Source organism: Nitrobacter sp. 62-23, assembly GCF_001897285.1.
GTDB lineage: Bacteria > Pseudomonadota > Alphaproteobacteria > Rhizobiales > Xanthobacteraceae > Nitrobacter.
This window is the reverse complement of record NZ_MKSM01000138.1, coordinates 1-57671: the sequence shown is the minus strand read 5'-3', so window position 1 is coordinate 57671 and position 57671 is coordinate 1. Positions and strand designations below refer to the sequence as shown.

50 protein-coding genes (1 of these 50 running past the window's edge) are annotated in these 57671 nt (G+C 64.6%); 23 read left to right on the top strand and 27 right to left on the bottom strand.

The genetic code is table 11. The features are described from left to right. The 7 genes from glyS to BGO16_RS17355 form a co-directional block, all read right to left on the bottom strand. Positions 1 to 1480, bottom strand: the 5' portion of a protein-coding gene (gene glyS / locus BGO16_RS17385) for a glycine--tRNA ligase subunit beta (protein ID WP_292620404.1). Its footprint begins 779 nt before the window's first position; 1480 of the gene's 2259 nt are visible here — the first part of the coding sequence; the start codon lies at positions 1478 to 1480; its stop codon lies off the left edge, out of view. Between the two features lie 3 nt (positions 1481 to 1483). After that, complete coding sequence (locus BGO16_RS17380) at positions 1484 to 1912, bottom strand: DUF559 domain-containing protein (protein ID WP_292620402.1); 429 nt, start codon at positions 1910 to 1912, stop codon at positions 1484 to 1486. 126 nt (positions 1913 to 2038) lie between these two features. Next, on the bottom strand, positions 2039 to 2986 hold the full coding sequence (locus BGO16_RS17375; RefSeq protein ID WP_292620400.1) for a glycine--tRNA ligase subunit alpha: 948 nt from the start codon (positions 2984 to 2986) through the stop codon (positions 2039 to 2041). A 223-nt stretch (positions 2987 to 3209) separates the two neighbouring features. Beyond that, positions 3210 to 3398 (bottom strand): hypothetical protein, encoded by a 189-nt coding sequence (locus BGO16_RS17370; RefSeq protein ID WP_292620398.1) that lies wholly within the window; start codon positions 3396 to 3398, stop codon positions 3210 to 3212. A gap of 118 nt (positions 3399 to 3516) precedes the next feature. Beyond that, positions 3517 to 4386, bottom strand: coding sequence for a S49 family peptidase (locus tag BGO16_RS17365; RefSeq protein WP_292620396.1), 870 nt, complete (start codon positions 4384 to 4386; stop codon positions 3517 to 3519). Between the two features lie 170 nt (positions 4387 to 4556). Beyond that, positions 4557 to 5315 (bottom strand): methyltransferase, encoded by a 759-nt coding sequence (locus BGO16_RS17360; protein WP_292620394.1) that lies wholly within the window; start codon positions 5313 to 5315, stop codon positions 4557 to 4559. Further along, positions 5312 to 5548 carry a DUF2007 domain-containing protein gene (locus BGO16_RS17355; protein ID WP_292620422.1) on the bottom strand — a complete coding sequence of 79 codons (237 nt, stop codon included), beginning with the start codon at positions 5546 to 5548 and terminating at the stop codon, positions 5312 to 5314. Before BGO16_RS17355 ends, BGO16_RS17360 begins: the two co-directional genes overlap by 4 nt. A gap of 154 nt (positions 5549 to 5702) precedes the next feature. Here BGO16_RS17355 and BGO16_RS17350 point away from each other — a divergent pair, with 154 nt between their 5' ends. Next, complete coding sequence (locus BGO16_RS17350) at positions 5703 to 6713, top strand: polyprenyl synthetase family protein (protein WP_292620392.1); 1011 nt, start codon at positions 5703 to 5705, stop codon at positions 6711 to 6713. Between the two features lie 140 nt (positions 6714 to 6853). Here the strand turns inward: BGO16_RS17350 and BGO16_RS17345 are convergent, their stop codons facing one another. The 3 genes from BGO16_RS17345 to BGO16_RS17335 all read right to left on the bottom strand — a co-directional run bounded on the left by BGO16_RS17345 (position 6854) and on the right by BGO16_RS17335 (position 11558). After that, on the bottom strand, positions 6854 to 7771 hold the full coding sequence (locus BGO16_RS17345) for a 4-(cytidine 5'-diphospho)-2-C-methyl-D-erythritol kinase (RefSeq protein WP_292620390.1): 918 nt from the start codon (positions 7769 to 7771) through the stop codon (positions 6854 to 6856). A 158-nt stretch (positions 7772 to 7929) separates the two neighbouring features. Then, a complete protein-coding gene (locus BGO16_RS17340) occupies positions 7930 to 9711 on the bottom strand; it encodes a tetratricopeptide repeat protein (protein ID WP_292620388.1) in 1782 nt (593 codons plus the stop codon). Between the two features lie 185 nt (positions 9712 to 9896). Beyond that, a complete protein-coding gene (locus tag BGO16_RS17335; RefSeq protein ID WP_292620386.1) occupies positions 9897 to 11558 on the bottom strand; it encodes an electron transfer flavoprotein-ubiquinone oxidoreductase in 1662 nt (553 codons plus the stop codon). Positions 11559 to 11709: 151 nt separating this feature from the next. Here BGO16_RS17335 and BGO16_RS17330 point away from each other — a divergent pair, with 151 nt between their 5' ends. Continuing rightward, on the top strand, positions 11710 to 12531 hold the full coding sequence (locus BGO16_RS17330) for a uracil-DNA glycosylase family protein (protein ID WP_292620384.1): 822 nt from the start codon (positions 11710 to 11712) through the stop codon (positions 12529 to 12531). Positions 12532 to 12645: 114 nt separating this feature from the next. Here BGO16_RS17330 and BGO16_RS17325 read toward each other — a convergent pair whose 3' ends face one another. From BGO16_RS17325 to BGO16_RS17305, 5 genes are all read right to left on the bottom strand, one after another. Continuing rightward, complete coding sequence (locus BGO16_RS17325) at positions 12646 to 14151, bottom strand: glycosyltransferase family 39 protein (protein ID WP_292620382.1); 1506 nt, start codon at positions 14149 to 14151, stop codon at positions 12646 to 12648. 105 nt (positions 14152 to 14256) lie between these two features. Next, complete coding sequence (locus BGO16_RS17320) at positions 14257 to 14988, bottom strand: ribonuclease HII (RefSeq protein WP_292620379.1); 732 nt, start codon at positions 14986 to 14988, stop codon at positions 14257 to 14259. Positions 14989 to 15262: 274 nt separating this feature from the next. Then, a complete protein-coding gene (locus tag BGO16_RS17315) occupies positions 15263 to 16429 on the bottom strand; it encodes a PA0069 family radical SAM protein (RefSeq protein ID WP_292620377.1) in 1167 nt (388 codons plus the stop codon). Positions 16430 to 16502: 73 nt separating this feature from the next. Then, positions 16503 to 17066, bottom strand: coding sequence for a molybdenum cofactor biosynthesis protein B (moaB, locus tag BGO16_RS17310; protein ID WP_292620375.1), 564 nt, complete (start codon positions 17064 to 17066; stop codon positions 16503 to 16505). A gap of 150 nt (positions 17067 to 17216) precedes the next feature. Then, positions 17217 to 18140, bottom strand: a complete 924-nt coding sequence (locus BGO16_RS17305) for a neutral zinc metallopeptidase (protein WP_292620373.1) — start codon at positions 18138 to 18140, stop codon at positions 17217 to 17219. Between the two features lie 543 nt (positions 18141 to 18683). On the opposite strand from BGO16_RS17305, the gene BGO16_RS17300 reads away from it, so the two are divergent. Beyond that, complete coding sequence (locus BGO16_RS17300) at positions 18684 to 19814, top strand: site-specific DNA-methyltransferase (RefSeq protein ID WP_292620371.1); 1131 nt, start codon at positions 18684 to 18686, stop codon at positions 19812 to 19814. Positions 19815 to 20000: 186 nt separating this feature from the next. Next, complete coding sequence (locus BGO16_RS17295) at positions 20001 to 20687, top strand: glutathione S-transferase N-terminal domain-containing protein (RefSeq protein ID WP_292620369.1); 687 nt, start codon at positions 20001 to 20003, stop codon at positions 20685 to 20687. A gap of 84 nt (positions 20688 to 20771) precedes the next feature. On the opposite strand, the gene mutY is transcribed toward BGO16_RS17295, so the two are convergent. Continuing rightward, positions 20772 to 21932, bottom strand: a complete 1161-nt coding sequence (gene mutY / locus BGO16_RS17290) for an A/G-specific adenine glycosylase (protein ID WP_292620367.1) — start codon at positions 21930 to 21932, stop codon at positions 20772 to 20774. A gap of 177 nt (positions 21933 to 22109) precedes the next feature. Between mutY and BGO16_RS17285 the strand changes: the two genes are divergently transcribed. The 4 genes from BGO16_RS17285 (at position 22110) to BGO16_RS17270 (ending at position 28548) form a co-directional block, all read left to right on the top strand. Beyond that, positions 22110 to 22592, top strand: coding sequence for a DciA family protein (locus tag BGO16_RS17285; protein WP_292620365.1), 483 nt, complete (start codon positions 22110 to 22112; stop codon positions 22590 to 22592). 109 nt (positions 22593 to 22701) lie between these two features. After that, entirely contained in the window at positions 22702 to 23364 is a 663-nt protein-coding gene (locus BGO16_RS17280; protein WP_292620363.1) for a DsbA family protein, read from the top strand. Positions 23365 to 23705: 341 nt separating this feature from the next. After that, positions 23706 to 27212, top strand: a complete 3507-nt coding sequence (smc, locus tag BGO16_RS17275) for a chromosome segregation protein SMC (protein ID WP_292620362.1) — start codon at positions 23706 to 23708, stop codon at positions 27210 to 27212. A gap of 286 nt (positions 27213 to 27498) precedes the next feature. Next, entirely contained in the window at positions 27499 to 28548 is a 1050-nt protein-coding gene (locus tag BGO16_RS17270; RefSeq protein ID WP_292620360.1) for a small ribosomal subunit Rsm22 family protein, read from the top strand. 10 nt (positions 28549 to 28558) lie between these two features. Here the strand turns inward: BGO16_RS17270 and BGO16_RS17265 are convergent, their stop codons facing one another. Further along, positions 28559 to 28912, bottom strand: a complete 354-nt coding sequence (locus BGO16_RS17265) for a YbaN family protein (protein ID WP_292620421.1) — start codon at positions 28910 to 28912, stop codon at positions 28559 to 28561. A gap of 410 nt (positions 28913 to 29322) precedes the next feature. Between BGO16_RS17265 and BGO16_RS17260 the strand changes: the two genes are divergently transcribed. Further along, a complete protein-coding gene (locus BGO16_RS17260) occupies positions 29323 to 30078 on the top strand; it encodes a hypothetical protein (RefSeq protein ID WP_292620358.1) in 756 nt (251 codons plus the stop codon). A 138-nt stretch (positions 30079 to 30216) separates the two neighbouring features. Next, complete coding sequence (locus BGO16_RS17255) at positions 30217 to 30885, top strand: hypothetical protein (protein WP_292620420.1); 669 nt, start codon at positions 30217 to 30219, stop codon at positions 30883 to 30885. 43 nt (positions 30886 to 30928) lie between these two features. Here the strand turns inward: BGO16_RS17255 and BGO16_RS17250 are convergent, their stop codons facing one another. Together BGO16_RS17250 and BGO16_RS17245 are read right to left on the bottom strand one after the other, a co-directional pair. Beyond that, positions 30929 to 31468, bottom strand: a complete 540-nt coding sequence (locus BGO16_RS17250) for an adenine phosphoribosyltransferase (RefSeq protein ID WP_292620356.1) — start codon at positions 31466 to 31468, stop codon at positions 30929 to 30931. Between the two features lie 187 nt (positions 31469 to 31655). Beyond that, positions 31656 to 33818, bottom strand: a complete 2163-nt coding sequence (locus tag BGO16_RS17245) for an anthranilate synthase component I (protein WP_292620354.1) — start codon at positions 33816 to 33818, stop codon at positions 31656 to 31658. Between the two features lie 663 nt (positions 33819 to 34481). Between BGO16_RS17245 and BGO16_RS17240 the strand changes: the two genes are divergently transcribed. Next, positions 34482 to 34979 carry a YbhB/YbcL family Raf kinase inhibitor-like protein gene (locus BGO16_RS17240; protein WP_292620352.1) on the top strand — a complete coding sequence of 166 codons (498 nt, stop codon included), beginning with the start codon at positions 34482 to 34484 and terminating at the stop codon, positions 34977 to 34979. A 198-nt stretch (positions 34980 to 35177) separates the two neighbouring features. Here BGO16_RS17240 and BGO16_RS17235 read toward each other — a convergent pair whose 3' ends face one another. Both BGO16_RS17235 and petA read right to left on the bottom strand, forming a co-directional pair. Then, positions 35178 to 37238 (bottom strand): cytochrome c1, encoded by a 2061-nt coding sequence (locus tag BGO16_RS17235; protein ID WP_292620350.1) that lies wholly within the window; start codon positions 37236 to 37238, stop codon positions 35178 to 35180. 51 nt (positions 37239 to 37289) lie between these two features. Further along, entirely contained in the window at positions 37290 to 37817 is a 528-nt protein-coding gene (petA, locus tag BGO16_RS17230; protein ID WP_292620348.1) for a ubiquinol-cytochrome c reductase iron-sulfur subunit, read from the bottom strand. A gap of 185 nt (positions 37818 to 38002) precedes the next feature. On the opposite strand from petA, the gene BGO16_RS17225 reads away from it, so the two are divergent. From BGO16_RS17225 to hemF, 4 genes are all read left to right on the top strand, one after another. Beyond that, on the top strand, positions 38003 to 38473 hold the full coding sequence (locus tag BGO16_RS17225; RefSeq protein ID WP_292620346.1) for a TrmH family RNA methyltransferase: 471 nt from the start codon (positions 38003 to 38005) through the stop codon (positions 38471 to 38473). Further along, the gene (gene queE, locus BGO16_RS17220; protein WP_292620343.1) at positions 38470 to 39102 is read left to right on the top strand and encodes a 7-carboxy-7-deazaguanine synthase; all 633 of its coding nucleotides are present in this window, start codon (positions 38470 to 38472) and stop codon (positions 39100 to 39102) included. The genes BGO16_RS17225 and queE overlap by 4 nt, the downstream gene beginning before the upstream one ends. A 197-nt stretch (positions 39103 to 39299) precedes the next feature. Then, on the top strand, positions 39300 to 39665 hold the full coding sequence (locus BGO16_RS17215; RefSeq protein ID WP_292620341.1) for a 6-carboxytetrahydropterin synthase: 366 nt from the start codon (positions 39300 to 39302) through the stop codon (positions 39663 to 39665). Positions 39666 to 39809: 144 nt separating this feature from the next. Continuing rightward, positions 39810 to 40694 carry an oxygen-dependent coproporphyrinogen oxidase gene (hemF, locus tag BGO16_RS17210; protein WP_292620339.1) on the top strand — a complete coding sequence of 295 codons (885 nt, stop codon included), beginning with the start codon at positions 39810 to 39812 and terminating at the stop codon, positions 40692 to 40694. 124 nt (positions 40695 to 40818) lie between these two features. Here the strand turns inward: hemF and BGO16_RS17205 are convergent, their stop codons facing one another. The 4 genes from BGO16_RS17205 to BGO16_RS17190 are packed head-to-tail and all read right to left on the bottom strand — an operon-like array spanning position 40819 to position 43608. After that, complete coding sequence (locus BGO16_RS17205; protein ID WP_292620337.1) at positions 40819 to 42075, bottom strand: CCA tRNA nucleotidyltransferase; 1257 nt, start codon at positions 42073 to 42075, stop codon at positions 40819 to 40821. Then, a complete protein-coding gene (locus tag BGO16_RS17200) occupies positions 42072 to 42335 on the bottom strand; it encodes a DUF6111 family protein (protein ID WP_292620335.1) in 264 nt (87 codons plus the stop codon). The genes BGO16_RS17205 and BGO16_RS17200 overlap by 4 nt, the downstream gene beginning before the upstream one ends. Further along, complete coding sequence (locus tag BGO16_RS17195; RefSeq protein WP_292620333.1) at positions 42332 to 43006, bottom strand: CoA pyrophosphatase; 675 nt, start codon at positions 43004 to 43006, stop codon at positions 42332 to 42334. Before BGO16_RS17195 ends, BGO16_RS17200 begins: the two co-directional genes overlap by 4 nt. Beyond that, positions 43003 to 43608 carry a DUF1285 domain-containing protein gene (locus BGO16_RS17190; RefSeq protein WP_292620331.1) on the bottom strand — a complete coding sequence of 202 codons (606 nt, stop codon included), beginning with the start codon at positions 43606 to 43608 and terminating at the stop codon, positions 43003 to 43005. The genes BGO16_RS17195 and BGO16_RS17190 overlap by 4 nt, the downstream gene beginning before the upstream one ends. Before the next feature lie 375 nt (positions 43609 to 43983). On the opposite strand from BGO16_RS17190, the gene BGO16_RS17185 reads away from it, so the two are divergent. The 6 genes from BGO16_RS17185 (at position 43984) to BGO16_RS17160 (ending at position 53960) form a co-directional block, all read left to right on the top strand. Beyond that, entirely contained in the window at positions 43984 to 44994 is a 1011-nt protein-coding gene (locus BGO16_RS17185; RefSeq protein ID WP_292620330.1) for a MoxR family ATPase, read from the top strand. Then, a complete protein-coding gene (locus BGO16_RS17180; protein ID WP_292620328.1) occupies positions 44994 to 45935 on the top strand; it encodes a DUF58 domain-containing protein in 942 nt (313 codons plus the stop codon). The genes BGO16_RS17185 and BGO16_RS17180 overlap by 1 nt, the downstream gene beginning before the upstream one ends. Beyond that, entirely contained in the window at positions 45935 to 48742 is a 2808-nt protein-coding gene (locus BGO16_RS17175; RefSeq protein WP_292620419.1) for a DUF4159 domain-containing protein, read from the top strand. Before BGO16_RS17180 ends, BGO16_RS17175 begins: the two co-directional genes overlap by 1 nt. A gap of 52 nt (positions 48743 to 48794) precedes the next feature. Continuing rightward, positions 48795 to 50858 carry a hypothetical protein gene (locus tag BGO16_RS17170; protein WP_292620326.1) on the top strand — a complete coding sequence of 688 codons (2064 nt, stop codon included), beginning with the start codon at positions 48795 to 48797 and terminating at the stop codon, positions 50856 to 50858. A gap of 225 nt (positions 50859 to 51083) precedes the next feature. Next, a complete protein-coding gene (locus BGO16_RS17165) occupies positions 51084 to 51500 on the top strand; it encodes a DUF2946 family protein (protein ID WP_292620324.1) in 417 nt (138 codons plus the stop codon). 117 nt (positions 51501 to 51617) lie between these two features. After that, the gene (locus tag BGO16_RS17160; protein WP_292620323.1) at positions 51618 to 53960 is read left to right on the top strand and encodes a TonB-dependent receptor; all 2343 of its coding nucleotides are present in this window, start codon (positions 51618 to 51620) and stop codon (positions 53958 to 53960) included. A gap of 154 nt (positions 53961 to 54114) precedes the next feature. Here BGO16_RS17160 and BGO16_RS17155 read toward each other — a convergent pair whose 3' ends face one another. Then, a complete protein-coding gene (locus BGO16_RS17155) occupies positions 54115 to 54645 on the bottom strand; it encodes an N-acetyltransferase (RefSeq protein WP_292620321.1) in 531 nt (176 codons plus the stop codon). Between the two features lie 68 nt (positions 54646 to 54713). Further along, on the bottom strand, positions 54714 to 55202 hold the full coding sequence (locus tag BGO16_RS17150; RefSeq protein WP_292620319.1) for an NUDIX domain-containing protein: 489 nt from the start codon (positions 55200 to 55202) through the stop codon (positions 54714 to 54716). A 113-nt stretch (positions 55203 to 55315) separates the two neighbouring features. Between BGO16_RS17150 and mbfA the strand changes: the two genes are divergently transcribed. Both mbfA and BGO16_RS17140 read left to right on the top strand, forming a co-directional pair. Continuing rightward, entirely contained in the window at positions 55316 to 56272 is a 957-nt protein-coding gene (gene mbfA, locus BGO16_RS17145) for an iron exporter MbfA (RefSeq protein ID WP_292620317.1), read from the top strand. A 332-nt stretch (positions 56273 to 56604) separates the two neighbouring features. Beyond that, entirely contained in the window at positions 56605 to 57510 is a 906-nt protein-coding gene (locus BGO16_RS17140) for a metallophosphoesterase (protein ID WP_292620418.1), read from the top strand. Positions 57511 to 57671: the final 161 nt, after the last annotated feature.

Below are 57671 nucleotides of genomic sequence, written 5' to 3'. Positions count from 1 at the left end.
TCGATCCCGTCGGCTTTTCATCGATCGTCCAAAACCCGACCAGCGTGTCGATCTTGTCGGCGAGCGCCACCGCGATCGAGACGGGATCGCTCGGCACACGGTCGTTCGGTCCCTGCGGCTTGTAGTGCTCCTCGCACGCCGCGGCGACGGATGCATTCTCGCCCTGCGCGAGCGCGTAGTATTTTCCGATCAGGCCCTGCAACTCGGGGAATTCGCCGACGACCTCGGTGAGCAGATCGGCTTTGGCTAATTCGGCAGCCCTCTGAACATCATTAAAGAAGTTTTTGGTTGTGTCTTGATAACGAGGACGAACGACCTGATCCCACTTTTGAAGCCGCTCACTGATCACGCGCGCCAAAGCCTTAATGCGCGCGATCCGCTCGGCCTGGGTGCCGAGCTTTTCATGAAACACGATTTGCTCGAACTTCGGTAGCCGGTCTTCCAACCTGGTCTTCAGGTCGGTCTCGTAGAAGAACTTCGCGTCCGACAGCCGCGCGCGGATCACGCGCTCATTGCCGGCGACGATCGCCTTGCCGCCGTCGCTCGCCTCGATATTGGCGACGAGAATGAAGCGATTGACGAGTTTGCCGGATTTCGGATCGTTGACGACAAAACACTTCTGGTTGTTGCGGATGGTGGCGCGGATCACCTCGCCCGGTATCGACAAAAATTCCTTGTCGAACGAGCCCATCAGCACCACCGGCCATTCAACGAGGCCCGCGACCTCGTCAAGCAGCGCCTGATCCTCGATCGGCTCATAGCCTTGCGCGAACGCCAGATCTTTCGCGTCGGCGAGGATGATGTCCTTGCGTCGCTGCGGATCGAGCACGACCTTCGCCGCCTGCAATTTCGCTTCGTAATCCTCGAAGCGGCGCACGCTGAATTCGTCCGGCGCCATGAACCTGTGACCGCGCGTTACCTGCCCGGCTTTGATGCCGGCGACCTCGAACGACACCACGTCCGGCTCCTCGGTCTCCATGCCGAAGGTGGCAACGATCGAATGCAGCGGCCGCACCCATGTCAGCGCGCCGGGCCTGGCCGAACGCTCGCCCCAGCGCATCTGCTTCGGCCACGGAAAGGTGCGCACGATCACAGGCAGGAATTCCGCGAGCACGTCGATCGCCGGACGACCAGGCTTCTCGATCAGCGCGACGTAGAAATCGCCCTTCTTCGGATCGCGCTGGATCTTGGCTTCATCCAGCGATTTCAATCCGGCCGCCTTCAGGAATCCCTGCACCGCAGCGTCGGGCGCGCCGACCTTCGGTCCCTTGCGCTCATCCTTGAGATCGGGTTGACGCAGCGGGACGCCGTGCACCGTGAGCGCGAGGCGGCGCGGCGTGACGAAGGCTTTCGCGCCTTCATAGACGAGACCCTCGGCGACCAGCTTGTCGGTGACAAGCCTGCGCAGGTCGTCCGCCGCCTTCGCCTGCATGCGCGCGGGAATTTCCTCGGAGAATAGTTCAAGCAGAAGATCGGGCATTCGCTACTCCGAGCGCAGAAGTCCACCCTCCCCTTGAGGGGGAGGGTCGTCTGCCGGAGGCAGGCGGGGTGGGGTGACATCAAGCGCCCGATAAATTGCTTCCATCACAGACTTCGGTTTGTTCATAACGTCGTTATTCCAGAACCTCAGCACACGATAACCTTCTGCATTCAGCCAGCGCGTTCTGGCATCGTCGCGACGTTTGCCGCCATCCGTTCCATGCTGTGATCCGTCGACCTCGATAATCAGCCGCGCTGCCAGACAGGCGAAGTCTGCAATGTAGGGACCAATCACGGCCTGCCGTCTGAAATGACTTCCTTTCACATTAAGCTGGCGAAGATGACGCCAGAGAACTGCTTCGGCATTCGTACTGTCGGACCGCAAGCGTCTTGCAGACTGGCGTTTGAAATCACTAACCGTCCTTTTGATCACGGAGTGCACCCCACCCCGGCTCGCTCATGCGCGCAAGAGCGCTGCAAGCTCGCCGACCCTCCCCCTCAAGGGGAGGGTGAAAGCCCACACCCCCGCTTCCGCTCATTCCGACTTCGATACAATTGCTCACCCCGCCCTGCCCGCTTCGGTATGGAGCCACGCCTCGCCGCAGGCCTTCGCCAGGTCGCGCACGCGCAGGATGTAGCTTTGCCGCTCGGTCACCGAGATCACGCCGCGCGCGTCGAGCAGATTGAAGACGTGGCTCGCCTTGATGCACTGGTCGTAGGCCGGCAGCGCCATCAGGTGCGCCTCGTGCTTGCCGGGCTGCTTCGGATCGTCCTGCCAGCCGGCGTCGAGGTATGTTTTGCACGCGCTTTCGGCCATCCTGAACTGCTCGAACAACATCGCGGTGTCGGAGTGCTCGAAGTTATGCCGCGAATATTCCTGCTCGGCCTGCAGGAACACATCGCCGTAGCTCACTTTGTCGGCGCCCTCGCGGCCGTTGAAGTTGAGATCGTAGACGCGGTCGACGCCCTGCACGAACATCGCCAGCCGCTCCAGCCCGTAGGTGAGTTCACCCGCCACCGGAGCGCATTCGACGCCCGCCACCTGCTGGAAATACGTGAACTGGCTGACTTCCATGCCGTCGCACCAGCACTCCCACCCCAAACCCCACGCCCCCAGCGTCGGGCTTTCCCAGTCGTCCTCGACAAAGCGGATGTCGTGTAGCGCGCTGTCGACCCCGATCGCGGCCAGGGATTTCAGATAGAGGTCCTGGATGTCCGGCGGCGACGGCTTGAGGATCACCTGGAACTGATAATAGTGCTGCAGGCGGTTCGGATTCTCGCCGTAGCGGCCGTCCTTGGGACGGCGCGAGGGCTGCACATAGGCCGCGTTCCACCGTTTCGGCCCCAGTGCGCGAAGCGTGGTCGCGGGGTGGAAGGTGCCCGCCCCCACCTCCATGTCATAGGGCTGCAAAATCACGCAGCCATAGTCCGCCCAGTAGCGTTGCAGGGTCAGGATCAAGCCCTGGAACGAGCGTTCCGGGCGCATGTGCGGAGGCTGGGTATCCATCGGACTTGTCGGAGATTCGGGTGAATGCGCGGGGACCGTATCGGCCGGAGAAACCCAAATCAAGCGATGGCGGAACAAGCGCTACCAAAGCCGGCATTCCAGCGATGACGGCGCGCACAACCCAGTCCGCCGGTCTCACCGCCGGACCTGTAGATATCGGTGCCCGCTTTTCATGGCGGTCCGGCCACGGGCAAAGCCGTTCGCGCGCCCGTCCCAGCCGGGTTTAGTCGGGCCGGTAGGCGCCGGTGCGGGAATCGCGCCGCAGGGTCGGAATGTCGCGGCGCGCCGGCTCTGCAACACGGGCCATCCGCGCTTCCTCAAGCTCCTGATTGATCCGTCTGGCGGTGTTGTAGAGCCAGCGGAACGCGACTAGTCCACCGAGGGTAGCTGCAAGTGCAATCAGCGGCGGCATCGGTCGATCCTTTTCCTTCGTTGTCGGACTCATATTTGTTTATATTCTTGCCCAACCTGATCGTTCCCGCAATCGCTGTTTCAAGACCAAATAGTGCAGAATTTCGGCGCGGCGGGCCTTAAAAGCCGAATTTGGCCCAAATCGCCCGGGTCTCAAGCGCGGAAATCAGATCGTCCGGCAGGCCTGCGATCCCATCGAACGAGGCCAGGGTCCCGGCTCCCGCCTTGCGGCCAAACAGTCCGGCCAGAAAACCGCTCGATGGCGCGATCAGCGGAGTCACGACCTTATCGCCGAAGCGCGCCCGCAGCGTCGAACGGAGATCGCCGATCGCGTCCGCAAGGCCGAGCGCAACGGCGCGCTCGCCTGCCCAGTATTCGCCCGTGAACAGGAGATCGTCCGATCCCTTCAGGCGCGTCCTGCGGCTTGCCTTGACCAGTTCGATGAAGGTGGCGTGAATCTCGCGCTGGATCGCTTTCAGCCGCGCCACATCCTCGGGATTCTCGGGCAGAAACGGATCGAGCGTCGCCTTGTGTTCACCCGACGTGTAGAGCCTGCGCTCGACGCCAATCTTCCGGATCAACTCGGTGAAGCCGAAGCTGCCGCCGACCACGCCGATCGACCCCAGGATCGAGGACGGATCGCAGAAAATCTCGTCGCCCGCGCACGCGATCATGTAGCCGCCGGAGGCTGCGACATCCTCGACGAATACCAGGACTGGAAGTTTTTTCTCCTTCGCGAGCTGCCGGATGCGCAGGTAAATCTGACGCGACTGCACCGGCGAGCCGCCCGGCGAATTGACAACCAGCGCCACCGCCTTGGCGTTGTCCACTGCGAACGCCCGCTCCAGCGTTCTGGCGACACCCGCAAGCGTCATGCCGGGCCTGAGCGGCGTGACGGCGCCGATCACGCCGGACAACCGTACTACCGGGACCACCGTCGTGCCGGGACGCCATCGCGCAGGAACTAGTTTCATCAACGCTGCTCTCATGCCGTCTCCTTCCGCTCCGGTGGTTCTGCATCATGCAACCGCCGGAAGTTACACAAGGATGTATGCAGCTGAGATGATTATCGGTAGTCTTCTCAAAGCCTTTTACCTCACATCTGCTTCAAACGGCCGCAAAGGATGCGCGAGCGCCGTGCACAACGGCTCATCCGCCGTCACATCGCCAAGACCTGCGCGCCGGCCAAAATCTCAAGGCTCTCTTCGCCCGGCAGGCCTGTCTCGTCGGCGAGCACCAAACCCGGGCAAAGCCGGAGCGGCGCGCGGCTGCCTTTGACGGCGCGAACCAGGATGCGGATCGCGGGCTTGCCGGCATCCGGATGCACCGGCCGTATCGCGACGCCACCGAAGCCGCGGCCGAGCGCGGCCAGCACTTCCGCCAGACCGTCGCTGCGCCAGATCAGGCTGAGCGCGCCGCCGGATTTCAGCACGCGCCGCGCCGCGTGGACCCACCTGTCCAGCGTGGCGGGCTCAGCGAGATGAGCCGCGCGACGATTCTGATCCGGCGACGGCCGGTGCCGCTCCGAATCGTTGAACGGAGGATTCATCAGCACCACGTCGGCGCTGTCGGGACCGAGACCGGCGTCTGAGAAAACCTCCGCCCCGGCTGTGACATCGAGGGTGCAGACCTGCGCCGCGATCCCGTTGAGAACCGCATTGCGGCGCGCCAGGTCGGCAAGGGCTTCGTCGCGTTCGACCAGCGTCAGGTCGATGCCGGCAAGGCGCGTGGCCACCGCTAATCCAGCCGCGCCGACACCCGCCCCGAAATCAACGATCCGATCGCCGCTCCTGCCCGGCGTCGCGGCGGCAAGCAGCATGGCGTCATGGCCGGCGCGATGGCCGGACAGGGGTTGATACAGCCGCAGCCGCCCGCCAAGAAATGCATCTTCGCGCACTTCAGGTCGTGTGCCGGTCATCGTCCGGAGTCGTCGGGCCGTAATTCATGGCCCAGCCCGGCTTCGGTGAGAAGCCGGCGTGCTTCGGCGTTGTCCTCGTCATGCACCAGAATGCGGCGCGGCAGGATGCCAAGCGAGCCCTCGACCACGCTCATGTTCTGGTCCAGCACCAGATGATGGATGTCGGCGCCGTCCAGCAGCGCGCCGATCGCCGACACCAGCACCACATCGTTGGTTCGGACCAGTTCGCGCAATCCCGCATTCTCCCGCGCCTCGCGCAGCTTCACGGCCCTGTGGCCCATGTCAACCGCGACATGTCAACAACTACCTGCGCTTGCCGCGCCAACCGCCTCTTTCTATTGTAACCGTCGCAAACGGCGCGGATAGAGTAAATTCGGAGATCCTTGCTTGGCGGTCATCGTCCCCTTCGAAAGCCACTCGACGGCTTCCATCGACCAGCTCGTCGAGCTCGTCGCCGCCGACATGGAACGCGTCAACGCCACCATCCTGTCGCGGACCGGGTCGGACGTGACGATGATCCCGGAGGTCGCGAACCACCTGATCTCGTCCGGCGGCAAACGGCTGCGCCCGATGCTGACGCTGGCGATGGCCCATCTCGCCGGCTATTCCGGCGAGGGCCACATCAAGCTCGCGGCGTCCGTGGAATTCATGCACACCGCGACCCTGCTGCACGACGACGTGGTCGATGAGAGCGAGCTGCGCCGCGGCAAGCTGTCGGCGCGCATGGTGTGGGGCAACGAGGCCAGCGTTCTGGTCGGCGACTTCCTGCTTGGACAGGCATTCCGCATGATGGTCGAAGTCGGCTCGCTGCGCGCCCTCGACATCCTGTCGTCGGCTGCCGCCACCATCGCGGAAGGCGAAGTCATGCAGCTCGCGGCGGCGAAGAACACCGCCACCACCGAAGACGAATACCTCGCGGTCATCCGCGGCAAGACCGCCGAGCTGTTCGCCGCCGCCTGCGAAGTGGGGCCGGTGCTCGGCGGCCGTCCGAAAGCCGAGGAGACGGCGGCGGCCTCCTTCGGGATGAATCTCGGAATCGCCTTCCAGCTCGTCGACGACGTGCTCGATTACGGCGGCAAATCGGCAAAGCTCGGCAAGAACGTCGGCGACGATTTCCGCGAGGGCAAGATCACGCTGCCGGTGGTGCTGGCGTTCCGCCGCGGCAACGATAGCGAGCGTGAATTCTGGGTGCGGGCGCTGGAGGAAGGCCAGATCGGCGACAACGATCTCAATCAAGCCATCGGGCTGATGACCAAGCATCGCGCCCTGGAGGATACCCTCACCCGCGCCCAGCACTATGGCGCGATGGCGGTGGACGCGCTGGCGCTGTTTCCGCGATCGCCGATGAAGATCGCACTGGAGCAGGTCGTGGCGTTCTGCCTGGCGCGGTCACACTGAAAAAAAGATCGGCAACTCCCCAATCGTCATTCCGGACGCCGCAAGGCGGCGATCCGGAATCCAGTATTCACGGATTTTCTCTTGTCGCCGGATTCCGGGTCGCGCTTCGCGCACCCGACCTGAAAGACTTTTCAACAGCCTTAACTCAGCACCCCCGCATGGACCCACCATTGCGGATGATCGCGTTCGATCGTCTGCGCGGCGCGAAGCGCGTCCGCCTCGTTGCTGAAGATCGCAAAGCACGTCGCGCCCGAGCCCGACATCCGCGCGAGCCGCGCGCCGGTTGCCCGCAACCTCGCGAGCACCTCGCCGATCACCGGCTGGATGCGGATAGCGGGCGCTTCGAGATCGTTGACGCCGTCCGCGAGTAAGGCGAGCCAGTCTTCTATCGGTGCGCCGGCTTTCGGCCACGCGATCGCTTCGATCACATCGGAAACGCCGGCGTGCAGCTCGCCTTTGCGGAGGCCAAGCGCGGCGAAGACGTCCTTCGTGGCGACGGCAATGCGCGGATTGACCAGCACGGCCGGCATCGCCGGCAAACCCAGCGGCTGCAAGGATTCACCGACGCCCGTCATCACGCAGGCTTCCGAGCGGACGCATACCGGCACGTCGGCGCCCGTCAGCCGCGCCGCCTCTGTCAATCGCGGATCGTCGATCGCGACGCCATTGGCCTCCGCGAGCAGCCGCAACGCCGCGGCCGCATCCGCCGAGCCGCCGCCGATGCCAGCCGCGACCGGCAAATGCTTGTCCAACGCGAAAACGCCCGTCTTCAGGTTTGCGACCCGCTCACTGAGCAGCCGCGCCGCCTTGAGCACCAGATTGTCCGCAACCTCGCCGCACTCATGCGCGCGCGGACCGCCGGCCGCGAGCGACAGGTTCGCGGCCGGCGTCAAAGTGAGGCGGTCGGCGCAATCGGCAAATGCGACCACGCTTTCGAGATCGTGAAAACCATCGACACGCCGGCCCAGCACCCGCAGGGTCAGGTTGACCTTGGCGCGCGCGGTCTCGCTCAACGCCGGAGCGGCCGATGTCATGCTGGTGGCGCCGGTGACGATCATGGCGGATGTCAAATCCAAAACCGCGCGCGAATCAAATGGTTTTTGCGATTGCGCCGCGCTCCGCGATTCGGCGGAGACTTCATCGAATGTGCAAAATCGACCGCACCGAAAACGCCGGGTTGAGCGGACCGAAGACGTCGGCCCCGTTGGTCCTCCGCTCAGCCGCCCTTGCCGTCTTCCTTCTTTTTGTCCGCTGACGCCGCGGACGGCGTGTCATCCGCCGGCAGGCCGTTTTCGATCTTGGCCTCGATCTTCGGCAGCTCTTCGGGCTCCGGCTTCAGGTCGCGCGCGTGCGCCCACTGAAATTTCGCCTCCAGCGTCCGGCCGACGCGCCAGTAGGCGTCGCCGAGGTGATCGTTCACCGTCGGGTCCTCGGGCTTGAGGTTGATGGCGCGCTCCAGCGTCTTGACCGCCTCCTCGTAATTGCCGATGCGGTAATAGGCCCAGCCGAGGCTGTCGACGATGTAGCCGTCGTCCGGCCGCTGATCGACGGCGCGCTTGATCATCTTCATGGCTTCGTCGAGGTTGAGGCCGCGGTCGATCCAGGAATAGCCGAGATAGTTCAGGACATGCGGCTGCTCGGGCTGAATTTCGAGCGCCTTCTTCATGTCGACTTCGGCCTTGTCCCAGTTCTTCGACCGCTCCTCGCAGATGCCCCGGAAATAATAGTAGACCCAGTTCGGCTTGTCCTTGGCCTCGGCGATCACGTCGATGCCCTTGGCATAGGTTTTCGCGCAATCGGCGAACTTCTTGTGGCCGCGCTCGACATTGCCCAGCGCCATGATGGCTTCCAGATCCTTCGGATCCTGCTCCGTGACATCCTTGAGAATCTTGATCGCCTCGTCACTGCGATCGACGGCGTCGAGGTTGGTCGCGAGTTGAATCTGGGCGTTGCGCTTCAGCGGCGAATCGGCGGGCATGCGCTGATAGACGCCGATCGCCATCTCCGGCTTCTTCACCGATTCATAGAGATCGGCGAGCGACAACAGCGCCATCGGATGGTTGGGGGCGAGATAGAGCGCGAGCTGCAGATAGACCAGCGCCAGATCCTCGCCGCCGCGCCGGGTCAGAGACGCGCCGATGCCGTAAAGAGCTTCGGCGGCGCCGGATTGCGGCGAGCTGACGAGCTGGGGCAGTTTCTTGCCGGCCTTGGTCTCCCTGATGCCTTCCAGAATCAGGGGGTGCCGCGCCAGTTTGTTGTCGAACGATTCGTACACGGCCAACGCCGCCGCATCGTCCTTGTTGCGCGACAACCATCGCGCATAGGCATCGGCCACGCGAAGCGCGGAATCGTCGAGCTTGTAAGCGCGCTCAAGGCGAACGCCAGCCTCCTTTTCCCGGCCGGCGAGATCGAGCAACATCCCCGAGTGCAGGTCCTTGAAGATCGGGTACCATTCCGGACCGGTGAGCTTGTCGATATTGGCGACAGCCCGCTTGACCTCGCCGGCGCCATAGTCGGCCCAGCTCGACAGCAGCGTCGCCACCAGATCGGTGATGGGGCCGCGAACGGACTGATCGATGTTTTTCCGGGCGGCGGCGTACTTCTTCAATTTGAGATTATGAACGCCGATCACCAAGCGGGCGACGCGATTGGATTTGTCGACCACGAGGATGCGGTCGGCGAGCTTCACGGCCGCATCGATGTCGCCCTCCGCCAGCGACGAAATGAACGCACGATCAAGAAGCTCGTTGTTTTTCGGGTCGGTCCGCAGCGCCGTGCGATAGAACGCCGCCGCGGACCTGGCGTCGCGTTCCACGCTGGCATGGCGCGCAGCAAGATAGCTGCCCGTCCTGGTCATGACGCGCAAATCGCGCGCGCTGGGAAACTGTGCGGTATCGGTCGGATGGTCGGGCGTCTGCGCCGCCAGCGGGCCCGCCAGCACGAACGAGGCCGCGGCAGCAATGGTGATCGCCAAGCGATTGAAACGAATTGACAACATCGGGATTCGCTCAGCTCCAGGTTTGACGGCGGCCTTTGGCAGTTTCGGATGCGGGTAGGCGGCCGGCTCGCATCGCGACGCCCGCTTCTAACATTCGCGCCGGCTTTGCGCGAGGGTCTTTGGGACCGCTGGGAATCAAGGGAGGCTTAAAAAGCGGCGTTGTCCAGACGTTCACGGAATCGTGGTCACATCGCCTCGTAGTTGGGACCGCCGCCGCCCTCCGGCGGAACCCAGGTGATGTTGCCGTTGGGGTCCTTCGCATCGCAGGTTTTACAATGGACGCAGTTCTGGGCGTTGATCTGGAAGCGCGGACCGTCGTCCCCCTCGATCCATTCGTAAACACCGGCGGGACAATAACGGCTCGAAGGCCCGGCGTAGACATCGTGCTCCGAGGTTTTTTGCAGGGTCATATCGGCGACCTTCAGATGAACTGGCTGGTCCTCCTCATGATTGGTGTTGGACAGGAACACCGAGGACAACCTGTCGAAGGTCAGCTTGCCGTCCGGCTTCGGATAGGCGATCGGCGCGTGCGCCCTCGCCGGATCGAGCGTCTTGCGGTCCGGCCTTGCGTGCGACCAGGTGCCGAACAGCGAGAACCCGAACAGCGTGTTGGTCCACATGTCGAGACCGCCCAGCGCCACGCCGACGATGGTGCCGAACTTCGACCACAACGGCTTGACGTTGCGGACCTTGAACAGGTCCTTGCCGACCGCGGATTCGCGCCAGGCATTCTCGTAACCGGCAATCTCGTCGTTGGCGCGCCCGGCCTCAAGCGCCGCCGCGACATGCTCGGCGGCCAGCATGCCGCTACCCATCGCGTTGTGAACGCCCTTGATGCGCGGAACGTTGACGAAACCGGCCGCGCAGCCGATCAGCGCGCCGCCCGGAAACGTCAGTCGCGGCACCGACTGATAGCCACCCTCGGTGATGGCGCGCGCACCATAGGCCAACCGCTTGCCGCCCTCGAACACGCCGCGGATCGCGGGGTGCGTCTTGAACCGCTGGAATTCCTCGAACGGCGACAGATAGGGATCGTCGTAATTCAGGTGCACGACGAAGCCAACCGCCACGCGATCGTCGTCGTAGTGATAGAGGAACGAGCCGCCGCCGGTGGAATTGTTGAGCGGCCAGCCGAACGAGTGCTGGATCAACCCGTTGCTGTGCCTGGCGGGATCGACCTGCCAAACTTCCTTGAGACCGATGCCGAATTTCGGCGGCTGGCTCGTTTTGTCGAGTCCAAACCCTGCGATCAACTGCCTGGACAGGCTGCCGCGGGCGCCTTCGGCGAACAGCGTGTACTTGCCGCGCAGCTCCATGCCGCGCACGTAGGAGCTTTTGTGCGAGCCGTCGCGCGCGATACCCATGTCGCCGGTCGCAATGCCACGGACCGCGCCGCTGTCGTCGTAAAGCACGTCCGTCGCCGCAAAGCCGGGATAGATCTCGACGCCGAGCGCCTCCGCCTTCTGCGCGAGCCAACGGCAGAGGTTGCCGAGCGAACCGATGTAGCAGCGATGATTGTTCATCAGCGGCGGCATGAGGAAACCGGGCAACCGGATCGCGCGGCGCGGCGTCATCCAGAAAAACCGGTCATCCTTGACCCGCGTCTTCAGCGGGCAGTCGGCGTCGCCGCGCCAGTCCGGCACCAGGGCGTCGAGCCCGGCCGGATCGATCACCGCACCGGACAGAATATGCGCGCCGACCTCGGAGCCCTTTTCGACAACGACGATGCTGAGACCGGCATCGAGCTGCTTGAGCCGGATCGCAGCCGACAGACCCGACGGTCCGGCGCCGACAATAACGACGTCGAAATCCATGGCTTCACGGGGCGGCAATTCGTCGCTGCTCATGATCTGTTTCTGCAACCGGCGGTCTCTGCGTCTGTCGAGCGTTCAAGCCTTGTTGTTTCCGATTTTTTGTTTGAGAACAACCATGGAAAGCGCCTTTCGGCGTTCCGCGCGGGGCGCCGCCAAGGTCGTCTCAAAACCCGTGGATGCCGTCATGAGTTCCGATCCCGCACCCACCGCCCGAGATCTCATCGCCTTTTATCTTGAGGCGGGGGTGGATTGTGCGCTTGAGGAGGAGCCGATCGATCGTCTGTCCACCTGCGACAGACCGACCGCCCCACTCGCCGAAACGCCTCCCGCTCCGGCCCGGCAGCCGCCCGACCGCGCGACCGCGGCGGCGCCTCGCGGCGCGATCGCGCCGCCGCCCGAGATTGCCATCGAATCCGCGCGCGAGGCCGCCCGCACCGCTCCCTCGCTGGAGGCGCTGCGGACGCTGCTCGACGGCTTCGAAGGCTGTTCGCTGAAATTCACCGCGTCGCGGCTGGTGTTCGCCGACGGCAATCCACAGGCGCGGCTGATGTTCGTCGGCGAGGCGCCGGGACGGGACGAGGATATCGAAGGCCTGCCGTTCGTCGGCCGTTCAGGCCAGCTACTCAACCGGATGATCGCGGCGATCGGCCTCAAGCGCAGCGACGTCTACATCGCCAACGTCATTCCATGGCGGCCGCCCGGCAACCGGACGCCGACGCCGCAGGAAACCCAGATCTGCCTGCCGTTCATCCGGCGCCAGATCGAACTCGTGAATCCCGACGTTCTGGTCACGCTCGGCAATCCCTCGACGCAGACGCTGCTGCAGACCCGCGAGGGCATCATGAAGACCCGCGGCAAATGGTTCGACTACGACACCGGCACGCGAACGGTCCGCGCCATCGCGACGTTCCATCCGGCATATCTTCTGCGCTCGCCGTCCTACAAGCGCATGGCGTGGCTCGACCTGCGCGCGATCGCCAGGGTGCTGGAAGAGACGGCCTCATAGAAGCCTTTCCGCTTCTGATGAATCAGAAGCGAAGCCCTATGTTTTTGATTTGATGCGTTTTCTTCTACGCGAACCGGTAGCCACTTCGCTTGAAAACACTCCAGCTTTCTTTCGTCACGACGCTTTCGGCCGGACGATGCCCCAGCCGATCCGCAACGGGGGAAGCCGGCCGTTGACGAGACGGTCGAACGCCCGCGGAATTTCCGGAACGATGCCGGGAAACCGCTGCGCGATGGCAGCGGGCGGCGTGCCCGCGGTATCAGATGCACGCCAGACCACGACGCCGCCGAGTTCGTTGAATCTCTCCAGAGTGATCCAGGGTGTGCGCCCGGGAGTTGCATCGAGCAGGAGATGCGGCCGCGACGGACCAAGCGCGACCAATGCCGCGAGTTGCGGATCGCCGGCGACCGCCTGCAGCGGCCGGCTGGTGCGGCGCTGAAAATTCTCGCCGAAGAAACGACTGATCGCCGAGGCAGGAATGGACGTCGCGACCTCGCTGCTCGCGAACCACGGCTGAACGACGATGGTCGCGATCACCACAAACGCCGGGGCCACAACGGCGGCGAGCCACGCCACGCGCAGCACACGCAGGCGACGCAGATAAATCTCCTCGCCCGAGAGCAGGACGACCGCAAGCCCCGACATCGACAGCGCAATCGCCGCACCGCCGACGACGTGATCGATTCCGAACAGCGCCGCGACCAGGCTTCCGCCGAGCGCCGGCGCAAGCGCAAAGACATAGACGAAATTCCGCGCCAGCGGGTCGACCGGAGGGCGGACGATCACCGGCGCGTCTTCGGGTTTCCAGTTGACGAGATTCGAATTGAGGACGACCAGCAGGGCAAGCCCGGACATCGCGATGATAAGAGAGATGAGCAATTCACCCCAGCGCAACAGCCGCAGGTGCAACTCAAAAATGGGAGGCCAGGGCGGCTCGCCGAGCGCGTCGGCCCTCACCAGCCAGATCAGATAAGGCAGCGCGAGCACGGCAATCACCAGCAGCGCGAACAGCGGCTCGACGGATTCCAGAGCCTTTCGGCCGCGCGCCGTCGCCATTGCGAACACGGCCAGCAACAGCAATAACCCGGCAGCCGCCGGCGTGGTCAGCAGCAGCACACCGGCTTCGATCGACAGGGCGAACCACGCATTGCGGCGACCCTGGGCGATGATCTGCCAGGAATGCAGCAACAGCAGCGACCATAGCGGGAAGGCGAGCACCAGCGGACCGAACGTCAGGCCGGGCGCTCCGAACGCGGTGACCGTCATGGTCAGCAGGATCGCGAGAACCGCCTGCGGACCGCCGACGATGGTCCTGGCCAGCTCGTACAGAACGCGGAATGCAACAATGAAGCAGAGCTGCGACAGCAAGTAGACGCCAAACATATGGTTGCCGGCGGCGCGGTAGGCGATGTCGCCGAGCCAGAACGCCAGCGGCGGCCCGAGATCCGTTCCGACCCGATACTCACGGCCGAACGCCAGCGCGGTTGCGAGATCACCCGGCGGACCTCGATACAGCAGCAGCGGCACCGTGAGCCAGATCGCCTGAAACAGCACCACGATCCAGACCACCAGCAACGGCCGGGCGCGGATCAGTTCGACAACCAGCGAGGTAAAGCGCATGAAGGGCCTGATTGGCGGCGGGTCTTTGCGAAGTTTCCGGGTGCGCGAGTGAGGCGGGTGTGATTGATAAGGCGCGGGAGCCGGCGAGGCAACCGGCCCGACAGATCACATCGCCGCCTCGACGGCTGTCCCGGCCGATGTCTCGCTCGCGGGGGCGCTTTCCCCAATCGGCGCCGCGCGGCGGCGTTCGCGCGCCGCAACCACCGGCGCGAAGTAGCTGCGATGATGCGGGCTCGGTCCGAGACGGCCCAACGCATCAAGATGCTCGGGGACCGCATAGCCTTTGTGAGACTCAAAGCCGTAGCCCGGACAATCCTGCGCCAGCTTGCACATCAGCCGGTCGCGCGTGACCTTGGCGACGATCGAGGCGGCCGCGATCGACAGCACGAGGCCATCACCGCCGATCACCGGCTCGCACGCGCAAGCGATCTCGATCCGGTCGCGGCCATCGACGAATACGTGCTGCGGCATGTCCGGCAGCGCATGGACCGCGCGCCCCAGCGCCCACAACGACGCGCGCAGGATATTGTCGCGGTCGATCCGCGCGGTCGATGCGCAGGCCACCGCGAAAGACGCGGTCGCGGTGATCTCCTCGAACAGTTCCTCCCGCCGCGCCGCAGTCAGGCGCTTGGAATCGTCGATGCCTTTCGGGATTCGTTTCGGGTCGAGCACCACCGCGGCGGCGACCACCGGTCCGGCCAGCGGCCCGCGTCCAACCTCGTCGCAACCCGCGACCGGCCACACGCCGCGCTTGATGAGCGCACGCTCGCGCCGAAAGCTCGGCTGCACGACGGCGCTCGATCTCCCCGGCTTGTCCCTGGACGGATCCCGAATCATACGTGGATGGTGCGAAAACCAACCCGCCGGCGCAACCAGGAACCGGACGCCATGCCCGTTATTCCGGCGCCTCATTGCCGGACATAGCCGTTTGAAGAACGGCGTCGCTTCCACCAGCATGTGCGAAGAACAGCATCGCTTTCGCTTGCCCAGGAGCCCGGCAATCCATCCCCCTCCCTCTATTTCTCCCCGCTTGCGGAGGGGATGGGGCGAGGGTGATGCCCGGATCAAGTCCGGACATGACGATGATACTTCCATCAGACGCAGGAAGACTCTAAAACAGGCTCAACTGCTGTCCACTGCGTTCGGGCTTCGCAAAATGCTCCGTCGTCAGTTTTGAACGCTTTTTGTTGAGGCCAAGTTTTTCACAGGCGACCTCGAAGCGGCGGCCGATCATCCAGGCCATCGGCCCGGCGCCCTTCATCCGCGTGCCCCACTGCGAATCATAGTCGCGGCCGTTGCGCATGTCGCGGATCAGCGTGAAGACATGGCGATAGCGATCGGGGTAGTTCGCCATCAGCCATTCGCGGAACAGGTCGCGCACCTCTAGCGGCAGGCGCAGCAGCACATAGTTCGCCTCCCTGACGCCGGCATGGGCCGCAGCATCGAGAATCCGCTCGATCTCGCAGTCGTTCAGCGCCGGAATCACGGGAGCCACCATCACCGTGGTCGGAATGCCGGCCTCCGACAGCATTCGCAGCGCCTCCAGCCGCCTCATCGGCGTCGATGCGCGCGGCTCCATCGTGCGCGCCAGCCTGGGATCGAGTGAGGTCACCGAAATCGCGACCTTGACGAGATTGCGCTTCGCCATGCGTGACAGGATGTCGATGTCCCGCGTCACCAGCGCCGATTTCGTCACGATGCCGACCGGATGCGCCGCACGCTCCAACACTTCGAGAATGCCGCGCATGATCTTCCGGTCGCGTTCGATCGGCTGGTAGGGATCGGTATTGGTCCCGATCGCGATCATTTTCGGCTCGTAGCCGTCGGCTGCCAGTTCCTTCTCCAGCAAGGCGGAGGCGTCCGGCTTCGCATACAGCTTCGATTCGAAATCCAGCCCCGGCGACAGGCCGAGATAGGCGTGGGTCGGCCGCGCAAAACAATAGACGCAACCGTGCTCGCAACCCCGATAGGGGTTGATCGAGCGGTCGAAGCTGATGTCGGGCGAGTCGTTACGGGTAATGACTTTTCGCGCGGTGTCGATCGCGACCGTGGTCTTGAATGGCGGCAGTTCGTCGAGGCTCCGCCAGCCGTCGTCGAAGGCGGTGCGCGCTTCGATCTCATATCGGCCGCTGGCATTGGACTGCGCGCCGCGCCCCCTCCTCCGCTCGCGATCGATCGCGACCTCAAGCTCGACGAAGGAAGAAGGGGCGGCGTCTGCCGGCCCGGGAGACGACGTGACCGGTGGACGCCTGCGGGCGAGAGAAGACGCTCTGCTCATGCATGGACAATAACATGCAATTAGAACAAATCAAGAACAAAATCTCAACGTGTCCCCCGGCCGTGGCGCGCCGTCAGACCGAGGCGCCCCTGGCCTTCGGCCGGCGCAGATGTTCATCGAGCCTCGGCATGATCTCGACGAAATTGCAGGGACGGGTGCGGTAATCGAGCTGCGGCGCCAGGATGCCGTCCCAGCCGTCGCGACAGGCGCCCGGAGAGCCGGGCAGACAGAAGACGAGGGTCGAGCCCGCGGTGCCGGCGGTAGCGCGGCTCTGGATCGTCGAGGTGCCGATCTTGGCGTGACTCATCATGTGGAAGGCGACCGAGAAACCGTCCATCCGCTTCTCGAACAGCGGCTCGACGGCCTCGGGGGTGACGTCACGCCCGGTGAACCCGGTCCCGCCCGTGGTGATGACGACATCGATGCCCGCGTCGGCGATCCATCTTTTGATGACGGCGCGGATCGCCTCGACGTCGTCGGTGACGATCTCGCGCGCGCCGAGCTTGTGACCGGCGGCGGTTAACCGCTCCGCCAGCGTCGTGCCTGATTTATCATCAGCGAGCGAGCGCGTATCGGATACCGTCAGCACCGCGATGTTGAGCGGAACGAAGGCTTTTGTCTCGTCGATGGACGGCATGGCACTTAATTCCCCGTGTCCTGGACGCGGTGCAACGTCTCGTCGACGGTGCACCGCAGAGCCGGGATCGTTAAGGATCTGATCGCTCGCAACGGCTCCGGCTCTGCGAAGCAATACTCTGGTATTGCATCGCGTCCGGAGCACGCAACATTACAAACTATCCGCAGCGAAGGTGTTGCAAGCCTGCACGCTGCCCTGCTGATAGCCGATCATGAACCAGCGCTTGCGCTGCGCCGCCGAGCCGTGCGTGAATGAATCCGGCACCACGCGGCCGGTCGCCTGCCGCTGCAACGTATCGTCGCCGATCGCCGACGCCGTGGTCAGCGCGGCGTCGATATCGCCGGCTTCGAGGAAGCCCGGACGCTTCCTCTCCTCGCGGTTGACCCAAACGCCGGAGAGGCAGTCCGCCTGCAGCTCGACCTTGACCTGCAGCGCGTTCGCCTCGGCCTTGCTGCCGGCCTGCTGCTGCAACCGCGTCACCTTCGGCAGGATGCCGAGCAGGTTCTGGATATGATGCCCGGCCTCGTGCGCAATGATGTAGGCCGCGGTGAACCTGCAGGCGCTGCCCGAACAGCCATGGAAGCGCGTTTCCACCTGTTTGAAGAAACTGGTGTCGAGGAATATCTGTTTGTCCGGCGGGCAATAGAACGGCCCCATCGCGGACTGCGCCATGCCACAGCGGCCGCCATTGGTGGCGCCCCGGAACAGCACGATGCGCGGCCCCGAATAGCTCTGTCCGCTGGCCCTGAAGATTTCGTCCCAGCGATCGTCAATTTCGCCGAGCACGCCGGAGATCATGCTGCCCATTTCGTCGGTCGGCGCGCCGGTCTTGCCCTTCGACGAGGAGCTGTCGGTCTGATAGCTCGGCGCCGAGCCGCCGCCGGTCAGGATTTCCGCGCCTCCGATCAGGATGCGCGGGTCGATGCCGAAGGCATAGCCGACCAGGCCGAGGATCAGAACCGTGCCGATGCCGAGGCCGCCGCGCCGGCCGAAACCACCGCCTCCACCAAATCCCCCGCCGCCATCGCGACGGTCGTCGATGTTGTCGCTGCGGCGAAAATCGTCATCACGCATGGCGTCCGTCCTCGTCTCGACCGCGACATCACCGCGACCGGCGACGCCAACGTAAAATTTCCCCTTCGTTAATCAATAGCCTGCCCGGCAATAATTGCCTAGTGCGGTGGTTCAGTTGCCCAATCGAATCCGTCAAGCGAACTTCTGAATCGGGACACCAGTGCGGTTCAGGTCGGGACGTTCGCCCGACCGATCTATCGGAACATCGAAAACGAATGTCCGGACCGCGGCATTCGCGCATGATCGCGCGGCGTCGCGAAAAACCCCCGTGGCGCCGCCTCCACCGATTCTGCTTCCCGTCGCTTCAGTCCGATCGCATTGACGACGAAGGCTGTGGCCGCAACGCACGCATGATGCGAAAGCGATCGCGATTCTGCGCACCACATTGCGAAGCTCTGCGCGCCGCGTAGCAAAAACGTATCTGCAATCAACGAAAGGCATCCGCGATTAAGTCGATTTTTACTTTGGCAGGTCATTGTAGCGCCAGTCGGTTGTTTGGTCCCGCGTCGCCGACAGCGTCGCCTGAGTCAGAGTGTGTGAGTCATGGTCGTGTCGCGTCGCGGGGCGTCTGCAAAGGCGCCCCGCACCAAATTTGACTCCCCCACTTCGCGTATCATCGTAGGCGACTGCGTCGCCGGGATGTCGAAGCTTCCATCCGGATCGGTCGATCTGGTTTTCGCGGATCCCCCTTACAATCTGCAGCTCAAGGGCGATCTCAAGCGGCCCGACGAATCGCACGTCGATGCCGTGAACGACGATTGGGACAAGTTCTCGTCTTTCGCCGCATATGATGACTTCACCCGCGCCTGGCTGCTCGCCTGCCGCCGCATCATGAAGCCATCCGCGACGATCTGGGTGATCGGCTCCTATCATAATATTTTCCGCGTCGGCGCGATCATGCAGGACCTCGGCTTCTGGATCCTCAACGACATCGTCTGGCGCAAGACCAATCCGATGCCGAATTTTCGCGGCCGCCGCTTCACCAATGCGCATGAAACCATGATCTGGGCGGCGCGCGACGAGAACGCCAAGGGTTACACCTTCAATTACGAGGCGCTGAAAGCCGCCAACGAGGACGTGCAGGCGCGCTCGGACTGGCTGATTCCGCTGTGCACCGGCGACGAGCGGCTGAAGGGCCAGGACGGCAAGAAGGTGCATCCGACCCAGAAGCCGGAAGGTTTGCTGGCGCGGGTCTTGTTGTCGTCGTCCAGGCCGGGCGACCTCGTGATTGATCCGTTCAACGGCACCGGCACCACCGGAGCCGTCGCCAAGCGTCTCGGCCGCAGCTACATCGGTTTCGAGCGCGACCGAACCTACGCCGCCGCCGCCGAACAACGCATCGCGGCCGTCGAACCGCTGCCGGAAGCCACGCTGGCTCCGTTCATGACCGCGCGCCAGGCGCCGCGCGTGGCGTTTTCCGAATTGATCGAGCGCGGCATGATCTCGCCCGGCGCGAAACTCGTCGATGCGAAAAAGCGTCACGGCGCGCTGGTGCGCGCCGACGGCGCCATCATGCTCGGCGACAAGGTGGGATCGATCCACCGCATCGGCGCGGTGGCGCAAGGCGCGGGCGCGTGCAATGGCTGGACCTACTGGCACATCGAAACCAGCCAAGGTCTCAAACTGATCGACGAGTTGCGCGCCGAAATCCGCAGCCGAATGGCTGCCGACTGAGACGGTCCGTCGCATCCACCTGTCGACGGAAAGCTGTGCAGCCAACGCACAGCGGATCACGAAACGCGTCGGTTGCATTGGTCTGAAAATCCACGCATGAAATGGCCGTCCGCGGGCATCCTCCCTCTCCCGCGCGCTCCAGTTCAAACCCAGCCATCCCCAAGCACACCGACAGTGGAGTTTTCGATGATCAAGTTCTATTTCAACGGCGCGCCGAACCCGAACAAGGTCGCGCTGTTTCTGGAAGAAACCGGCCTGCCCTTCGAATTGGTGCCGATCGACACCCGCAAGGGCGACCAGTTCAAGCCGGAATTCCTGAAGGTGAACCCGAACGGCAAGGTGCCGGCGATCGATGACGACGGCGTGTTTGTATTCGACAGCAATGCCATCCTGCTTTATCTCGGCGAAAAGACCGGCAAGTTCATGCCGGCCGATACACCCGCCAATCGCGCGCAACTCTTGTCGTGGCTGATGTTCATCGCGAGCGGCCTCGGGCCCTATGGCGGGCAGGCCATCCATTTCAAGGACTATGCGCCAAAAGGCATGGACTACGCGGTCAACCGCTATCTGTTCGAGGCGCATCGTCACTACAAGGTTCTCGACGATCATCTCGCCAACAGCCGCTACATGGTCGGCGACACCTACACCATCGCCGACATGGCGTTCTGGGGTTGGGCGCGCATGGCGCCTCGCGTGATCGGCGAGAGCGCGGTCGCCAAATATCCGAACTTCAAGCGGCTGCTCGACGAGATCTCGGCGCGGCCGGCCGCGGCCAGGGCAATCGCGCTGAAGGACAAGTTCACCTTCAAGACCGAGAACGACGACGAAGCCAAGGGCTTCCTGTACCGCCACATGACGACCAAGGTAGCCTGACCTCCTGTCATCTTCGGCAACAAGGCCCTTCGGCGCACGCCGGAGGGCCTTTTGCTTGCGCGGCGCGACGACACGGCGACGACGTCAGATTTTTTCGCGCACTTTGGATTGAGTATGATCTTGTCCGAAAACCGGTTCCCGCTTTGCGCTGGCGCGGCCCTTGGGGTCAGGATCATGCCCTAACCCGTGCGCGATGACCTTGCGCATCAGGTTCGGCAAGGCTTCATCCTGCAGCGTTGCGATCGGCGTCCAGCGCATGCCATCGGGCGCGCGGGTACGCGCGGCGGCGGTCGCGGTGTAAACCGCAAGCTCCAGCGGGAAATGCGTGAAGACATGCGTCACGGTGCCGGCCTTGCGCCGCCAGCACGCGCCGCCGATTGACGGCGCCTGCTTCCGTGCGGTCGCATCGTCCTGCGCGGCGAGCCAGTCCGATGTCGGCACTTCCGTCATGCCACCGAGCAGCCCTTTCGCCGGCCGCGTCCGGACCAGCAGGTCAGCGCCGCGCCTCACCACGAAAGCCGCGCCGCGCCGCAACTCGCCCGCCTTCTTCGGCGTCTTGCGCGGAAAGGTCTCCTGGTCGCCGCGCAGTCGCGCGACACAATCATCGCCCAGCGGACACAGCGCGCAGGCCGGCTTCTTCGGCGTGCAGATGGCGGCGCCGAGATCCATCAGCGCCTGCGCGGAATCGCCGGAGCGGGTCTCGCCGAGCAGCGTCGCCGCAAGCTCCCGGATGCGCGGCTTCGCCTTCGGAAGCGGCTCATCCACCGCGAACAGCCGCGACACCACGCGCTCGATGTTGCCGTCCACCGGCATGGTGCGGCAGCCGAACGCGATCGCGGCGATCGCCGCCGCCGTGTAGGGGCCGATCCCCGGCAGCGCGCGCAAGCCCTCTTCCGTATCGGGAAATGCGCCGCCGTGATCGCGCCGCACCGCCACGGCGCAGGCATGGAGATTGCGCGCGCGCGAGTAATAGCCGAGCCCGGCCCACATCCGTAAAACATCGTCGAGCGATGCGTTCGCCATCGCATCAATGTCCGGCCAGCGCGCCAGGAACTTTTCGAAATAGGGCCCGACCGCCTTCACCGTGGTCTGCTGCAGCATAATCTCCGACAGCCAGACCCGATAAGGGTCTGCGGCCTCGCCCGGCAGCGCACGCCACGGCAGGCGGCGGCGGTTCCGGTCGTACCAGGCAAGCAGCCGCGCGGACCGGCTCCTTCGCTCATTGTTTTCCACGGACAGCGCCATGTATAGACTCTAGACGTTCGACGAAATCCTCTCCATGTCATGCCCGCGCTTGGTCCGGCCATCCACGCCTTTATTCATTCTGGAGCGGCAAGGCGTGGATGGCCGGAACAAGCCTAGCCATGACGGCATATTTTGAACCGCATCCCCAACCAGATGCCGACATGCTATAAGGCGCGGATGTCCAAGCCCGGCCCGATTTCGGCCAAGCCGTTGTCCGCGCTGCTCGGCGATGTCTTTTCCGACGCCTATGCGCGGCAGGGATTTGCAACGCGCGAACTGGTGACGCGCTGGGCGGAGATCGCGGGACCCGAGATCGCCGCGCATTCCGAGCCGATGAAAATCCAGTGGCCCCGCCCCGTCGAAGGACAACCCGAGCGACCGGCGACGCTCGTGCTGCGGGTCGAAGGCCCGGCGGCGCTGGAAATCCAGCACGCCTCCGACATCATCCTGCAACGGGTGAATCGCTTCTTCGGCTGGAACGCGGTTGGCCGGCTCGCTTTGCGGCAGGCGCCGCTGTCGCGCAAGACCCGGCAGCGAAAGGCCGCCCGACCGCCGGACGAGGCGGAGGTCGCCAGTGTCGCCGGGACGCTGTCATCGATCGAAGATGACGGCCTGCGCGCGGCGCTGGCGCGGCTCGGTGCCTCGATCAAGCGAAATTGACGCGACCATGGAATAGGCTTCCGACAGCGCGCCATTGCCACAATTGTGGTTTCAAGCTAGCGAACAAATGTCTTTCAGGCGCGCTTGCGCCGTTTCGGGAGCAAACCCCTTGATCATCACGCGCCGCGCCTTCACCGCCGCCCTCTCGCTGAGCGGACTCGCCGCCTTCGCAGGTCTCTCGCCGTGGCGCCTGATCGGTGAGGCCATGGCCCAGAGCGTCACCGCCGCCGACGTCGCCAAACCGGTCTCGCTGCCGGACATGGCGCTCGGTCCCAAGGATGCCGCCGTCACCATCACCGAATACGCCTCGATGACCTGCCCGCACTGCGCGCGCTTTGCCGAAAGCGTGTTCCCGAAGATCAAGGCGGAATACATCGACACCAATAAGGTCCGCTACGTGTTCCGCGAATTCCCGCTCGACATCAAGGCGGCGGCCGGCTCGATGCTGGCCCGCTGCATCGCCAAGGACGACGCGGGAAAATACTTCGCCGTCATCGACACGCTGTTCAAGTCGCAGGATGTATGGACCGGATCGAAGACCACGGAATCGCTCAAGCAGATCGGCAAGCAGGCCGGCCTTAGCGGTCAGGAGGTCGAAACCTGCCTCAAGGATCAGGCCCTGCTCGACAAGATCGCGGCCGACCAGAAATACGCCAACGAGGTTCTGAAGGTGAATTCGACGCCAACGTTCTTCATCAATGGCGAGATGGTGAAGGGCGAGACCTCGTTCGAGGAGTTCAAGAAGAAGATCGACCCGCTGTTGAAGGGCTGAAGCACCGCTCCTTCGGCGTGATTACCCGGAGGCGTCATCGTCCGCGAAAGCGGACGATCCGATAATCGAGGCGGCCGCGAGAGGATTTGGCTGACACGCCGTATTCAAACCGGCGCAGAGGATGTCGGAACTTTTCCGCAGCCGCGCCCCCGCGCGATCGACCGGATGTTCTGCCTAACTCCCGTAAAAGCCTCTGGAAAAGCCGGTCCCGGTGGTTGCCGGGACGCGACGCCCTCGTCATTGTCAGGTGTCCGCGGGGTGCGACTCAGGGGCCGCGTCAATACCGCTTATGGTATTGTCACTGCGGGCTGATTCGCGTCTTGCCAGCAAGCAGAGTGCCCATGAAACTCACGCGCCTTCGCCTTCACGGATTCAAGTCGTTCGTCGAGCCCACCGATTTCGTGATCGAGCCGGGTCTCACCGGCGTGGTCGGGCCGAACGGCTGCGGCAAGTCCAACCTGGTCGAAGCGCTGCGCTGGGCGATGGGCGAGACTTCGTACAAGTCGCTGCGCGCCGCCGACATGGACGCGGTGATCTTCGCAGGCTCGGGCAACCGCCCGGCGCGCAACCACGCTGAAGTGGTGATGACGATCGACAATACCGATCGCTCCGCCCCTGCGGCCGTCAACGATTCCGAGACGCTGGAGATCTCACGCCGGATCGAGCGCGAGGCAGGCTCGGTCTATCGCATCAACGGCCGCGACGTTCGCGCCCGCGACGTGCAGATCCTGTTCGCCGACGCCGCCACCGGCGCGCGTTCGCCGGCGCTGGTGCATCAGGGCAAGATCGGCGAGATCATCCAGGCCAAGCCCGAACAGCGCCGTCGCGTGCTGGAGGACGCCGCCGGCGTCGCCGGCCTGCATGCACGACGCCATGAAGCCGAATTGCGGCTGAAGGCCGCCGAAACCAATCTCACCCGCGTCGAGGACGTGATCGGCCAGCTCTCCGGCCAGATGGATGGCCTCAAGAAGCAGGCGCGGCAGGCGATCCGCTATCGCGACGTCGCGGCGAAAGTGCGCAAGACCGAGGCCATGCTGTTCCACCTGCGCTGGCTGGACGCGCAGGCCGAGGTGACGGAAGCCGCCAGAATTCACGATTTGAACGTTCGCGAACTGGCCGAACGCACCCGCGAGCAGGCGGAAGCCGCCCGCCTCCAGGCGGAACGCGCGTCCGAACTGCCGGCGCTGCGCGAGGCGGAAGCCCGCGCCGCCGCCGGACTGCAGCGCCTCACCAGCGCGCGCGAGGCGCTCGACCGCGAGGAGGAGCGCGCGAAGGAGCGCGCCGCCGAACTCGATCGCCGGCTGACGCAGCTTGCATCCGACATCGAGCGCGAGCAGCGGCAATCCTCCGATGCCGATGACGCCTTGCGGCGGCTGGAGGCCGAGGACACCGAGCTGAAGGAGGAGATCAAGTCGCGCGTCGAGACCCGCAGCGGCGTCGACGAGCGGGCGGCGCAGGCGGAAGCAACCCTCGCCGCGACAGAGGCCACGTTCGCGGAATTGACCCGCGCGCTGGCCGACCTCACCGCGAAACGTAACCAACTCGAATCGAACGTACGGACCCATCGCGACCGTCTGGCGCGCATCGATCAGCAGATCGCAGACGTGCAACGCGAGACCGAGGCGCTGGCGCAGCAGACCAGCGGCTTCGGCGATCTCGATGCGCTGAGCGCGGCGATCGAGGGCGCGCAGCAGGCGCTCGCGCAATCGGAAAGCCTGAGCCGAGAACGCGAGGCCGAACATGCCGCCGCGCGAGGGCAGCTCGAAGCTGCCCGCTCCGGCGTCGAAACGGCGCGCGGACCATTGCAGGAAGCCGACAAGCGGGCCCAGCGGCTCGAAACCGAAGCCAAGACCATCGCCAAGATCCTGAACGGCGAAAGCAAGAACCTGTGGCCGCCGATCATCGACGGCATCAGCGTCGACAAGGGCTATGAGAAGGCGATCGGCGCCGTACTCGGCGACGACCTCGACGCACCGGTGGACCAGTCCGCGCCGATGCGCTGGACCGGCGCGACCGTGACGACCGAGGACCCGGCATTGCCCGGGAGCGTGGAATCGCTTGCGGTCCACGTGCAGGCGCCGCCGGAACTGGCGCGACGTCTGGCCCAGATCGGCGTCGTCGCCAGGGAGCGCGGCGCGGAGCTGGTCGCGCATCTGAAAACCGGCCAGCGGCTGGTGTCGCTCGAAGGCGACGTCTGGCGCTGGGACGGCTTCGTGACCGCCGCCCATGCGCCGACCGGGGCTGCGCGCCGCCTCGCCGAGCGCGCACGTCTTGCCGATATCGAGAGCGAGATTGAGCGCGCGCGCGCTGAGGTCGCCGAGCGGCGGCAGGCGCTCGAGGCGGCCCAGCAGGTTGTCGCCGCCGCCGCTCACACCGTCACCGCTGCCGCCTCAACCGAGAGCGAGGCGCGCAATGCCTGGCGCACGGCGCAGCGCGAGGCCGATGCCGCGCGCGAGCGTCATGCCAGCGCCGAGCGCGAGATCAATCGCCATGCCGCGCGCCGCTCGGCGCTGACGGAGGCGCACAACCGCCTGGCCAGCGATCGCCTGGAGGCGGCCACTGCCCATGAAGCTGCGACGGCTGCGCTTGGCGAGTTGCCGCCGAGCCTCGATACCGAAACCAAGCTCGGCGACGTGCGGACCGAGATCGACGGCCATCGCCGGCTCGCCGCGCAGGTGCGCGCCGAAGCGCAGGCGTTGGCCCGCGAAGCCGAGCTTGCGGACCGCCGCCTGCAGGCGATCTCGGCCGAACGCAACGAATGGCAGACCCGCAAGCAGAGCGCGGCCTCGCAGATCGCGACCATCGAAGCGCGCGTCACCGATGTGAAGGCCGAGCGCGCCGAGCTCGAGAATGCGCCGACCCTGTTCGCCGAGAAGCGCAGCGCCATCATCAGCGAGATCGAGCACGCCGAGAAGGATCGCCGCGACGCGGCTGATACGCTCGTCGGCGCCGAAGCCGCGATGGCGGACACCGATCGCCGCGCAAAAATCTCGCTGGAGGCGCTGTCGAGCGCGCGCGAAGCCACCGCCCGCGCCGAGGAGCGCATGGACGGCAGCAAGCGGCGTCTGGAGGATACCGAACGGGAAATCCGCGACATGCTCGAGGTCGAGCCCGGCGTGGTGGCCTCGCTGGCCGAGGTCCAGGACGGTGTCGACCTGCCGCCGCTGCCGGAGATCGAGACGGAGCTGGAAAAGCTGCGCCGGGACCGCGACCGCCTCGGCGCTGTCAACCTGCGCGCCGAGGAGGAACTGCGCGGTGTCGAGACCCAGCACACCTCGCTCGCCACCGAGCGCGACGACCTCGTCGAAGCCATCAAGAAGCTGCGCACCGGCATCCAGAGTCTCAACCGTGAAGCGCGCGAGCGGCTTCTGAACTCGTTCGAGACCGTCAACACCCATTTCAAGCGGCTGTTCACCCAGCTGTTCGGCGGCGGCGAGGCGGCGCTGCACTTGATCGAGAGCGATGATCCGCTGGAAGCCGGGCTGGAGATCATCGCCAAGCCGCCCGGCAAGAAACCGCAGACGCTGTCGCTGCTCTCGGGCGGCGAGCAGGCGCTCACCGCGATGGCGCTGATCTTCGCGGTGTTCCTCACCAACCCATCGCCGATCTGCGTGCTGGACGAAGTCGACGCACCGCTCGACGACCACAACGTCGAACGCTTCTGCAACCTCCTGCACGAGATGACCTCGTCCACGGAGACGCGCTTCATCATCATCACCCACAATCCGATCACCATGGCGAGCATGAACCGGCTGTTCGGCGTGACCATGGCCGAGCGCGGCGTCTCGCAACTGGTGTCGGTCGATCTCGAGAACGCAGTGAAAATTCTCGACCAGAACGTGGCGTAGAGCGCCGCGTTCCCGAGTTGCGCAGGGGACAGTGCTGCCGAACCAGAATGGACGAATTCCTGTCACGCGCTTCATCGGTGAACCTTGCGGACGCGGGCCTGTCCAGCGATCCGAACCCGAATCCAGCCAGACTGAATGCGTTCTTTCAACAACCTGCCGACGCCGAGCCTGCTCTGGCGAGGCCGCCGGATAGCGAGTACCAGAACTCCGCCCCCGGCAGGTGTCGGTTTCGGTCGAAACCTGCCGGCCATGACGGGTTTTGTCGCATCCGGCGTCCGCCTCAAACATGATTCCGCCCTCCCTCCCCGCTGCATTGCGCGCCGCACTCGAACAAAAGGCACAGGGCCTCTCCCGCAGTGACGCCGCGGTTCGCGCGGCGACGATCTCGCAGACCTATCGCGGCGGCGGCGGCTCGGAGGCGATCCGCAGTGAATCCGACGCGCTCGCCTATGCGCTGGCGCGGATGCCCGCGACCTATGCGGCCGTCGTCGCCAGCCTCAATGCGATCCGCAAGATCCGTCCGGAATTCGCGCCGCAAGACCTGCTCGACGTCGGCGCCGGCCCCGGCACCGCGACGTGGGCGGCGGCGCAGGCGTTTGATTGCCTCGACGAATTCACCGCCATCGACGCCAATCCGGCGCTGCGGACGCTCGCGCTCGACCTCCTCTCCACTGAGGCGCGGCTGCACGGCGTCCGCTATATGCAAAGCGACGCAATCGCCGGGTTTCGCGACAGGACCGCGAGCGCCGATCTCGTCGTCGCAAGCTATGTCATCGGCGAGATGAACGCCGACCGGCTGGCCGCGCTCACTGATTTGATGTGGGCGGCGACGCGCGACACGCTGCTGGTCGTGGAACCCGGCACGCCCGCCGGCTACCGACGCATCCTCGACCTGCGCCGCCGCCTGATTGCGCAAGGCGCTCATGTCCTCGCGCCTTGCCCACACGACCGCGAATGCCCGCTCATGACATCTTCAAACGAGGCAGGCGCCGTTCCGCATGAAGAGAACGCGTCAAAACAAAAAGCCGCTGCGGACTGGTGCCATTTCGTGCAGCGGCTGCCGCGGTCGCGCGCCCACAAGCACGTCAAGGGCGCGGAGCTTCCCTTCGAGGACGAGAAGTTCAGCTACGTCGCGCTGGCTCGAACGCCCGTCCGGCAACGTCCGGCGCGCGTGCTGGCGCAGCCGCTCGTCAGTAAGGCCGGGATGCGGATCAAATTATGCCGCGCGGACGGCAGTGCCGGCATCGTGACCATTCCCCGTCGCGACAAGGCCGCCTATGCCGGGATGCGCCGGATCGGCTGGGGCGACACCGTCGCGCCCCGCGCGAGCGGGTAGCTCCCGAAGACTATGACGGCCGCGTGAAGACGTAGACCAGCCCGGTCAGCATCAACAATGCCACCGCCGCCATGAGCCATGGCCCGGGATGGCCGCCGAGCCAGAACAGTACGAAACCGAGCGCCGTGCCGCCCAGCGCCATCAGCTTGGCCTTTGGCGGGATCGCGCCGCGCTCGCGCCAGCCGCGCAGCAGCGGACCGAAACGCTGATGCTGCAACAGCCAGTTTTCCAGCCGCGGGGAAGAGCGCGCAAAGCAGGCGGCGGCCAGGATCAGGAACGGCGTCGTCGGCAGCACCGGCAGGAATGCGCCGATAAAGCCGAGCGCAACGAAACAGACGCCCAGCACCAGAAACACGCCGCGCATCATCCGCGGCGTGGTGGCGCGCGGTTCAACGACACCGGCCGCCCCTTCGTCAAAAGACTGCTCGTCCGCGATCATTGCCTCGCCATTCTGGTCAGTCACAAAAAATTTTCCTGCAAAGTTATGCTTCCACAGAACAAGGTACCCGACAACTTGAACTTTTCTAAGGATTTTTCACGCCAGAAGATGCTCTTCCCGAAGGTTCCCACCGCTCGCCACGTCATTTTCGCGCTTGCCCACCTTTCGCAAGAGGCCGCGTTTTCCCAACGCCATGACGAATTTCACCGGATTCAATATATCGAATTGAATTCTCCCTCGTTTCTGCCATGGTCGCGCCCCAAGCAAACATCGGGGATATGCCGCACGCGCGACCATGCGCGGTTTTCGGCTTTCAGCTTGCTTAAAGGGGTCTCATGGCGAAGCCAGCAGTAATTGTGGTGGGTGCGGACAAGGGCGGGGTCGGCAAGACCACGGTCTCGCGCACCGTGCTCGACTATTTCAGTGCCAACAACGTGCCAACCCGGGCGTTCGACACCGAATCGCCGCGCGGCACGCTGAAGCGCTTTCACCCTGACATCACCGAGATCGTTGATATGACGACGACCGCGGACCAGATGAAGATCTTCGACACGCTGAACACGGCCAAGGCCAGCGTCACGGTGATCGACGTCCGCGCCGGACTGATGTCGCCGGCGCTGGCCTCGCTTCGCGACATCGGGTTCCTCGATGCGGCAAAGTCCGGGCAGATCACCTTCGCGGTGTTCCATATTCTCGGTCCCTCGATCGCCTCGCTCGACGAGATCGCGGAGACCGCGAACTTCATGTCCGGCGCGAAATATTTCCTCGTCAAGAATTTCATCAACAACACGAACTTTTTCGAGTGGGATCAGGCGACCTACAACGCCTACTTCCGCAAGATCAAGGACGCGACCGAGATCACCATCCCGAAACTCAACGAGATGGCCTACGAGCAGGTCGAGGTATCCTCGGTGCCGTTCCTCAAATTCGTGGCCAACAAGGGACACAAGAACGAGTCCGCCAATTACTCGTTCGTCCTGCGCGGCTACGTCCGTCACTGGCTCGCGAACGTCTGGAGCGAATTCGACCGCATCAAGCTCACCGACATCGTCACCTCGAAGGAGAAAGCCAGCCGCGCCTCGGCCAAGTAACCGGTCGTTTGAACGAAGCGCGCGAGGGAAGCCCTCGCGTTAGCGCGGATCGCGCAGACGTGCATGCGCGTCGAGAATGACGGTGGAGAGTTTTTCGACATCCTGCTAGATCGGGATGCCCTCTCCAATATATCGGTCATGCCCCGCACGCCCGTCTACATCATTTGCTCGCCACGGCCGCAAGTCGGCAAGACGCTGATCGCGCGGCAACTCAGCGAGTTTCTGCGCCTGCAGCGGGGCGATGTCCTGGCGTTCGACGTCAACATCCAGGAGCCATCGCTGGTCGACTACCTGCCGCGTCTCACCGAGACCGCCGAGATCGACGACACCTACGGCAAGATGGCGCTGATGGACCGGCTGATCGTCGATGACGGCCTCGCCAAGGTGATCGACCTCGGCTACCACGCGTTCGACGAATTCTTCGGGATGATCGCGGAAATCGGTTTCATCAAGGAAGCCGCCCGGAGCAACGTGGCGCCCGTTGTCCTGTTCGTGGCCGACAGCGACCGCGTGTCCACGCGCGGCTATCACACCCTGCGGGAAACACTGCCGCCCAACGCGCTCGTCATCGTCGACAACGAATACGTCCTGCGCGGAGACCTGCCCGAAACCTTCATGCACGGTCAGTTGATGCGCGTCGCGGTGCTTCCGGCGTTCCTCAAGAGCTACATCGAACGGCTCACCTTTTCCTTCACCAACTATCTGCGAACCGAGAAGGATACCTCAACCGAACTGCATCAGTGGATCCGCAGCAACTATTTCAGCTTCCGCGAGATCGAGCAGCGACTGGCGCAACAGCAGGATTGAGCGTCCTCCCCGCCTTGTTGCGGGGATGAGGTGAAGAAAATCCTCAGTGTCCGCCGAACGCCATCAGCGTCCGCACCGGAACGTCCATCGCGCGCAGCTTGGCGGCGCCGCCGAGGTCCGGCAGGTCGATGATGAAGCAGGCCGCCACCACATTGGCGCCGATCTGGCGCAGCAGCTTCACCGCGCCCTCCGCCGTGCCGCCGGTGGCGATCAGGTCGTCGACCAGAATGACGCGCTCGTCCTTGGCGATGGCATCGACGTGCATCTCCATTTCATCGGTGCCGTATTCGAGCGCGTAGGCCATCCGCACGGTCTGATGCGGCAGCTTGCCCTTCTTGCGGATCGGCACAAAGCCGGCGGAGACCTGATGCGCCACCGCGCCGCCGAGAATGAAACCCCGCGCCTCGATGCCTGCGACCTTGTCGATCTTCGAGCCCGCCCAGGGATGCACGAGCTGATCGACCGCACGGCGGAACGCGCGGGCATCTCCAAGCAGCGTGGTGATGTCGCGGAACATGATCCCCGGCTTTGGATAATCCGGAATGGTGCGGACAGCGGCTTTCAGATCGTCTTCAAGGACCATGAGTATTCACATCCGATCGTGTTGGCATTGCCCCTCAGTTCCCTGCCCCTTATGGGCGAGGGTCACGGAGGGAATGAACGGCGAGCACTGCCTTCGTGGTAACCCCACCCCCAACCCCTCCCCACAAGGGAGAGGGGAGCAGTCCATGCTTCGTCGCGTTCGCTTTCGCGACGACAGCGTCAAACAGTCAGCTATCTCCCTGCCCCAGCCGGAACGCATTCTCCACGATCCGCAAGCCCACCTCGCCGCCGAGCGACATCAGCGATTCGGGGTGAAACTGCACGCCGCCGACCGGCAGCGTCCTGTGCTCGATCGCCATCGGCACGCCGTCGTCGGTGGTCGCCGTCACCTCCAGCACGTCGGGCATGCCGTTGCGCTCGACATACAGCGAATGATAGCGGCCGATCACGATCTCGTTCGGCAGATTGCGCATCAAGCGTCCGCCGCGATTCTGCACGCGTGAGGGACGGCCGTGCGCCGGTTGCGCGAGCTGGCCAAGCCGGCCGCCGAAATACTCGCCGATTCCCTGCACGCCGAGGCAGACGCCGAACACCGGCAGTTTCTTCTCCAGCGCGGTGCCGATGGTTTTGGCCATGCCGAAATCCTCGGGCCGGCCGGGACCGGGCGACAGCACCAGCAGGTCGTAGGTCTGCGTGTTCAGCATGTCCTGCGCGTGGACGTAGCGCACCACCGTGACGCGTGCGCCGACCTGACGGAAATAATCCGCCAGCATATGCACGAAACTGTCGTCGTGATCGATCAGCAGCACGCGCTTGCCGGAGCCGGTCGCGTCCGGAGCCACCGCCGAAAGCGGCTTCGGCGCGTCGCCGCGCAACGCCTGGAACAGCGCGGCCGCCTTGGTCTGGCATTCGCGATCCTCAAGCTCCGCCTTGCTGTCGAACAGGCAGGTCGCGCCGACGCGCACCTCGGCCAGTCCATCCTTCATGCGGATGGTGCGGATGGTCAGGCCGGTATTGATCGAGCCGTCGAAGCCGACGACGCCGAACGCGCCGGCATACCAGCGCCGCGCCGAACGCTCGTTGTCCTCGACGAACTGCATCGCCCACTTCTTGGGCGCGCCGGTCACCGTCACCGCCCAGGCGTGGGTGAGAAACGCGTCGAGCGCGTCAAAACCGGGCCGCAAAATGCCCTCGACGTGATCGACGGTGTGAAACAGCTTCGAATAGGTCTCGATCTGGCGTCGCGCCAGCACCTTGATCGTTCCCGGCATGCAGATGCGTGCCTTGTCGTTGCGATCGACGTCGGTGCACATGTTGAGCTCGAACTCGTCCTTCTCCGAGTTGAGCAGCTCGCGGATCTGCTCGGCGTCGCCGATGGCATCGGCGCCGCGCGCGATGGTGCCGGAGATCGGACAGGTCTCGATCCGGCGGCCATCGCTGCGTACGAACATTTCCGGGGAAGCGGAAACCAGGAATTCCCCGTCGCCGAGATTGACAAGACCACCATAGGGCGACGGATTGATCCGGCACAGCCGCTGAAACACTTCGGCCGGCGAGCGTTCGCAGGGCTCGGCGAACAACTGCCCGGGCACCGCTTCGAACAGGTCGCCGCGCGCGAACGCGGCGCGCGCCGTCTCCACCGTGGCCTGATATTCGCCGGGAGCGTGATCGGTGAAACCCTGCCGTCCCGTCCTGGCGTAGACGCTTTCCGGCGTGTCATGCGGCAGGCCCGCGGTCGAGCGGCCGTTCCACGCGAAATCATAGGACAGCACGACGCCGCGGCCGGTGGCGCGGTCGTAAGCCAGCAAACGGTCGGGCACGAACAACACGATGTCGCGCTGGTCGGCCTCGCGCGCGCGCTTCTGCACCAGGTCTTCCATCTGGAACACGAGGTCATAGGCAAACGCACCGTAGAGCCCGAGCATGGGATCGGCGTCTGATGCGAACGCCGCGACCAGCGCGCGCACCAGCGACATCACGCTGGCGCGCCGGGTGCGCTGATCCTCCTCCACCGGCGCATCGCCGCGCACGATGTGGCCGGCGATGCGGAGCGCGGTGCTTTCGGTGACAACCACAAAAGGCTCGCTCAGGGCCTCGCCCAGAAAGGCGATCAGCACCTCGCCGCGGGCATTGGTGGCTTCAATGGAAAAATTCAGACCCGTGGTTTCGATCCTGAGCGGCGGATCCGCGAAACCGAGGTCGAAACTCTCATAGCGTCCCGGCACCGTGGTGCCCGACGACAGCACCAGGCCGCGACGGCGGTCGAGCAGGTCGATCAGGTCGTCCAGCCGCCTGCCGCCGGTAAAATGCTCGATCGACCTGCTGACGGCGAGACCGCCGGCGGTCGCGTACTCGCTTTGCGCGGGAAGGGAAAAGACGGTCCTGTTCATGGAGTCCTCTTACGAGACCTGAGGAAGAAGCGCCACACAGGACAAACGAAAAAGGCCGTCGTTTCTGCATGACGGCCTTCGACGATCGGAATTGAAACAAAATCGCACCGGCCACCTTAGAAGGTGGACCACCAGAGACGGAACGGGCGGACGGCGCTGATCATGGCCGCAAAATCATCATTCCGATGCGGCGCTGTCAAGGGCGCTCGATCCGGGATCCGTGCCAAGAGCCTGTTTGAAAAGTTTGCTTTCCAGGTGTTCCGGGCGCGCCGCGGCACGAAGTGACGCTGCGCAGACCCGGGATCGTTGCAGAAAACCTCGCAAAGACCCCGGCTCAGCAGCGCGCCGTCTCATGCTGCGCTGCCTCCGGGAGACGGCCGGGAGATGCCCGGTGACTTTCCAAACAGCCCCCAGAGGGGCTCGATCCGGACGATATTTCACCTCTCCCGATCGGGTGAGGGGGCATTCGAGCATCCTTGAAGGTGTAACCCCCTCGCCCTCCTCTCTCGCTCAAGTCGGATATATCCGACTTCAGAATCATGGATGCCCAAACGGGCAAACCCGAGCGTGGATAGAAGAGGGAGCGCGCGTCGTTTCGTGGCAGGTGTTTCCATCAAAATCGAAAAAGCGCTAGATTCCCCTGACCTGAACCGGGAGAACAACATGGCGTTCAAGGTCGTGAGCGACAGTTTCAAAGATGGCGACTACCTCGCCAAGGATCATATCCTGTCGGCGGATTTCGGTCACGGCTGCGCGGGCGGCAACCTGTCGCCACACCTGCGCTGGAGCGGCGCGCCGGCGGGCACCAGGAGTTTCGCCGTAACCTGTTACGATCCGGATGCGCCGACCGGCAGCGGCTTCTGGCACTGGGTTGTCATCAATATCCCGCCATCGGTGACGGAGCTTGCGCTCGACGCCGGCAATCCCGACAGCGGCAAGCTTCCGAGGGGAGCGCTGCAGACCCGCACCGACTTCGGCTCCGCGTGCTATGGCGGCCCCTGCCCGCCCGAAGGGGATCACCCGCACCGCTATTTCTTCACCGTGCACGCCGTCGGAGGCAACATCAACGCGACCGCCGACACCTCGGCGGCGGTGATCGGGTTCCAGCTTCATTTCAACACACTGGCGAAGTCGGCGATAATGGGCCTGTTCAAACGCTGAACGACGTCAGTCGGGCGAATGCGAGAGGCGAGCGGCAATTCACTCCACCACCGTCATGGCCGGACCTGTTCCGGCCATCCACGTCTTGGCAATCGACAAAAAAGAAAAAATGTCCCTTCGCTGTTTGAACAGGCTTGGTTGCAAACAAAAAAGGCTCCCTCGCGGGAGCCTTTTTGACTTGGAGACGACGGCTGCGCCTCAATGCGCGTCGGCCCAGACCGCCCTCTTGGTGAAGTAAAGCAGCCCGGCAAAGACGACCATGAAAATCATGACCTGAAACCCGATCCGCTTGCGCTCCTCAAGCTTCGGCTCGGCCGCCCACATCAGGAAGGCGGCGACGTCCGTCGCGTATTGATCGACCTTCTGCGGTGTGCCGTCGTCGTAGGTTATCTGATCGTCCGACAACGGGTTCGGCATCTTGATGGCATGACCCGGGAAATATCTGTTGTAGAACGAGCCCTCCGGCAGCGCGAACCCTTGCGGCGGGGTGTCCTCGAAGCCGGTCAGGAGCGCGTGGATGTAGTTGGGTCCTTTTTCCTGAAACTGGGTGAAGGCGTCGAAGATGAATTGCGGAAAGCCGCGCTCGTAGCCCCGCGCCTTGGCCATCAATGAAAGATCGGGAGGCGCCGCGCCGCCATTGGCCGTGCGCGCGGCGTTCTCGTTCGGAAACGGCGACGGAAACCTGTCGGCGATCCGCCCGGGCCGCTCGAACATGTCGCCGGCGTCGTTGGGACCATCCTTCACCTGGATTTCGGCAGCCAGCGCCGCGGCCTGGGCAACCGAGAAGCCTGGACCGCCGGGATCGGTGAGGTTGCGATAATGCACCAGGTTCATCGAATGGCAGGCCGAGCAGACCTCCTTGTAGACCTTGTAGCCGCGCTGCAACTGGGCCTGATCGAATTTTCCGAACGGGCCCGCGAACGACCAGCTCAGCGACGGCGGGGTCGGCGAATGGCCCGCCGCCTGAGCCCTGGAACCGCTATCCCACACCAGCAGCGCCGCGACAGCGAAGATAGCCGCAAGCGAGGCCACGACGCCTTTCTTCCCCAGCACGTCGTCGGCGATCGAATTGGGCACGGGCCGCGGCTTCTCGATGCGGCTCAGAACCGGGAGCACGATCAGGAAATAGGCGAAGTAGCACGCCGTCAGGATGCGCCCGGCGATCACATAAATGCCTTCCGGGGGTTGCGCGCCGAGATAACCGAGACCGAGACACACGCCGACGAAGATCCAGAAGAACTGCTTGGCGAGTGGACGATAGCGCATCGAGCGGGTCTTGGCGGAATCGAGCCAGGGCAGGAAGGCCAACACGAGGATCGCGCTGAACATCGCCACCACGCCCAGAAGCTTGTTCGGGATCGAGCGCAGGATCGCGTAGAACGGCAGGTAGTACCATTCCGGCACGATGTGCGCGGGCGTCACGCCAGGATTGGCGGGAATGTAGTTGTCGGGATCGCCGAGATAGTTCGGGATGTAGAAGATGAACCAGCAATAGAACAGGATGAAGCAGGCGATGCCGAACCCGTCCTTGATGGTCGCGTAGGGCGTGAACGGCACCGTATCCTTCGCCGTCTTGGGCTCGACGCCGGCCGGATTGTTCTGACCGGCGACATGCAGCGCCCAGACGTGCAGCACGACCACGCCCGCGATCACGAACGGCAGCAGGTAGTGCAGCGAGAAGAAGCGGTTCAGCGTCGGATTGCCGACCGAATAGCCGCCCCACAGCAGCGTCACGATGCTTTCGCCGAAATAGGGAATGGCTGAGAACAGATTGGTGATGACGGTGGCGCCCCAGAAGCTCATCTGGCCCCATGGCAGCACATAACCCATGAAACCGGTCGCCATCATCAGGAGGTAGATGATGACGCCGAGGATCCACAGCACCTCGCGCGGTTCCTTGTAGGAGCCGTAATACAGGCCGCGAAGCATGTGGATATAGACGGCGATGAAGAACATCGAGGCGCCGTTGGAATGGAGATAGCGCAGCAGCCAGCCGTAATCGACATCGCGAACGATGGCTTCGACCGAGTTGAATGCGAGGTCGGCGTGCGGCGTGTAGTGCATCGCCAGGATGACGCCGGTGACGATCTGCACCCCCAGCATGAAAGAGAGGATGCCGCCGAACGTCCACCAGTAATTCAGGTTGCGCGGCGTCGGATAGGCGACGAACGAGGAATGGACGAGGCCGAAGATCGGCAAGCGCCGCTCGATCCATTTAAGGACGGGATTTTGCGGCTGGAAGGTGGATGGTCCGCTCATGATGCGATCCTGACGAATGAAACGACGCGTTCGGTTCGGGTCTTTCGGGCCTTATCCGATCTTGATCCTGCTGTCGGAAACAAAGGCGTAAGGCGGGATGGGAAGATTAAGCGGCGCCGGCCCCTGACGGATACGGCCCGAGGAATCATACTGCGAACCATGGCACGGACAGAAAAATCCGTCGTAGTTGCCTTCGTGCGCGATCGGGATGCAGCCGAGATGGGTGCAGATGCCGATCACGACGAGCCACTGGTCATGACCTTCCTTGACGCGCGCCGAATCCGGCTCCGGATCGGGCAGGCTCGACACGTTGACCGCTTGCGCTTCCTTAATCTGCTTGGCGGTCCGGTGCATGATGTAGATCGGCTTGCCGCGCCAGAACACCTTGATGTCCTGCCCGTCGGCGATCGGGGAAAGATCGACCTCGATGGGCGCGCCGGCGGCGACCGTGGAAGCATCCGGGTTCAGTTGGGCCACCAGCGGCCACGCCACGGCGGCCGCACCCACGGCGGCGACGGCGCCGGTTGCCACGAAAAGGAAATCACGGCGGCTATGTCCTGCCGAAGACGATGTCGTCACGATTCCAACCCTTTCTTATCCGCTGCCGGTCTTGTCTATTGGTGTAGCCACTCCGGGGATGCATCTTGCGAGCGGCCGTTCTATTGGCATCGTCGCAGAGTGTGCGCAAGTGCGCTATCCGTCTCATTCGTGCAGTGCACAAATCCGCGGCGGCCGCGAAGTCATATCATGAGAGCCTTGAGTTGATGCGGATCGCGCTCTTTCAACCCGATATCCCGCAGAACACCGGGACCATTCTGCGGCTGTGCGCCTGCCTGGATCTCCAAGCCCATATCATCGAGCCGGCCGGTTTTCCGGTCTCCGATCGCCATTTCCGCCGGGCGGGAATGGACTATCTCGACCAGGTGACCATCGTGCGTCACGATTCCTGGCCGAAATTCCAGGAGTGGCGCGCCGGAGACGGCGGACGGCTGGTGCTATTCACGACCAGGGGTGCCCTGCCCTATCTGGACCATTGCTATGCGGCTACCGATATCCTGTTGTTCGGGCGCGAAAGCGCGGGCGTCCCGGACGCCGTCGCCGCGGCCGCGGACGCGCGTCTGGTGATACCTGTAAGGTCCGGATTACGGTCGCTGAACGTCGCGGTGGCGGCCGCCATGGCCGTGGGCGAAGCCCTGCGGCAGACAGGATCAGCCATCCAGGAAAGGGTTTCGTGAGCTACGCGGTCAAAGAGATTTTTCTGACCCTGCAGGGCGAAGGCGCCCATGCCGGTCGGGCTGCGGTATTCTGTCGCTTCTCGGGCTGCAACCTGTGGAGCGGCCGTGAGGAAGACCGCGCCTCGGCCACCTGCCGGTTCTGCGATACCGACTTCGTGGGTACGGACGGGACGCTCGGCGGGCGCTACGCCACCGCCGACAGGCTCGCCGACACCATCGCCACGCAATGGGCTGGCCCGCCCGCCCGGCGCTATGCGGTGTTGACGGGGGGCGAGCCGCTGTTGCAGGTGGACAAGGCGTTGGTCGACGCGCTGCATGCCCGCGGCTTCGAGATCGGCATCGAGACCAACGGCACCATCGCGCCGCCCGACGGCGTCGACTGGCTGTGCGTCAGTCCCAAGGCCGGCGCCGATTTGCGCGTCACCAGGGGGCAGGAACTCAAGCTGGTCTATCCGCAGGCGGACGCGCGGCCCGAGGACTTCGCAGACCTCGCCTTCGAGCGGTTTTCGTTGCAGCCCATGGACGGACCGGACGCGGCCGGCAACACCGCGCGCGCCATCGACTACTGCCTGCGGCATCCGCAGTGGCGGCTCAGCCTGCAGACGCACAAAACGCTGGGAATAAGGTAGGAATGCCAGAGCGGCGCCATCAACGTTGCGCAGACGCAGCGACTCCCTCCGCGCGGCGCATTACGCTGCCGACAGTGTGGCGGGCTGCCGATCCGGACCGTTATGAAGGGAGCGCTTGGAAGCGTCCCGGCTCTGCGAAGCGGCATCGAAGATGCCGCATCGCGCCCGGGGCAGGTTGTCAGGAGCCGGTTTGACGAATGTGGGAGTTGACGAAATCATTCCGTTTCGAGGCTGCGCATGCGCTGCCTGGAACGACGTTGGGGGACGCGAGCATGGAAATCCACGGCCATTCCTTCCGCGCCGAGGTGAGCGTCCGCGGCACGCCCGAACCCGCCACCGGCATGGTGCTCGATCTCGGCCTGCTCGCACGCAGCATGGACGAGGTCCGGAACAAGCTCGATCATCGGCTCCTCAACGACGTGGATGGTTTGGGCCTGCCGACGCTGGAAAACCTGGCGCGCTTCATCTGGGGGCATGTCCAGCATGCGGGCCATGTGACACGCGTCAGCGTGCATCGCGACAGTTGCGGCGAAAGCTGCACTTATTTCGGACCGCGGAAATGATCGGGTCTGTCACCTCAAAGCGCAAACGAAGCCTTGCCGAAAATCAGGCGTCATCATCCGCGAAAGCGGACGATCCGGTAAATCGGTATGCCGACCGTAGACCCACCGATCTTTCCCACCACACGCATTTGTCAGGAACCGGGTATGGATACCTCCTCTCTCGACGACCGCAAGTCCCGTGCTCGAAACTGGTTCGAACAACTGCGCGACGATATCTGCGCGGCTTTTGAAAAGCTGGAGGACGACGCGCCGGCCGGGCTCTATCCCGGCGAGGCCGGCCGCTTCGTGCGCACGGCGTGGGAGCGCACCGATCACACCGGCCAACCGGGCGGGGGCGGCGTCATGTCGATGATGCATGGACGGCTGTTCGAGAAAGTCGGGGTGCATTGCTCGACCGTGTATGGCGAATTCGCGCCGGAGTTTCGCGCGCAGATTCCGGGGGCCGAGGCCGATCCCAAATTCTGGGCCTCGGGGATCTCCCTGATCGCCCACATGCGCAATCCGCATGTCCCCGCTGTCCACATGAACACGCGCTTCGTGGTGACGACGAAAGCCTGGTTCGGCGGCGGCGGCGACCTGACGCCCGTGCTCATGCGGCGGCGCACCCAGGAAGACGCCGACAGCGTCGCATTCCACGCGGCGATGAAGGCCGCGTGCGATGGCCACGCCGTGGCCGACTATGATAAATATAAAACCTGGTGCGACGAGTATTTCTATCTGCCGCACCGCAAGGAAGCGCGCGGCATCGGCGGCATCTTCTACGACTGGCACGACAGCGGCGACTGGGATGCCGACCTCGCCTTCACGCAGGATGTCGGACGGGCGCTGCTCAAGGTCTACCCCGAACTCGTGCGCCGCAACTTCAATACGCCATGGACCGCCACAGACCGCGAGGAGCAGTTGATCCGGCGCGGACGCTACGCCGAATTCAACCTGCTCTACGACCGCGGCACCATCTTCGGGCTGAAGACCGGCGGCAACGTCGAGTCGATCCTGTCCTCGATGCCGCCGGAGGTGAAGTGGCCGTGACTATAGCGTTTTCGAGCGGAGTGGATACCGGTTCGCGTGACAAAAACGCGCCAAAGCAAATTCATGAAGCCCCGCTTCTGATCTCGTCAAAGGCGGAAACGCTCGAGCTATCCCGCGACCGCGCTCACAGCCGGTGATCGCGCGTGAATCGCGCGACGGTCTGATCCGCAATCTCCGAAAGTGCCGCCGAACCGAGCGGGAAATCCGCCGCCAGCCAGGCATCTTCCGCGATCGTCAGGACATGACCGAGCGCCGGACCCGCCGCTATTCCGCGGGCGGTGAAATCCTCCGCCTTCAATGGGAACGCCGGCGGCTGCCAGCGTTGCGGCAGGGTTGCGACGTTTAGCCACGGCGCCGGATCGGCCCCGAGACCCGCCCGCGCCCAGCCCTGCATCAGCCGGTCGCGGAAGCGCAGTGCGCCAAGCCGGTACAGCCGCCGCCGCGCGGTCGCCTCATCCATGCCGCCCAAACGCCACCAGCGATGGCCCATCGAATCCAGTTGCTTGGCCTCCGCATTGGAGAGCCGCAGCCGCTGCGCGATCCGCCGCGCATCCTCGGTGACCGACACCGCAAGCGCCGCGAGCCGACGGACCGGATCCGGCGCGAGCCCGAGCGCGTGCTCGGCGGCGATCATTGCCGCTAGCGGCCCGCGATAGGCGACACCGCCGAGAATAGCCAGCAGCAGACCCCCATCCTCCATCGCGATCAGCGCCTCCACGGCGCCCTCCGCGACCAGCAGTTTCAGCATTTCCGCCCGCAGCCGTTCGGCCGACAGCGTGGCAAGTCCGGCGCGGCCGCGAATGCAGGCAAGATAGCCGGCCCGATCGGGCTCGCCGGCGCCATAGGCGGCATGGATGCGAAAGAATCGCAGGATACGCAGGTAGTCCTCGGCGATGCGCCGGTCCGGATCGCCGATGAAGCGCACCCGCCTCGCCGCGATGTCGTCGAGCCCGCCGACATGGTCGTGCACGGCCCCATCGCGGTCGACCGACAGGCCGTTGATGGTGAAATCGCGGCGTTCGGCATCTCGCGCCCAGTCGCGGCCGAACGCGACCCGGGCCTTGCGGCCGAAGGTTTCGACGTCTTCGCGCAGCGTCGTGATCTCGAAGGGTTTGCCCTCGACGATCAGGGTGACGGTGCCGTGCTCGATGCCGGTCGGAATGCTCTTGATGCGGGCGGCGGCCGCGCGGCGGACCACCTCCTCGGGAAGCGCGGTGGTGGCGATGTCGATCTCGCCGACCGGCAGGTCCATCAAGGCGTTGCGCACCGCGCCGCCGACGACCCGCGCCTCCTCGCCCTTTTCATCGAGCAGCGCAAGAACATGCGCCGCCGGACCAGATTTCAGCCAGCCCGCCTCACGCAGCGAGCGGACCGTGGTCACCTCTCGGCTCCGGGTACGAGCCTGCCGTTCTCCATATGCGCCGGAATGTAGGTCGAATCCGGCGGCGCGCCCGAAAAATGCGCCAGCAGGATGAAACTGACGACGACCAGTACCAGCGCCGCAAGCGAGAGCCTCAGGACGATGTGCGCCGGCCACGAGGCGGCGATCATGAAGTCGACGCGGTTGGCGATCAGATACGCAACATAGATCGCGAACGGAACCAGGAAGATTCCGATCTCCATAAGAACCGGACGTATCATTTGAGATAGACTCGCTCATACAGCACGCGCAGGATACCGGCGGTAGCGCCCCAGATATAACGCTCCTCGAACGGCATCTCGTAGAACGAGCGCATTCTGCCGCGGGATAGCTTCCAGCCCTGTTTGTGATTGTCCGGGTTCATCAGAAACGCCAACGGCACTTCGAACGCCTCCTCCACTTCCCCCACATTGAGGCGAAGGTCAAATCCCGGCTTCACCAGCGCCACCGTGGGCAGGATTCGAAAGCCAACGCTCGTGCCGTAGAGGTCGAGATAGCCGATCGGCTCGACGAAGTCGCGGGGAAGGCCGACCTCCTCCCATGCCTCTCGCAGCGCGGCATCGACCGGAGAGGCATCGGCCGCGTCGATCTTGCCGCCGGGAAACGCGATCTCGTTGGCGTGATCGCTGAGATGGGCGGCGCGGCGCGTCAGCAGCACGGTCGGCTCCTGCCGCGCCACCACCGGAATCAGCACCGCCGCAGCCCGCAGCGGCTCGTCCAGGGCAATTTCCTGAACTATGAAATCGCGGCCCTGATCGCCGGTCGAGGGGGCGATGCCGGCGTCGGTCAGCCCGGCGGGGATGTCAAAGCGCAGCCGCGCCCGCGCGCGGACGAAAAAATCTCCGGAGCCATCATCGGTCGCGGGGCCCGTTTCCTCCACCGGCACGTTCAACCTGCGTCCCTCACCTGCTCCGCATCCGCCATCGCAAAAAACTCTCCGCCCGATTCGATACCGAACATCATCCGGCCATCGATCATTCGTTGCTCGCCGATGTCAACAAGATCGTAATACAACGCCCGCGTCACCTTTGCCCAGAGGCCGGCCCGGACGTGCAGATAGGGCTTCAACCCGCCCTTCTCCGAGGGCTCGAAGCGCAACTGATGCCCGGAATCGCATGGCACCCAGTCGCCGACATTGGTGCGGAACCGGAGCAGGCGGCCGTGTTCGTCCCCCTCCCCGGTCATCTCGACGGCGACAAACGGCGCGTCGTCGACGCGGATGCCGACCTTTTCCACCGGCGTCACCAGAAAGTGTTTGTCATCCTCCCGCTTCAAAATCGTGGAGAACAGCCGCACCAGCGCCGGCCGGCCGATCGGCGTTTTCATGTAAAACCAGGTGCCGTCGCCGGCGATTCGTAGGTCCAGATCGCCGCAAAACGGCGGATTCCACAGATGCACCGGCGGCAGACCCTTGCCGGCCGGGCCCGCGGCATCACGCGCCGCAGTCGCCAACCCGTCCAGCGTCCGGTGATCGGACCGCCCTTGCTTCGCCATGGTTTACCCCGACCTTGGTCGCTCTGTTCTGGCACAAAGAGGGACGCAAGCCCACTCGTCTGGTGGTTTCAGAAATTCGTTTCATCATGCCCGGCGGTCAAGCGAAGTTCTGAACCCGAACCGTACCGGCATCATAAAGTGGCCAGTGAAGTGGATCTGACCTTCGCCAAGCCGCATTCGCAGCGGCCAACCTGGAAAATCGGGCACGACCGCGGCTCAACTCCGGAACCAGCGAGATACTCGCCACTTCGTGATCCGATGGCTCGAATATCCGGTATTGTGTGGCAAGAGTTTAATTCTCGGAATACACGGCGCTCGCATATGTTTGACGGATATGACGACGCAAACGGCGTGGCCTCGCGCAAGGAGTGACGGATGGCTGTGGAAGCTGACAAGGGCGTCGAGAAGCTGGAAGACGTGATCGTCCGCTCGGCCGAGCAGGTCGCGGAGCAGATCCGTGCGGCGCGCGACGCGATTTCCACCGTGATCTTCGGTCAGGACCGTGTTGTCGAAAACACATTGGTAACCATCCTGTCCGGTGGCCACGCGCTCCTGATCGGCGTCCCTGGTCTTGCCAAGACCAAGCTCGTGGAGACGCTCGGCCTCACGCTCGGGTTAGATGCCAAGCGGGTTCAGTTCACGCCGGATCTGATGCCCTCCGACATCCTCGGCGCCGAGGTGCTGGACGAGAGCAGCGCGGGCAAGCGCTCGTTCCGCTTCATCGCCGGACCGGTGTTCGCGCAGCTTCTGATGGCGGATGAAATCAACCGCGCCAGCCCGCGCACGCAATCGGCGCTGTTGCAGGCAATGCAGGAGCAGCACATCACCGTCGCCGGCGCGCGTCACGACCTGCCGAAACCCTTTCACGTGCTGGCGACGCAAAATCCGCTGGAGCAGGAAGGAACCTATCCGCTGCCGGAAGCGCAGCTCGACCGTTTCCTGATGGAGATCGATGTCGACTACCCGGATCGCGACGCGGAACGGCGCATCCTGTTCGAGACCACCGGCGCCGAGGAAACACTGGCGAAGGCCGCGATGAGCGCCGATGTCGTCCTCGCCGCGCAACGGCTGGTGCGGCGGCTGCCGGTCGGCGACAGCGTGGTCGAAGCGATCCTGTCGCTGGTGCGCTCGGCGCGCCCCGGACCTGAAAGCGGCGACGCCGGAAAACTGATCGCCTGGGGACCGGGCCCGCGGGCCAGCCAGTCGCTGATGCTCGCGGTGCGCGCCCGCGCGCTGCTCGACGGACGTCTTGCGCCCTCGATCGACGACGTGCTCGACCTCGCCGAACCGGTGCTGAAACATCGCATGGCGCTGACGTTCTCGGCCCGCGCAGAGGGCCGCACCATTTCCGACGTGATCGGACAACTGAAAACGCGGATCGGTTGATGGTCGCAGCCGCCGACCATGTCAGGCAGGAAATCGAAGCAGTCAGACGTGCCGACGGTGAAAGCCGCACGCTGGCGGCGTCGCTGCCGCGTCTCGTGCTGGAAGCCCGCCGTATCGCCGCCAACGTGATTCACGGCCTGCACGGCCGCCGTCGCGCGGGCTCTGGCGAAAACTTCTGGCAGTATCGCCGCTTCGTGTCCGGCGAACCGTCGCAGAATGTCGACTGGCGGCGCTCCGCGCGCGACGATCATCTCTATGTCCGCGAGCGCGAATGGGAGGCTGCACATACCGTGTGGCTCTGGCCGGACCGCTCGGCCTCGATGGCCTTTGCCTCCCGAGGCGCGCGCGACAGCAAGCTCGAACGTGCCCTGATCGTGACCTTCGCGCTGGCCGAACTGCTGGTGGCCGGCGGCGAGCGGGTCGGCGTTCCCGGCTTGATGAATCCGACCGCGAGCCGCAACGTCATCGACAGGATGGCGCAGGCGATGCTGCACGACGACCTCGCGCGCGCCAGCCTGCCGCCATCATTCGTGCCGCCGGCGCGATCGGAGATCGTGATGCTGTCCGACTTCTGGTCGCCGATCGCAGATATCCAGACCATGCTCGCCGGACTGTCAGCCTCCGGCGCGCATGGCACGCTGCTGCAGGTGGTCGATCCCGCCGAAGAGACGTTCCCCTATTCGGGCCGCGTCGAGTTCGTCGAACCCGAAGACGGGCGTGTCATCACCGCGGGCCGCGCCGAGCGATGGGCCCACGACTACGTCGCGCGCGTCGCGCTGCATCGTGACCAGATCCGCGAGGAAACCGACGCGCTTGGCTGGCTGTTTTCGACCCACAGAACCGACCGCTCCGCCGCCGAATTGCTGCTGTTCCTCCATGCCGGCATGACGGCCAGCAAGAGCGGTATGGTGGGCTCCGTCAAAGCGGGGCACATGGCATGATGTCGGCGTTTCCGCTGTCGTTCCTTCAGCCGCTGATGCTGCTCGGCCTGCTCAGCCTGCCGCTGCTGTGGTGGCTGTTGCGGGTGATGCCGCCGCGACCGCGACGGGTCGATTTTCCGCCGACGCGGCTCTTGTTCGACATCGCCGCGAAGGAAGAGACACCCTCGCGCACGCCGTGGTGGCTGACGGCGTTGCGGCTTGCGGCGGCGGCGCTGGTGATCTTCGCGGCGGCCGGACCGGTGTGGAATCCCAAGGCCGGCGCGACAGGCTCGAGCGCGCCCTTGACGATCCTGCTCGACGATGGCTGGAGCGCGGCATCGAGCTGGGAAACGCGGATCAGGGCGGCGGACGAACTGATCACCGAGGCCGACCGCGACCAGCGCGGCGTCGCCATCGTTCCCTTATCAGAACCGACGCATGACATCACGCTGATGCCGGCCGGCACCGCGCGCGTGGCGCTGCGCCAGCTCGCACCGAAACCCTTCGCCGTCGAGCGCGTCGAGACGCTGCCGGCGCTCGAACGCTTCCTGAAGGCAACCGGCGACAGCAACGTCGTCTGGCTGTCCGATGGAATCGACAGCGGACGCGGGGCGGAATTCGTCGACGGTCTTCGCAAAGCGATCGGCGACCGTTCCCTCACCATTGTCGAGGGCGGCGCGCCGCCGGCGCATGCGCTGGTCGCAGCGGAAAATGCCGCCGCCCGAATGACGGTGAAGGTCTTGCGCAGCGCCGTAAATGGTCCGCAAGCCGGCGTCGTCCGGGCACTCGACCAGAAGGGCTCGCCGATCGGCGAGACGCGCTTCGCGTTTCCGCCGCAGGACCGCGAGACCGAAGCCGCGTTTGACCTGCCGCTGGAATTGCGCAACGACATCGCGCGGCTGGAGATCGCCGGCGAACGCTCCGCGGGCGCTGTGCAATTGCTGGACAAGCGCTGGCGCCGCCGCGCCATCGGCGTGGTCAGCGGATCGAGCGCGGATACGTCGCAGCCGCTGCTCGCCTCGACGTTCTATTTGACGCGCGCGCTGGGGCCGTTCGCCGATGTGCGGCTCGGCGACAAGGGCGCCCCGCAGCAGGTCGTCACCCAGTTCCTCGATCAGAAGCTGCCGATGATCGTCATGGCCGACGTCGGCGCGCTGTCGCCGGAGCTGCGCCAGCGCATCGACGGCTGGCTTGAGCGCGGCGGCGTGCTGGTGCGATTCGCGGGGCCGCGGCTGGCGCAGGCCGACGACGATCTGGTGCCGGTGAAATTGCGCCACGGCGGCCGCAGCCTCGGCGGCAGCATGACGTGGGAAAAGCCGCAGCATCTCGCCGCTTTCGCAGCGGACGGGCCGTTCGCGGGCCTCGCGGTGCCGAACGACGTCACCGTCAGCCGGCAGGTGCTGGCCGAACCGGATGCGGCGCTGGCGGCGAAGAGCTGGGCGTCGCTGATCGACGGAACGCCGCTCGTGACCGGCGAACGCCGCGGCAGGGGCCTGCTGGCGCTGTTCCACGTCAGCTCCGACATGCGCTGGTCCGACCTGCCGATGTCGGGCACCTTCGTCGAGATGCTGCGGCGGATCGTCGATGCCTCCGGCTATACGGCGAACACCGGCAAGACCGACACCGACACGAAGGCTGAAACAGTCGCGCCGCTGCGGACGCTCGACGGCTTCGGCGCTTTCACGCCGCCGCCAGCTACCGCCAAACCCCTGCCGGTCAGCTACCGCGGCCGCGGCACCATCGAACATCCCCCCGGATTCTACGGACCCGCCGATGGCCCGATCGCGGTCAATACGCTGGCGGCCACCGATCGGATCGTGCCGCTGGACACCTCGACACTGACCGCGCGCCGGGCGAGTTTCACCAATGCCGAACCGCACGACATCCGCGGCATCCTGCTGTCGTCGGCGCTTGCACTGTTTCTGGTCGACGCCGTGATCGTTGCGCTGCTTGGCGGTGGCCTCGCCATGCTGCTGCGTCGCCGCGCCGCCCCTGCCGCGCTGTTGCTCGCTCTGGCGCTGCCGACGATCGCAATGATGCCTTCGCCCGCGCGCGCCGACAGCGCGAAGGACGAATTCGCGATGAAGGCCACCTCCCAAACACGGCTGGCCTATGTCGTGACCGGCAATGCCGACGTCGACACCATCGTCAAGGCCGGGATGAGCGGACTTACTTTGTTCCTCGCGCAACGCACGGCGCTGGAAGCCGGCGATCCGGTCGGCATCGACCCGGCGCGCGACGAACTGGCGTTCTTCCCGCTGATCTACTGGCCGGTGGTGACGGGCGCGCCGAAGCCGTCGCAAAGCGCCCTCAACAAGATCGACGCTTACATGAAGCAGGGCGGAACGGTTCTGTTCGATACCCGCGACGCGATCGATGCGCTGCCGGGCGAGGGCGAATCGCAAACGCCGGGGATGCAGGAACTGCGCACCATTCTTTCATCACTCGACATCCCCGAACTCGAGCCGGTGCCGCACGAGCATGTGCTGGCCAAGACGTTCTATCTGCTGCACGACTTTCCCGGCCGCTTCACCACCGGCCAGACCTGGGTGGAGGCGCTGCCGCGCGACGAGGACGACGACGCTGCATCGCGGCCAGCCCGTGGCGGCGACGGCGTCTCGCCGATCATCATCACCTCGAACGATCTCGCGGGCGCATGGGCGATGCGTCCGGACGGCCAGCCGATGCTGCCGCTCTCGCCGGGCGAACCGCGGCAACGCGAATTCGCCTTTCGCGCGGGCGTGAACATCGTGATGTACACGCTGACCGGCAACTACAAGGCCGACCAGGTCCATGCGCCGGCGCTGATCGAACGGCTGGGGCAATAGCTATGCAGTCGCCATCACATTCAGCCGTCATGCCGGTTGAGAGGCAAGCCATATGACCTACGGCGTCGCCTTCACCCCGCTGGTTCCCGTGATCGTGCTGTGGGCCGCGCTCGCCGCGATCATCGTGATCGCGGTGCTGCTCGTGATCGCGCGCGCGCGGGGCGCTGCGGTACGCGTGGCCGCGCTGGCGCTGATCCTGCTCGCACTCGCCAATCCGTCATTCACCCGCGAGGAGCGCGAACCGCTGTCGTCGGTGGCCGCCGTCATCGTCGACAAGAGCCCGAGCCAGGATTTCGGCGACCGCACCGACCAGACCGCGAGAGCGCGCGAGGCGCTGGTCGACCGCCTCAAACAGATCAAGGGACTCGAGGTCCGGGTCGTCGATGCGGGCCAGGCGGACGGCGAGACCGACGGCACCAAGCTGTTCTCGGCGCTGTCCTCCACGCTGTCGGACGTGCCGACCGATCGCGTCGCCGGCGCGTTCCTGATCACCGACGGGCGCGTTCACGATATTCCGGACAACGTCGCCGCGCTGGGGTTCAAGGCGCCGGTCCACGCCCTGATCACCGGCCGCAAGGATGAGCGCGATCGCCGTGTCGCGATCGTGGCGGCGCCGCGCTTCGGCATCGTCGGCCAGAGCCAGACCATCACCTACCGCCTCGACGATCAGGGCGTCAGCGGCGAGCGCGCGAAAGTGGTCGTGCGCCGCGACGGCGAGGTCGTCAGCGAGCGCACCGTTCTGAGCGGACAGACCGTCAATGTCGATGTCGCCATCAAACACGCCGGACAGAACATCGTCGAGATCGAGGCCTCGCCGCTTGAGAACGAACTGACGCCGATCAATAACCGAGCCGTGGTGCCGATCGACGGCGTCCGCGACAAGCTGCGCGTGCTGCTGGTATCGGGCGAGCCGCATTCCGGCGAGCGCACCTGGCGCAACCTGCTCAAGTCGGACCCCAGCGTCGATCTGGTCCACTTCACGATCCTGCGTCCGCCCGAGAAGCAGGACGGCACGCCGATCAACGAGCTGTCGTTGATCGCATTTCCGACGCGCGAGCTGTTCCAGCAGAAGATCAACGAATTCCAGTTGATCATCTTCGACCGCTATGCGCGCCAGGGCGTGCTGCCGACCGCCTATTTCGACAACATCGCACGTTACGTGCGCGCAGGCGGCGCTGTGCTGGTCTCGGCCGGTCCCGATTACGCCTCGAACACCAGCATTTGGCGGACGCCGCTGGATACGGTGCTGCCCGCCGAGCCCGTCGGCGTCACCGAAAAGCCGTTCCACGCACGGCTGAGCGATGCCGGCAAGCGCCATCCGGTCACCCGCGCCCTCGAAGGATCCGCGAACGATCCGCCGCACTGGAGCCGGTTTTTCCGCGAGGTCGATACCCGCAACGTTTCGGTGCCGCCGGTGATGACCGGCGCGGACGGCAAGCCGCTATTGTTGCTGTCGCGCTATGACGAAGGACGCGTCGCGCTGCTGTTGTCGGATCACATCTGGCTGTGGGCGCGCGGCTATGAGGGCGGCGGTCCATATCTTGACCTGCTGCGGCGGACTGCCCACTGGCTGATGAAGCAGCCAGACCTCGACGAAGAGGCACTGCGGCTCGAAGTCCATGGCAAGGACCTCGTCGTGCAACGCCAGACCATGGCCGACAGCGTCACGCCGGTCGTCGTGACGTCGCCGTCCGGCAAGAAACGCGAACTGACGCTGAGCGCCGGCGAGCCCGGCCTGTGGCAGGCGACATTAACGGCGGACGAACTCGGATTGTGGCAGGCCACCGACGGGACGCTGAACGCGCTGGTCAATGTCGGTCCGGTCAATCCGAAGGAATTCTCCGAGGTGACCTCGACTGTCGAAGAGCTCAAGCCACTGGCGCAGGCCAGCGGCGGCGATGTCCGGCGGATCGCGGATGGTTCGGGCGTCGACATTCCGCGCATCGTTCCTGTGCACGCCTCGAGCGTGTTTCGCGGCGACGGCTGGATGGGCGTACGGATGCGTGACGCCAGCATGGTGCGCGGCGTCGGCGTGCTGCCGGTGTTCACCGGACTGATCGGCCTGTTGATGCTGCTCGGCGCCTTCGCCGCGACCTGGCTGCGCGAAGGGCGCTGACCCCGGCGCAACCGGCTTGATGTGACGCGACCCGCGAAACCGGTCCGCTCGCCCGAAAGGCCCCGACGACCGTGACCGCGATCCCACACTTCCCGGTCAATGATGTCGCCCGGCCTCGGCGCGGCAAACTCCGGTTGACATCCGCGGTCCAATGAGGCGATGTTACATTATAACATCTTGGGCGCGCCGAGGACGAACCTCCGCGGCGGGGGGGCTTGTCACTGCATGAAGTGGTTCCGGTCGAACATCAAACATGGATCGCGGCTCGCGCTGCTCGCGCTTGCGATCCAGTTGGTGCTGTCGTTCGGACATCATCACGGCACTGCCGCGCTCGCGTCACCGGCGGTCGCGATGCAGCCAAGCGGCGCATCCACGCCTCTCACGACCAAAGCCGCCGTCGCGAATCCCGCCGGGGCATCGGCCGAGAGTCCGGCCGGGCCCGCGACAGGCCACCATCAGGACAGCGACACCTGCGCCATTTGCGCCGTCATGGCGCTCACAAGCACGGTGCTGTTCACCGAGCCTGCGGTTTTGCTGCTGCCCGAGGCGTATCATTTTCTCTATCTGACCACTGACGCCGAGTTCAACCACATCAAGCCGCGGCACGTCGTTTCACAGCCGCGCGCACCTCCCGCCTCCTGACATCGATCACTCGGCGACGCCCGCGCGTTGGCGCGGCCGCTGCCGAGGAGTTTCGCCATCGATTTCGACGGCCGCCAGCCCCGCCACGGGTCAATCGGCCACGTCAGGACCAAACAGATGTCATTTTCTTCCGGTCGTTTTCTGGCGATCGCGCGCCTCGGCGCGGCGTCGCTTCCAGCCCTTGCCATGGCGATCCCCGATCAAGCCTCGGCTCAAACCGCCCTGCCCGGGATCGTGGTCAACGCGCCCAGCCCCATCGTGCACCGCGCGCGGCCTTCACGGACCAAACCCACGCACACGGTCCGCCGCGGCAGGACAACGCCTCCATCCACCGCGCGACAAACCGAGGAAGCTGCCGCTGCGCCGCCGGCCTCGCCTCCCGCTGATCTGCCGGGCACGTTGCCTATCGTGACCGATCAGTTCGCCACCGTGACTGTGGTCCCCAATGACGAGATCCGGCGCAACGGAGCCGCCACGCTCGGCGACCTGCTCAACAACAAGCCGGGCATCACCGGCTCCTCCTTCGCACCTGGCGCATCGAGCCGGCCCATCATTCGCGGACTCGACGTCAATCGCGTCGGAATCGTGGAAAACGGCGTCGGAAGCAACGGCGCATCCGATCTCGGCGAGGACCATTTCGTGCCGATCGATCCGCTTTCGACCAATCAGGTCGAGGTGATCCGCGGCCCCGCCACGCTGCGCTACGGCTCGACAGCGATCGGCGGCGTCGTCAGCGCCAGCAACAACCGCATTCCCGAAACCACGCCGTGCGCGCCGCCGCTGACGACGCAGACCTATGGCTACGACGTCAAGGCGCCGCAATTGTCGACGCCCTCCGGCTGCGCAAACTTTGAGACCCGGGGCGCGTTGTCCAGCGTGGACCAGGGTCGCGAAGGCGCGGTGCTGCTCGATGCGGGCGGCAACAACGTCGCGATTCACGCCGATGCCTTCGCGCGGCGGACCGATGACTATGCGATCCCCGGCGGCGTGCAGAAGAACTCCTCGACCGCCTCGAACGGAGGCTCGGTCGGCGGCTCGTACCTGTTCGACGGCGGGTTCGTCGGCGCGGCGATCACCCAGAACAACAGCCTGTACCATATTCCGGGCCGCGAGGGCGAAGAGGTCGGCACCCGGATCGACGCACACCAGACCAAGTTCACCGCAAAAGGCGAATATCGCCCCGACGCAGCGGCGGTCGATGCCATCCGCTTCTGGATCGGCGCGACCGACTACAGCCACAACGAACTCGGGCTTGCCGATGCGGCCGATCCGTCCAGCGACGGCGTACGCCAGACCTTCACCAACAAGGAGCAGGAAGGCCGGATGGAAGTGCAACTCGCTCCGTTCGACCTGCGCTTCGCCGCCCTGACAACCGCGATCGGCGTGCAGGCGTCGCATCAGGACCTGACCGCGCCGAGTCCTGACGATCCGGGCAGCCCGCTCAACGGCCTGTGGGATCCAAACAGCAACGCAAAGCTTGCCGGCTACATCTTCAACGAGTTCAAATTCAGCGAGACAACCAGGGCTCAGATCGCTGGCCGGATCGAACACGTGAACCTCAGCGGCTCGACCCCCAGCGTCATCCCCGAACTGTTCGATCTCACCACCGACCCCGGTGCGATCGGCGCCGCAATGCCGCGCGCGCTGAACTTCACGCCGGCAAGCGCCAGCATCGGCCTGATCCATGATCTGCCCTGGAATCTCGTGGCCAGCCTGACCGGGCAATACGTCCAGCGCGCGCCAAAGCCGGCCGAACTGTTCTCGCGCGGCGCGCATGATGCGACGGAAACCTTCGACATCGGCAATCCGAACCTCGGCATCGAGACCGCGAAGTCGATCGAGGCAGGATTGCGCCGTGCGGCCGGACCGCTGCGCTTTGAACTGACCGGCTACTACACACGGTTCAATGGCTTCATCTACCGGCGCCTGACCGGCAACACCTGCGAGGAGACGACTTGCGCAGCCGGGCCGGGTCTGGAACTGAACCAGGCCGTCTATTCCCAGACCGACGCCGTTTTCCGCGGCGGCGAATTCCAGTTTCAATACGATGTCCTGCCGGCGTGGGCCGGCCTGTTCGGCATCGAGGGGCAGTACGATATTGTTCGCGCGACCTTTACGGACGGCTCCAACGTGCCGCGAATTCCGCCGCAGCGTCTCGGCGGAGGCGTCTACTATCACGACGCCAACTGGCTGGCTCGCGTCAACCTGCTCCACGCCTTCGCGCAGAATGACGTCAGCGGCGTGGAGACGCCGACCCCCGGCTACAATCGGCTCCGCGCCGAGGTCAGCTATACGACCATTCTCGCCAAAAACGACTGGTGGGGGGCGCAGAAGGTGACCGTCGGTCTCGTCGGCGACAATCTGCTGAACGAGCAGATGCGCAACGCCGTCGCCTACAACAAGGACGAGGTATTACTGCCCGGGCTGAACGTGCGGCTGTTCGCGAACGTGACGTATTGAGTTCGTCCTGTCATGGCCGGATTTATTCCGGCCATCCAGGCGCGCGCGCCCGTCTTTTTCGTTTCTGCTGAAGTTAGCTAAAGACGTGGATGCCAGTGACACGCACGGGCATGACGACAGCAACAAACAGCAGACGCGGCAAAGGGTATCAACCTCAACTTGCCGTCGGCGTCTTCCGCGCGAACGTCCAGTCCGGCCGGATCATGCCGGACACGCCCTCGAACGCGCCGGGGACGAGTTCACACACCAACAGCCGCGCCCGATCGACCGGGCCCGGCATATCGACCTGCCCTTTCGGAATTACCTTGAAGCCGACGCGGCCGTAATAGGGCTCGTCGCCGACCAGAACCACGAGACGATGTCCTTTTGTTTTCGCCTCGCCCAGCGCGCGATCAAGCAGCGCGCGGCCGATCCCGCGACCGCGGAACGGCGGCTCGACCGTCAACGGGCCGAGCAGCAGCGCCGGCGTGTCGCCGATGCAGACCGGCAACAGCCGGACCGAGCCGACCAGCAGCGTGCCGATGCGGGCGGTCAAGGACAACTCAAGCAGGTGATCGACATGCTCGCGCAGCCGGTACGCGCTGAGCACGAAACGGCCGGGGCCAAAGGTGCGTTCGTGCAGACGCTCGATGGCCTGCGCGTCGTTGACGGTCTCGGTCAGGATGGTGAGGGACAGATCGGACATGGGAGAGGCGGATAGCACCTGCCACGGGCGCGGTCCATCGCCCGCCGCCGATATGGTGACTGACCCGGTCACCGACGCCAGGTCAGCGTCGGCGGCGCCTGATCAAGGACTTCAGCAATCCGCAGCCGCGTACCGACCGTGGTCTCCGCCGGCAGGGAATCGGGGGCGAAAAAGCCGCAATCGACGATCTCACGGTTTGGCTCCGGTTTGCGATCCTGCCGAAAGTCCCTGACGATGTAGACCGCGACATGGTCGCGCGGCGAGACGTGGCTATTGAGGAAAATGCCGTGCAACACGGGCTCGCCCGATATCTCGATTCGACCCTCCTCCATCAGTTCGCGTTGCAACGCCGTGCGAAACACCTCGCCGACCTCGACGCCGCCGCCCGGCAGATGCCAGCCGGACACATAGCTGTGGCGGACCAGAAACACCCGGTTTTCGCCGTCGAGCACCACGCCGCGCACGCCCAGCGTCATGCCGCGGGCAAACCGCCAATACAGGTGAAACACTCGCCGCAGCGCGCGCTCCAAACCGCGACGCTCCCCCCCGACAATCATGACCCGCGCGCCTCTCCGCCGCAGCGATTCGCGGCAATTCGTATTCTCATGATCCTTGCATCAAAGCGGTCCTCTTGCCAAAACCTTGGAACATTCCGGGGCACGAGGCAGTAGTGAAGCAGTTTGCGGATTTGACAGAACGCGAGATCCTGGCGCTCGCCATCTCCAACGAGGAGGAGGACAGCCGCATTTACCACGGATTCGCCGAAGGGTTGGCCGAGCCGTTTCCCGCCTCGGCCGCCGTTCTCTCCGGCATGGCGGAGGAAGAGATTCGCCATCGCGGCAGGCTGTTCGATCTCTACCGCGAAAAATTCGGCGACTACCTGCCGTTGATCCGCCGCCATGACGTCAAGGGCTTCATCAAGCGAAAGCCGCTATGGCTGACGCGGCCGCTGCACCTGGAGGATGTGCGTAAGTATGTCCTCGGCATGGAGAAGGAGGCGGCGCGGTTCTATCGCAAGGCTGCGGAAACCACGCGCGATGCATCGATCCGCGAGTTGCTGATCGGGCTGGCCGAGGAGGAAGACAGGCACGATTCGCTGGCCGGGCAGCTCATCGCGAAACACCTGACGGAGGAGACCAAGGCCGGCGAATCCGATAGCGAGCGCCGAGCGTTCATTTTGCAGTATGTGCAGCCAGGCCTCGTCGGGCTCATGGACGGCTCGGTCTCGACGCTGGCGCCGCTGTTCGCGGCGGCCTTCGCCACCCGCGAGCCATTCGAGACCTTTCTGGTGGGTCTGGCGGCTTCCGTCGGCGCCGGCATCTCCATGGGATTCGCCGAAGCGCTGTCGGACGACGGCAGCTTAAGCGGCCGCGGCTCGCCGTGGATTCGCGGCGGCGTCTGCGGGTTGATGACGGCGGTCGGTGGCCTCGGCCATACCCTGCCCTATCTGATTCCGGATTTCTACGTGGCAACAGTGCTGGCGATCGCTGTCGTGATCGTCGAACTCGGCGTCATCTCCTGGATACGCCACCGCTTCATGGATACGCCATTGTTGCAAGCGACGTTCCAGATCGCAGTCGGCGGCGCGCTGGTGTTTCTCGCCGGCATCCTGATCGGCAGCGCATAGTGTGGTGGTTCAGAAGTTCGCTTCAGTGCTCAATCAAGTCCGTCAAGCGAACTTCTGAACCTAAACCACACTAGTGGAATGAATTTGACATTCGCTACCCACTTTGCAGCGAACGTGTCAGGCGAATGTCAAATTCAAAACTCCACTAGAAACCTGATAGTTGCTAGTGGTCCTTTGATTCTAACATTTGCAGGAACTCCCTGCCGCAACGGGATGCAAATGTTAGAATTGGACCACTAGCGCATGATCCGGAAAAGTGGGCACCGGTTTTCCGGAGAGATCATGCGACAAGAAAAACCACGACGTTTGTCGGTTCGATAGCAGTAGTCATGATGACCGCATTCACGCTTGCACACCTCTCCGACCCTCATCTGGCGCCGCTGCCTCAGCCGCGGCTATATGAACTCGCGGGCAAGCGCGTGCTCGGCTATGTGAACTGGAAACGCTACCGCCATAAGATTCATCGGCGTGACATTGCCGACGCACTGGTCGCCGATATCAAGGCGCAATCGCCCGGCCATATCGCGATCACCGGCGACCTCGTCAATCTCGCGCTGCCGGGCGAATTCACCCAGGCGCGCGCATGGCTCGAGAGCGTCGGCGCTCCCGCCGACGTCACCCTCGTGCCCGGCAACCACGACGCCTATGTTCGCGTGACGACAAAACAGACCGCCCAATGGGCCGAATATATGCACGGCGACAGCGCCCGCGCAGGCGCGCCGTTTTCGTTTCCGTTCCTGCGCCGCCGAGGGCCGCTAACGCTGATCGGCGTGTCATCTGCGGTGCCGACAGGGCCGTTCATGGCCACCGGCCGGCTGGGGCCGAGCCAGCTCGATATGCTGGAGCAGGGTTTTTCACAGATCGCGGATGATCCGAACTTTCGCGTGCTGCTGATCCATCATCCGCTGTCTTCAAAAGCCTCGTACAAGCGGCTGACCGATGCGGACGCGCTGCTGGCGCTCATCAAGCGGCATCGCGTCGATCTGGTCCTGCACGGACACGATCATATTCATTCCACCATGTGGTTCGAGGGACCGCACGGCCGCGTGCCCGCTATCGGCGTGCCGTCGGCGTCCGCAACGGCATACCGGCACTATCCGGCCGCCGCCTACAACCTGTTTTCGATCTGCCGCGAAGACGACGCCTGGCGCTGCGAGCAGCGGGTGCGCGGTTTTGCCGACGGCGCGGCGGCCGAGCGCGCCGAGGTCACCGAATTGCAGCGGATACGGTTGATCTAGTGGTCCGATTCTAACATTTGCATCCCGTTGCGGCAGGGAGTTCCTGCAAATGTTAGAATCAAAGGACCACTAGGGTCCGTACTCAATAAGGATTCCCACGAGCGGGGCTATGTGATTCAAGCTTTCCATGATCTGGGGGCTTGGATGGCGAAGCAGGTTTA

Coding starts and splice junctions, on each gene's coding strand:
- BGO16_RS17300 (WP_292620371.1), top strand. CDS start 18,684: ATGGTCGTGTCGCGTCGCGGGGCGTCTGCAAAGGCGCCCCGCACCAAA.
- BGO16_RS17235 (WP_292620350.1), bottom strand. CDS start 37,238: ATGAGCGGACCATCCACCTTCCAGCCGCAAAATCCCGTCCTTAAATGG.
- BGO16_RS17255 (WP_292620420.1), top strand. CDS start 30,217: ATGCCCCGCACGCCCGTCTACATCATTTGCTCGCCACGGCCGCAAGTC.
- hemF (WP_292620339.1), top strand. CDS start 39,810: ATGGATACCTCCTCTCTCGACGACCGCAAGTCCCGTGCTCGAAACTGG.
- BGO16_RS17295 (WP_292620369.1), top strand. CDS start 20,001: ATGATCAAGTTCTATTTCAACGGCGCGCCGAACCCGAACAAGGTCGCG.
- moaB (WP_292620375.1), bottom strand. CDS start 17,066: ATGCCGTCCATCGACGAGACAAAAGCCTTCGTTCCGCTCAACATCGCG.
- BGO16_RS17190 (WP_292620331.1), bottom strand. CDS start 43,608: ATGGCGAAGCAAGGGCGGTCCGATCACCGGACGCTGGACGGGTTGGCG.
- BGO16_RS17250 (WP_292620356.1), bottom strand. CDS start 31,468: ATGGTCCTTGAAGACGATCTGAAAGCCGCTGTCCGCACCATTCCGGAT.
- BGO16_RS17260 (WP_292620358.1), top strand. CDS start 29,323: ATGGCGAAGCCAGCAGTAATTGTGGTGGGTGCGGACAAGGGCGGGGTC.
- BGO16_RS17365 (WP_292620396.1), bottom strand. CDS start 4,386: ATGAGAGCAGCGTTGATGAAACTAGTTCCTGCGCGATGGCGTCCCGGC.
- BGO16_RS17245 (WP_292620354.1), bottom strand. CDS start 33,818: ATGAACAGGACCGTCTTTTCCCTTCCCGCGCAAAGCGAGTACGCGACC.
- BGO16_RS17335 (WP_292620386.1), bottom strand. CDS start 11,558: ATGAGCAGCGACGAATTGCCGCCCCGTGAAGCCATGGATTTCGACGTC.
- BGO16_RS17320 (WP_292620379.1), bottom strand. CDS start 14,988: ATGATTCGGGATCCGTCCAGGGACAAGCCGGGGAGATCGAGCGCCGTC.
- BGO16_RS17180 (WP_292620328.1), top strand. CDS start 44,994: ATGGTCGCAGCCGCCGACCATGTCAGGCAGGAAATCGAAGCAGTCAGA.
- BGO16_RS17185 (WP_292620330.1), top strand. CDS start 43,984: ATGGCTGTGGAAGCTGACAAGGGCGTCGAGAAGCTGGAAGACGTGATC.
- BGO16_RS17170 (WP_292620326.1), top strand. CDS start 48,795: ATGACCTACGGCGTCGCCTTCACCCCGCTGGTTCCCGTGATCGTGCTG.
- mutY (WP_292620367.1), bottom strand. CDS start 21,932: ATGGCGCTGTCCGTGGAAAACAATGAGCGAAGGAGCCGGTCCGCGCGG.
- BGO16_RS17340 (WP_292620388.1), bottom strand. CDS start 9,711: ATGTTGTCAATTCGTTTCAATCGCTTGGCGATCACCATTGCTGCCGCG.
- BGO16_RS17240 (WP_292620352.1), top strand. CDS start 34,482: ATGGCGTTCAAGGTCGTGAGCGACAGTTTCAAAGATGGCGACTACCTC.
- BGO16_RS17345 (WP_292620390.1), bottom strand. CDS start 7,771: ATGATCGTCACCGGCGCCACCAGCATGACATCGGCCGCTCCGGCGTTG.
- BGO16_RS17160 (WP_292620323.1), top strand. CDS start 51,618: ATGTCATTTTCTTCCGGTCGTTTTCTGGCGATCGCGCGCCTCGGCGCG.
- BGO16_RS17360 (WP_292620394.1), bottom strand. CDS start 5,315: ATGACCGGCACACGACCTGAAGTGCGCGAAGATGCATTTCTTGGCGGG.
- BGO16_RS17305 (WP_292620373.1), bottom strand. CDS start 18,140: ATGCGTGATGACGATTTTCGCCGCAGCGACAACATCGACGACCGTCGC.
- BGO16_RS17165 (WP_292620324.1), top strand. CDS start 51,084: ATGAAGTGGTTCCGGTCGAACATCAAACATGGATCGCGGCTCGCGCTG.
- BGO16_RS17330 (WP_292620384.1), top strand. CDS start 11,710: ATGAGTTCCGATCCCGCACCCACCGCCCGAGATCTCATCGCCTTTTAT.
- BGO16_RS17325 (WP_292620382.1), bottom strand. CDS start 14,151: ATGCGCTTTACCTCGCTGGTTGTCGAACTGATCCGCGCCCGGCCGTTG.
- BGO16_RS17225 (WP_292620346.1), top strand. CDS start 38,003: ATGCGGATCGCGCTCTTTCAACCCGATATCCCGCAGAACACCGGGACC.
- BGO16_RS17315 (WP_292620377.1), bottom strand. CDS start 16,429: ATGAGCAGAGCGTCTTCTCTCGCCCGCAGGCGTCCACCGGTCACGTCG.
- BGO16_RS17155 (WP_292620321.1), bottom strand. CDS start 54,645: ATGTCCGATCTGTCCCTCACCATCCTGACCGAGACCGTCAACGACGCG.
- BGO16_RS17215 (WP_292620341.1), top strand. CDS start 39,300: ATGTGGGAGTTGACGAAATCATTCCGTTTCGAGGCTGCGCATGCGCTG.
- BGO16_RS17150 (WP_292620319.1), bottom strand. CDS start 55,202: ATGATTGTCGGGGGGGAGCGTCGCGGTTTGGAGCGCGCGCTGCGGCGA.
- BGO16_RS17270 (WP_292620360.1), top strand. CDS start 27,499: ATGATTCCGCCCTCCCTCCCCGCTGCATTGCGCGCCGCACTCGAACAA.
- BGO16_RS17200 (WP_292620335.1), bottom strand. CDS start 42,335: ATGATACGTCCGGTTCTTATGGAGATCGGAATCTTCCTGGTTCCGTTC.
- BGO16_RS17140 (WP_292620418.1), top strand. CDS start 56,605: ATGACCGCATTCACGCTTGCACACCTCTCCGACCCTCATCTGGCGCCG.
- smc (WP_292620362.1), top strand. CDS start 23,706: ATGAAACTCACGCGCCTTCGCCTTCACGGATTCAAGTCGTTCGTCGAG.
- BGO16_RS17265 (WP_292620421.1), bottom strand. CDS start 28,912: ATGCGCGGCGTGTTTCTGGTGCTGGGCGTCTGTTTCGTTGCGCTCGGC.
- BGO16_RS17285 (WP_292620365.1), top strand. CDS start 22,110: ATGTCCAAGCCCGGCCCGATTTCGGCCAAGCCGTTGTCCGCGCTGCTC.
- BGO16_RS17175 (WP_292620419.1), top strand. CDS start 45,935: ATGTCGGCGTTTCCGCTGTCGTTCCTTCAGCCGCTGATGCTGCTCGGC.
- BGO16_RS17370 (WP_292620398.1), bottom strand. CDS start 3,398: ATGCCGCCGCTGATTGCACTTGCAGCTACCCTCGGTGGACTAGTCGCG.
- BGO16_RS17375 (WP_292620400.1), bottom strand. CDS start 2,986: ATGGATACCCAGCCTCCGCACATGCGCCCGGAACGCTCGTTCCAGGGC.